This window comes from Comamonas piscis (assembly GCF_014109725.1).
Taxonomy (GTDB): domain Bacteria; phylum Pseudomonadota; class Gammaproteobacteria; order Burkholderiales; family Burkholderiaceae_C; genus Comamonas; species Comamonas piscis.
In genome coordinates, this window is record NZ_CP058554.1 from 5,125,368 (window position 1) to 5,180,625 (window position 55,258).

56 protein-coding genes (1 of these 56 running past the window's edge) are annotated in these 55,258 nt (G+C 64.5%); 24 read left to right on the plus strand and 32 right to left on the minus strand.

The features are described 5' to 3' along the window. The first annotated feature begins 36 nt into the window (after positions 1–36). From HS961_RS23160 to HS961_RS23190, 7 genes are all read left to right on the plus strand, one after another. A complete protein-coding gene (locus tag HS961_RS23160) occupies positions 37–1,218 on the plus strand; it encodes a thiolase family protein (protein ID WP_182328409.1) in 1,182 nt (393 codons plus the stop codon). Positions 1,219–1,284: 66 nt separating this feature from the next. Then, a complete protein-coding gene (locus HS961_RS23165; RefSeq protein ID WP_182325745.1) occupies positions 1,285–2,052 on the plus strand; it encodes an SDR family NAD(P)-dependent oxidoreductase in 768 nt (255 codons plus the stop codon). Between the two features lie 41 nt (positions 2,053–2,093). Beyond that, on the plus strand, positions 2,094–2,870 hold the full coding sequence (locus tag HS961_RS23170; RefSeq protein ID WP_182325746.1) for a crotonase/enoyl-CoA hydratase family protein: 777 nt from the start codon (positions 2,094–2,096) through the stop codon (positions 2,868–2,870). Between the two features lie 74 nt (positions 2,871–2,944). Further along, positions 2,945–3,931, plus strand: a complete 987-nt coding sequence (locus HS961_RS23175; RefSeq protein WP_182325747.1) for a Bug family tripartite tricarboxylate transporter substrate binding protein — start codon at positions 2,945–2,947, stop codon at positions 3,929–3,931. Positions 3,932–3,943: 12 nt separating this feature from the next. Next, the gene (locus tag HS961_RS23180; RefSeq protein ID WP_182325748.1) at positions 3,944–5,659 is read left to right on the plus strand and encodes a long-chain-fatty-acid--CoA ligase; all 1,716 of its coding nucleotides are present in this window, start codon (positions 3,944–3,946) and stop codon (positions 5,657–5,659) included. Then, on the plus strand, positions 5,656–6,459 hold the full coding sequence (locus HS961_RS23185) for an SDR family oxidoreductase (protein ID WP_182325749.1): 804 nt from the start codon (positions 5,656–5,658) through the stop codon (positions 6,457–6,459). The genes HS961_RS23180 and HS961_RS23185 overlap by 4 nt, the downstream gene beginning before the upstream one ends. Beyond that, positions 6,456–7,253, plus strand: a complete 798-nt coding sequence (locus HS961_RS23190) for an enoyl-CoA hydratase/isomerase family protein (RefSeq protein WP_182325750.1) — start codon at positions 6,456–6,458, stop codon at positions 7,251–7,253. The genes HS961_RS23185 and HS961_RS23190 overlap by 4 nt, the downstream gene beginning before the upstream one ends. A 10-nt stretch (positions 7,254–7,263) precedes the next feature. On the opposite strand, the gene HS961_RS23195 is transcribed toward HS961_RS23190, so the two are convergent. From HS961_RS23195 to HS961_RS23205, 3 genes are all read right to left on the minus strand, one after another. Continuing rightward, positions 7,264–7,596: a hypothetical protein gene (locus HS961_RS23195; RefSeq protein WP_182325751.1), complete on the minus strand. Its 333-nt coding sequence runs from the start codon at positions 7,594–7,596 to the stop codon at positions 7,264–7,266. Positions 7,597–7,677: 81 nt separating this feature from the next. Continuing rightward, complete coding sequence (locus tag HS961_RS23200; RefSeq protein ID WP_182325752.1) at positions 7,678–8,793, minus strand: CaiB/BaiF CoA transferase family protein; 1,116 nt, start codon at positions 8,791–8,793, stop codon at positions 7,678–7,680. A gap of 45 nt (positions 8,794–8,838) precedes the next feature. Next, the gene (locus HS961_RS23205) at positions 8,839–9,621 is read right to left on the minus strand and encodes an IclR family transcriptional regulator (RefSeq protein ID WP_116926261.1); all 783 of its coding nucleotides are present in this window, start codon (positions 9,619–9,621) and stop codon (positions 8,839–8,841) included. 145 nt (positions 9,622–9,766) lie between these two features. On the opposite strand from HS961_RS23205, the gene HS961_RS23210 reads away from it, so the two are divergent. Both HS961_RS23210 and HS961_RS23215 read left to right on the plus strand, forming a co-directional pair. Further along, complete coding sequence (locus tag HS961_RS23210) at positions 9,767–10,165, plus strand: hypothetical protein (protein WP_182325753.1); 399 nt, start codon at positions 9,767–9,769, stop codon at positions 10,163–10,165. After that, a complete protein-coding gene (locus tag HS961_RS23215) occupies positions 10,165–10,497 on the plus strand; it encodes a YnfA family protein (protein ID WP_182325754.1) in 333 nt (110 codons plus the stop codon). Before HS961_RS23210 ends, HS961_RS23215 begins: the two co-directional genes overlap by 1 nt. A gap of 21 nt (positions 10,498–10,518) precedes the next feature. Here HS961_RS23215 and HS961_RS23220 read toward each other — a convergent pair whose 3' ends face one another. From HS961_RS23220 to HS961_RS23235, 4 genes are all read right to left on the minus strand, one after another. Next, the gene (locus HS961_RS23220; protein WP_182325755.1) at positions 10,519–11,649 is read right to left on the minus strand and encodes a 3-deoxy-7-phosphoheptulonate synthase; all 1,131 of its coding nucleotides are present in this window, start codon (positions 11,647–11,649) and stop codon (positions 10,519–10,521) included. 55 nt (positions 11,650–11,704) lie between these two features. Next, on the minus strand, positions 11,705–12,022 hold the full coding sequence (locus tag HS961_RS23225) for a DMT family transporter (RefSeq protein ID WP_182325756.1): 318 nt from the start codon (positions 12,020–12,022) through the stop codon (positions 11,705–11,707). 197 nt (positions 12,023–12,219) lie between these two features. Continuing rightward, positions 12,220–12,720: a putative toxin-antitoxin system toxin component, PIN family gene (locus tag HS961_RS23230; RefSeq protein WP_182325757.1), complete on the minus strand. Its 501-nt coding sequence runs from the start codon at positions 12,718–12,720 to the stop codon at positions 12,220–12,222. Continuing rightward, entirely contained in the window at positions 12,717–13,994 is a 1,278-nt protein-coding gene (locus HS961_RS23235) for a THUMP domain-containing class I SAM-dependent RNA methyltransferase (protein WP_182325758.1), read from the minus strand. Before HS961_RS23235 ends, HS961_RS23230 begins: the two co-directional genes overlap by 4 nt. A 198-nt stretch (positions 13,995–14,192) precedes the next feature. Between HS961_RS23235 and HS961_RS23240 the strand changes: the two genes are divergently transcribed. Beyond that, positions 14,193–14,945, plus strand: coding sequence for a hypothetical protein (locus tag HS961_RS23240; RefSeq protein WP_182325759.1), 753 nt, complete (start codon positions 14,193–14,195; stop codon positions 14,943–14,945). Between the two features lie 123 nt (positions 14,946–15,068). Then, a complete protein-coding gene (locus HS961_RS23245) occupies positions 15,069–15,992 on the plus strand; it encodes an aspartyl/asparaginyl beta-hydroxylase domain-containing protein (RefSeq protein WP_182325760.1) in 924 nt (307 codons plus the stop codon). An 88-nt stretch (positions 15,993–16,080) separates the two neighbouring features. On the opposite strand, the gene rpoN is transcribed toward HS961_RS23245, so the two are convergent. From rpoN to HS961_RS23285, 8 genes are all read right to left on the minus strand, one after another. Further along, the gene (rpoN, locus tag HS961_RS23250; protein ID WP_182325761.1) at positions 16,081–17,706 is read right to left on the minus strand and encodes an RNA polymerase factor sigma-54; all 1,626 of its coding nucleotides are present in this window, start codon (positions 17,704–17,706) and stop codon (positions 16,081–16,083) included. Between the two features lie 105 nt (positions 17,707–17,811). Then, positions 17,812–18,588: an LPS export ABC transporter ATP-binding protein gene (gene lptB, locus HS961_RS23255; protein WP_182328410.1), complete on the minus strand. Its 777-nt coding sequence runs from the start codon at positions 18,586–18,588 to the stop codon at positions 17,812–17,814. A gap of 23 nt (positions 18,589–18,611) precedes the next feature. After that, complete coding sequence (lptA, locus tag HS961_RS23260; RefSeq protein WP_182325762.1) at positions 18,612–19,265, minus strand: lipopolysaccharide transport periplasmic protein LptA; 654 nt, start codon at positions 19,263–19,265, stop codon at positions 18,612–18,614. Between the two features lie 111 nt (positions 19,266–19,376). Beyond that, positions 19,377–20,021: a thiol:disulfide interchange protein DsbA/DsbL gene (locus tag HS961_RS23265; RefSeq protein ID WP_182325763.1), complete on the minus strand. Its 645-nt coding sequence runs from the start codon at positions 20,019–20,021 to the stop codon at positions 19,377–19,379. 56 nt (positions 20,022–20,077) lie between these two features. After that, positions 20,078–20,782 carry an SPOR domain-containing protein gene (locus HS961_RS23270; protein ID WP_182325764.1) on the minus strand — a complete coding sequence of 235 codons (705 nt, stop codon included), beginning with the start codon at positions 20,780–20,782 and terminating at the stop codon, positions 20,078–20,080. 26 nt (positions 20,783–20,808) lie between these two features. After that, a complete protein-coding gene (argS, locus tag HS961_RS23275; RefSeq protein ID WP_182325765.1) occupies positions 20,809–22,518 on the minus strand; it encodes an arginine--tRNA ligase in 1,710 nt (569 codons plus the stop codon). A gap of 41 nt (positions 22,519–22,559) precedes the next feature. Continuing rightward, the gene (locus tag HS961_RS23280; RefSeq protein WP_182325766.1) at positions 22,560–23,006 is read right to left on the minus strand and encodes a DUF2214 family protein; all 447 of its coding nucleotides are present in this window, start codon (positions 23,004–23,006) and stop codon (positions 22,560–22,562) included. Next, positions 23,003–23,938, minus strand: a complete 936-nt coding sequence (locus HS961_RS23285) for a LysR family transcriptional regulator (protein ID WP_182325767.1) — start codon at positions 23,936–23,938, stop codon at positions 23,003–23,005. The genes HS961_RS23280 and HS961_RS23285 overlap by 4 nt, the downstream gene beginning before the upstream one ends. 164 nt (positions 23,939–24,102) lie before the next feature. On the opposite strand from HS961_RS23285, the gene HS961_RS23290 reads away from it, so the two are divergent. Then, positions 24,103–25,353, plus strand: a complete 1,251-nt coding sequence (locus HS961_RS23290; RefSeq protein ID WP_182325768.1) for a PAS domain-containing sensor histidine kinase — start codon at positions 24,103–24,105, stop codon at positions 25,351–25,353. Positions 25,354–25,438: 85 nt separating this feature from the next. Beyond that, complete coding sequence (locus HS961_RS23295; protein WP_182325769.1) at positions 25,439–26,125, plus strand: response regulator transcription factor; 687 nt, start codon at positions 25,439–25,441, stop codon at positions 26,123–26,125. 93 nt (positions 26,126–26,218) lie between these two features. Here HS961_RS23295 and HS961_RS23300 read toward each other — a convergent pair whose 3' ends face one another. Further along, positions 26,219–26,578 (minus strand): hypothetical protein, encoded by a 360-nt coding sequence (locus HS961_RS23300; RefSeq protein WP_182325770.1) that lies wholly within the window; start codon positions 26,576–26,578, stop codon positions 26,219–26,221. Between the two features lie 289 nt (positions 26,579–26,867). Further along, entirely contained in the window at positions 26,868–27,227 is a 360-nt protein-coding gene (locus HS961_RS23305) for a hypothetical protein (protein WP_021025061.1), read from the minus strand. Between the two features lie 397 nt (positions 27,228–27,624). Here HS961_RS23305 and HS961_RS23310 point away from each other — a divergent pair, with 397 nt between their 5' ends. Both HS961_RS23310 and HS961_RS23315 read left to right on the plus strand, forming a co-directional pair. Beyond that, the gene (locus HS961_RS23310) at positions 27,625–29,817 is read left to right on the plus strand and encodes a malate synthase G (protein WP_182325771.1); all 2,193 of its coding nucleotides are present in this window, start codon (positions 27,625–27,627) and stop codon (positions 29,815–29,817) included. A 153-nt stretch (positions 29,818–29,970) separates the two neighbouring features. Further along, complete coding sequence (locus tag HS961_RS23315; protein ID WP_182325772.1) at positions 29,971–30,816, plus strand: ChaN family lipoprotein; 846 nt, start codon at positions 29,971–29,973, stop codon at positions 30,814–30,816. A 4-nt stretch (positions 30,817–30,820) separates the two neighbouring features. Here HS961_RS23315 and garD read toward each other — a convergent pair whose 3' ends face one another. The 10 genes from garD to HS961_RS23365 all read right to left on the minus strand — a co-directional run bounded on the left by garD (position 30,821) and on the right by HS961_RS23365 (position 41,769). Then, the gene (gene garD / locus HS961_RS23320) at positions 30,821–32,392 is read right to left on the minus strand and encodes a galactarate dehydratase (protein ID WP_182325773.1); all 1,572 of its coding nucleotides are present in this window, start codon (positions 32,390–32,392) and stop codon (positions 30,821–30,823) included. Between the two features lie 94 nt (positions 32,393–32,486). Next, positions 32,487–33,488: a Bug family tripartite tricarboxylate transporter substrate binding protein gene (locus HS961_RS23325; protein WP_182325774.1), complete on the minus strand. Its 1,002-nt coding sequence runs from the start codon at positions 33,486–33,488 to the stop codon at positions 32,487–32,489. A 56-nt stretch (positions 33,489–33,544) separates the two neighbouring features. Next, positions 33,545–34,840 carry a glucarate dehydratase family protein gene (locus tag HS961_RS23330; RefSeq protein ID WP_182325775.1) on the minus strand — a complete coding sequence of 432 codons (1,296 nt, stop codon included), beginning with the start codon at positions 34,838–34,840 and terminating at the stop codon, positions 33,545–33,547. Between the two features lie 55 nt (positions 34,841–34,895). Further along, a complete protein-coding gene (locus HS961_RS23335) occupies positions 34,896–36,191 on the minus strand; it encodes a TRAP transporter large permease (RefSeq protein ID WP_182325776.1) in 1,296 nt (431 codons plus the stop codon). A 10-nt stretch (positions 36,192–36,201) separates the two neighbouring features. After that, complete coding sequence (locus tag HS961_RS23340; RefSeq protein WP_182325777.1) at positions 36,202–36,684, minus strand: TRAP transporter small permease; 483 nt, start codon at positions 36,682–36,684, stop codon at positions 36,202–36,204. A 99-nt stretch (positions 36,685–36,783) separates the two neighbouring features. Further along, positions 36,784–37,749, minus strand: coding sequence for a TRAP transporter substrate-binding protein (locus HS961_RS23345; RefSeq protein WP_182325778.1), 966 nt, complete (start codon positions 37,747–37,749; stop codon positions 36,784–36,786). A 93-nt stretch (positions 37,750–37,842) separates the two neighbouring features. Then, positions 37,843–38,757, minus strand: coding sequence for an SMP-30/gluconolactonase/LRE family protein (locus HS961_RS23350; RefSeq protein WP_182325779.1), 915 nt, complete (start codon positions 38,755–38,757; stop codon positions 37,843–37,845). Next, complete coding sequence (locus tag HS961_RS23355; protein ID WP_182325780.1) at positions 38,754–39,587, minus strand: NAD-dependent epimerase/dehydratase family protein; 834 nt, start codon at positions 39,585–39,587, stop codon at positions 38,754–38,756. Before HS961_RS23355 ends, HS961_RS23350 begins: the two co-directional genes overlap by 4 nt. Positions 39,588–39,639: 52 nt before the next feature. Next, positions 39,640–40,851 (minus strand): pyridoxal phosphate-dependent aminotransferase, encoded by a 1,212-nt coding sequence (locus HS961_RS23360; RefSeq protein WP_182325781.1) that lies wholly within the window; start codon positions 40,849–40,851, stop codon positions 39,640–39,642. Between the two features lie 24 nt (positions 40,852–40,875). Beyond that, on the minus strand, positions 40,876–41,769 hold the full coding sequence (locus HS961_RS23365) for an amino acid ABC transporter substrate-binding protein (RefSeq protein WP_182325782.1): 894 nt from the start codon (positions 41,767–41,769) through the stop codon (positions 40,876–40,878). 236 nt (positions 41,770–42,005) lie between these two features. On the opposite strand from HS961_RS23365, the gene HS961_RS23370 reads away from it, so the two are divergent. The 9 genes from HS961_RS23370 to HS961_RS23410 all read left to right on the plus strand — a co-directional run bounded on the left by HS961_RS23370 (position 42,006) and on the right by HS961_RS23410 (position 51,216). Beyond that, positions 42,006–42,788 carry a FadR/GntR family transcriptional regulator gene (locus HS961_RS23370; RefSeq protein WP_182328411.1) on the plus strand — a complete coding sequence of 261 codons (783 nt, stop codon included), beginning with the start codon at positions 42,006–42,008 and terminating at the stop codon, positions 42,786–42,788. 199 nt (positions 42,789–42,987) lie between these two features. Continuing rightward, on the plus strand, positions 42,988–43,965 hold the full coding sequence (locus HS961_RS23375; protein WP_182325783.1) for a Bug family tripartite tricarboxylate transporter substrate binding protein: 978 nt from the start codon (positions 42,988–42,990) through the stop codon (positions 43,963–43,965). Between the two features lie 60 nt (positions 43,966–44,025). Continuing rightward, the gene (gene kdgD, locus HS961_RS23380) at positions 44,026–44,934 is read left to right on the plus strand and encodes a 5-dehydro-4-deoxyglucarate dehydratase (RefSeq protein WP_182328412.1); all 909 of its coding nucleotides are present in this window, start codon (positions 44,026–44,028) and stop codon (positions 44,932–44,934) included. Positions 44,935–45,019: 85 nt separating this feature from the next. Beyond that, positions 45,020–46,006 carry a 2-hydroxyacid dehydrogenase gene (locus HS961_RS23385; protein ID WP_182325784.1) on the plus strand — a complete coding sequence of 329 codons (987 nt, stop codon included), beginning with the start codon at positions 45,020–45,022 and terminating at the stop codon, positions 46,004–46,006. A gap of 57 nt (positions 46,007–46,063) precedes the next feature. Then, positions 46,064–47,512, plus strand: coding sequence for an aldehyde dehydrogenase family protein (locus tag HS961_RS23390; protein WP_182325785.1), 1,449 nt, complete (start codon positions 46,064–46,066; stop codon positions 47,510–47,512). A 107-nt stretch (positions 47,513–47,619) separates the two neighbouring features. Next, complete coding sequence (locus HS961_RS23395; protein WP_182325786.1) at positions 47,620–48,594, plus strand: DHH family phosphoesterase; 975 nt, start codon at positions 47,620–47,622, stop codon at positions 48,592–48,594. Next, positions 48,591–48,833, plus strand: coding sequence for a cysteine-rich CWC family protein (locus HS961_RS23400; protein ID WP_412101618.1), 243 nt, complete (start codon positions 48,591–48,593; stop codon positions 48,831–48,833). The genes HS961_RS23395 and HS961_RS23400 overlap by 4 nt, the downstream gene beginning before the upstream one ends. A gap of 89 nt (positions 48,834–48,922) precedes the next feature. Continuing rightward, positions 48,923–50,392: a DHA2 family efflux MFS transporter permease subunit gene (locus HS961_RS23405; RefSeq protein ID WP_182325787.1), complete on the plus strand. Its 1,470-nt coding sequence runs from the start codon at positions 48,923–48,925 to the stop codon at positions 50,390–50,392. A gap of 56 nt (positions 50,393–50,448) precedes the next feature. Then, positions 50,449–51,216: a class II glutamine amidotransferase gene (locus HS961_RS23410; RefSeq protein WP_182325788.1), complete on the plus strand. Its 768-nt coding sequence runs from the start codon at positions 50,449–50,451 to the stop codon at positions 51,214–51,216. A gap of 53 nt (positions 51,217–51,269) precedes the next feature. On the opposite strand, the gene HS961_RS23415 is transcribed toward HS961_RS23410, so the two are convergent. The 5 genes in view from HS961_RS23415 to HS961_RS23435 are tightly spaced (at most 57 nt apart) and all read right to left on the minus strand, a layout consistent with a single transcriptional unit that may run on beyond the window. Then, positions 51,270–52,400, minus strand: a complete 1,131-nt coding sequence (locus HS961_RS23415) for an acyl-CoA dehydrogenase family protein (protein ID WP_182325789.1) — start codon at positions 52,398–52,400, stop codon at positions 51,270–51,272. Positions 52,401–52,457: 57 nt separating this feature from the next. Next, positions 52,458–53,126: an SDR family oxidoreductase gene (locus HS961_RS23420; protein WP_182325790.1), complete on the minus strand. Its 669-nt coding sequence runs from the start codon at positions 53,124–53,126 to the stop codon at positions 52,458–52,460. Positions 53,127–53,152: 26 nt separating this feature from the next. Beyond that, positions 53,153–53,776 carry an MSMEG_1061 family FMN-dependent PPOX-type flavoprotein gene (locus HS961_RS23425; RefSeq protein ID WP_182325791.1) on the minus strand — a complete coding sequence of 208 codons (624 nt, stop codon included), beginning with the start codon at positions 53,774–53,776 and terminating at the stop codon, positions 53,153–53,155. Continuing rightward, positions 53,773–54,858, minus strand: a complete 1,086-nt coding sequence (locus tag HS961_RS23430; protein WP_182325792.1) for a hypothetical protein — start codon at positions 54,856–54,858, stop codon at positions 53,773–53,775. The genes HS961_RS23425 and HS961_RS23430 overlap by 4 nt, the downstream gene beginning before the upstream one ends. 27 nt (positions 54,859–54,885) lie before the next feature. Beyond that, positions 54,886–55,258: the end of an acetyl-CoA C-acyltransferase gene (locus HS961_RS23435; protein WP_182325793.1), read on the minus strand. 809 nt of this gene lie beyond the right edge of the window; the window shows 373 of its 1,182 coding nt (coding positions 810–1,182); its start codon lies beyond the right edge, outside the window; it ends in the stop codon at positions 54,886–54,888.

The window sequence follows — 55,258 nt, forward strand, 5'->3', positions numbered from 1 at the left end:
ATCATTAATTTAATGATCCACAAGTCTCATTAAATGATGAAAACACCCGTCATAGTCGATGCCATCCGCAGCCCCATGGCCCGGGCCAAACCCGATGGCGCCCTGGCCGAACTCCACCCGGTGGACCTGCTCTCCCAAGTGCTGGAGCAGCTGGTCGCCCGCAACCAGCTCGACCCCGCCACCGTCGATGATGTGATCTGCGGCTGCGTCAGCCAGGCCGGCGAGCAGGCCGGCACCCCCGGGCGCCTGGCCTGGCTGGCCGCTGGCCTGCCCGCGCATGTGCCCTCCACCACCATCGACCGCAAATGCGGCTCCAGCCAGCAGGCGGTGCACTTTGCGGCGCAGGCCATCATGTCGGGCACGCAGGACATCGTCATCGCCTGCGGTGTCGAATCGATGAGCCGGGTGCCGATGGGCAGCTCGCGCATGGGCAAAAACACCACCGGCGCCCGCTTTGACGAGCGCCATGCCCCGGGCCTGGTGGGCCAGGGCGTGTCGGCTGACTTGGTGGCCGCCAAATGGGGCCTGTCGCGCAGCGATCTGGATGCCTATGCCGCCCGCTCGCACCAGCGCGCCCATGCGGCCCAAAGCAGCGGCGCGTTTGCGCGCGAGATCGTGCCCATCCGCAGCCCCCTCGGCCTCGTCAGCGCCGACGAGACCATCCGCGCCAGCACCACGCCCGAGAAGCTTGCCGGCCTCAAGGCCGTGTTCGAGAGTGAAGAACTCTCGGCCCGCTTTCCGCAGATCCAGTGGAGCACCACGGCCGGCAATGCCTCGCAGATGACCGATGGCGCCAGCGCCATGCTTATCATGAGCGAGGAGCGCGCACTGCAACTGGGCCTGCGCCCCCGCGCCCGCTTTGTGGCCTTTGATGTCGTCGGCGACGACCCGCTCTACATGCTGACCGCCCCCATCCCCGCTACCCAGCGCGTGCTGGCCAAGGCGCGCATGCAGCTGGGCGACATTGCGCACTACGAGATCAACGAGGCCTTTGCCTCGGTGCCACTGGCTTGGCAAAAAGAGCTGGGCGCCGATGGCGAGCGCCTGAACCCACGCGGCGGCGCGATTGCGCTGGGCCACCCGCTGGGTGCATCGGGCCTGCGGTTGATGACCACGATGCTGCATGCGCTGGAAGACAGCGGTGAGCGCTATGGCCTGCAGTCGATGTGCGAGGCGGGCGGTATGGCCAACGCCACGATTATTGAGGTGCTGCGCTAAGTGCCTCAGAGAGCCATCACAACGGCTCCATCGAATTGAACGTTTGAACTGACAAGGATTTTTGAGATGCAATTGACCCAAGGAATGACCGCCCTCGTGACCGGCGGCGTATCGGGGCTGGGCGAAGCCAGCGCCGTGGCCCTGCTGGAGCGCGGCCTGAACGTGGTGGCAGTGGATTTAAACGAAGAGCGCGGCGCGGCGATGGAAAAGCAGTACGCCGGCCAGCTGAAGTTCGTCAAGGCCGATGTGGCCGATGCCGAGCAGATGCAAAAGGCCGTGTCTGCTGCGCAGGCCTGGGGCCAGTTCCGTGCGCTGGTGCACTGCGCCGGCATCGGCGGCCCCGTGCGTTTGATCGAGAAAGACGGCAGCCCCGGCTCGCTGGAAAAGTACACGAACATCATCCGCATCAACCAGATCGGCACCTTCAACACCTTGCGCCTGTCGGCGGTGGCCATGGCGCAGAACGAGCCGCTGGAAGGCGAGCGCGGTGCCTGCGTGCTGACCGCCTCGGTGGCAGGCTACGAAGGCCAGATCGGCCAGATCCCCTATGCCTCGTCCAAGGCCGCCGTCATCGGCATGACCATCGTCGCCGCGCGCGACCTGGCCTCCAAGATGATCCGCGTCTGCACCATTGCCCCGGGCCTGTTTGACACCCCCATCCTCGCCAAACTGCCCGAGAACGTGCGCCAGTCGCTGGCCGCCTCGGTCCCCAACCCGGCGCGCCTGGGCCGCCCGCCCGAGTACGCGATGACGGCGCTGCACATTCTGGAGAACCCGATGCTGAACGGCGAAACCATCCGCCTCGACGGCGCCATCCGCATGCAACCGCGCTGAGCCGCACTGCCCTGCACCCAACAGTCTGTTGAAAGGTCCCCATGTCTGGCTCTGAAACCGCAGAACTCCTGGTCGAAACCCGTGGCCCAGTGCTCATCATGCAGCTCAACCGCCCTCATGCGCGCAATGCCGCCACCCTGGAGATGGCGGAGGCGATGGCCAGCGCGCTCGATGCACTGGACAGCCAGCAGGAGCTGCGGGTGGGCATCATCACCGGCGCAGGCGGCAGCTTTTGCGCCGGCATGGACCTGAAGGGCTTTTTGCAGGGCAAGCGCCCCAGCCTGCCGGGGCGCGGCTTTTGCGGGCTGACGATGCGGCCCCCTGCCAAGCCGCTGATCGCGGCGGTGGAAGGCTATGCACTGGCCGGTGGCTTTGAAGTGGCGCTCGCCTGCGACCTGATCGTGGCCGCTCGCGATGCCAAGTTCGGCCTGCCCGAAGTCAAGCGTGGCCTGGCCGCATCGGCCGGTGGCCTGCTGCGCCTGCCCAAACGCCTGCCCTACCACGTGGCGATGGAATGCATCCTCACCGGCGATATGTTTGGCGCCGAGCGCTTTGCCCAGCTGGGCCTGGTCAACCGCCTGACGGAGCCCGGCGGCGCGCTGGATGCCGCACTGGCACTGGCGCAAACCATTGCCGCCAATGGCCCGCTGGCTGTGGCCGCTAGCAAGCAGGTGGCTAGCCAGTCGGGCGAATGGCCGCTGGCGGAGATGTTTGACCGCCAGGCCGAGATCACCGCACCCGTCTTCAGCTCGCAGGATGCGCGCGAAGGCGCGGCCGCCTTTGCGGAAAAACGCCCACCGGTCTGGAAGGGTGCCTGAACCTAGACCGCCCGGAACTCTGAGTCGCACAGCCCTTAGACGCGCCATAGAAGCGCGCAACAGGAGACAAACCTATGCCACGTACCTACCTTCTCCGCCAGCCCCTGCGGGCCTTGGCGGCCCTGGCGCTGCTCGCCAGCGCGCTTAGCGCCCATGCCGAGGCCAACTGGCCGACCCGCACCATCACCTTGATCGTGCCCGGCGCGGCCGGCGGATCGACCGACATCCCCGCGCGCCTGCTGGCCCAAAAGCTGGGGCAGCGCCTGAGCCAGTCGGTGATCGTCGACAACAAACCCGGGGCCGGTGGCAGCCTGGGCGCCAGCCTGGTGGCGCGCGCCCAGCCCGATGGCTACACGGTATTGGTGGGCAACAGCGGCTCCAATGCGATCAACTACACGGCCTATAAAAAACTCAGCTACAAGCCCACGGACTTTGCCCCGCTGACGGACATGATCTCGTTCGCCAACGTGCTGGTGGTGCCCGCCAAGTCGCCAATCCTGAGCCTGGATGCGCTGGTGGCCGCTGCCAAAGCCCAGCCGGGCAAGCTGTCGTTTTCTTCGGCCGGTGTGGGCCAGACCACGCACCTGATGGGCGAGCTCTTCAAGGAACGCACGGGCACCGATGTGGTCCATATCCCCTACAAGGGATCGGCCCCCGGCACCATGGCCATCGTGACCGGCGAAACCCAGTTCATGTTTGACAACATGACCGCCTCGCTGGTCCACATCAAGGACGGCAAGCTGCGCCCCTTGGCCGTCACCGGCGACCAGCGCGAGCCCGATCTGCCCGAGGTGCCGACGATGACCGAGCTGGGCATGCGCAACTTCAACCAGGTCGGGTGGATGGGCTTTTTTGTGCCCGCCAAGACACCGCCTGAGGTGCAGAAAAAGCTGGCCGAGAACCTGCAGGCCGTGCTGCAGGACCCCGACATCATGCGCCGCTACCGCGAGCTGGGTGGCCGCCCCGGTGGCATGCCCCAAGCCGGTTTTGCCAAGCTGGTGGCCGATGACCAGCAGACCTGGGGCGCGCTGATCCAAAGCCAGCAGCTGCAGCTGGATTGAGGCGACGTGTTCATGCCAAAAATACCTCCCGCTTCCACACGCACCCCGCTGCCTTTCTACTGGCCCAAAGGCGTCTCGCGCGACCTGCGCGTGCCCCGCATCAGCCTGGATGACAACCTAACGGCTTCGGCCCAACGCTACCCGGACAAGGCCGCCATCATCTACGCAGGCGCCAGCAGCAGCTATGCCCAGCTGCTGGCCCAGGTGGAGGCGCTGGCCGGCTTCTTGCAGCAGCGCCTGCAACTGGCACCGGGCCAGCGTGTGCTGCTGCAAAGCCAGAACTGCCCGCAGTTTGTCATCGCCTGCTATGCCATCTACCGCGCCGGTGGCGTAGTGGTGCCGGTGAGCGCAATGACGACGGCCACGGAGCTGCGCTACTACGCCGACAACAGCGGCGCGCGTCTGGCCATCGTCGCCCAGGAGCTGCTGGCCAGTGCCCAGCCCTGTGTGGACGAGGGCCTGCTCGATGCGGTGCTGGTCCATGCCTACAGCGATGCGCTGCCCGCATCGCCGCCCGATGCCCTGCCCGAGGTGGTGACCGCCCCGCGTCTGCCATTGCCCGCCGGCCCCTACCATGGCTTTGCCGCAGCGCTGGCGCTGCAGCTGGCGCCCGGCCCGCGTGTGGCGCAGGCGGACATGCTGGCCACCATCCCCTACACCTCGGGCACCACCGGCCACCCCAAGGGCTGCATGCACAGCCACCATTCGGTGCTGGCGTCGCTCACCGGCTCGCGCCTGTGGCGCGGCTTCAATGACGACCTGGTGTTTCTGTCGGTGGCGCCGATGTTCCACATGCTGGGCACGCAGTACGGCATGAACATGCCCATTGCCGTGGGCGGCACGGTGGTAATGATGCCGCGCTGGGATGCACTGCTGGCAGCGACCTTGATCGAGCGCCACCAGGTCACCGCCTGGACGGCGCCGCCCAGCATGGTGATCGACCTGTTCAGCCAGGCCGCTGCGCATGGGCTGGACCTGTCGAGCCTGGCCATGCTGGCCGGCGGCGGCGCGGCCATGCCCGAGGCCGTGTCGCAGATGCTGGCCGAGCGCTATGGCCTGCACTACAGCGAAGGCTATGGCCTGACCGAGACCGCCGCCTTCTTGCACGCCAATCCGCCCGGCCACACCAAGCGCCAGTGCCTGGGCGTCCCCACCCAGGGCGTGCATTCGATGATCGTTGACCCCGAGACCCTGGAAGAGCTGCCCGCTGGCGAAGTGGGCGAGCTGGTCTCCAGCGGCGAACAGGTGATGCAGGGCTACTGGCGCAATGACGAGGCCAACCGCGAGGCCTTTTTTGAGCGCCATGGCCGGCGCTACTTTCGCACCGGTGACCTGGCCTCGGTGGACGAAGACGGCTACTACTTCATGCGCGACCGTCTCAAACGCATGATCAATGCCAACGGCTACAAGGTCTGGCCCGCCGAGGTGGAGAACATGCTCTACAGCCACCCGGCCGTGCTGGAGGCCTGCGTGATTGCCGTGCCCGACGCCAAGCGCGGCGAATCGGTCAAGGCGCTGCTGGTGCTGCGGCCCGGCGCGCAGGCGTCGGCGGACGAGATCATCGGCTGGAGCCGTGAACAGATGGCCGCCTACAAGGTGCCGCGCGCGGTGGACTTTCTCGCCGCGCTGCCCAAATCCGCCACCGGCAAGATCCAGTGGCGCGCACTGCAGGAGGCGGCGCAGCAAGCCGCTGCCTCCTCCCTTTCTTTGCATACGGAACACCCATGAGCTCTTTCTCCTTTCGCCACCAGCATGTGTTTGTCGCAGGCGGCAGCAGTGGCATCAACCTGGGCATTGCCAAGGCCTTCGCCCGCGCCGGCGCGCATGTCGTGGTCATGAGCCGCTCGGCCGACAAGGTGGCCCAGGCCGCCGCCGAGCTGGAGGCGCTGGGTGCCCAGGCCCTGGGCCTGAGCGCCGATGTGCGCGACCCCGATGCCGTGCAGGCCGCGCTGGCGCAGGCACATGCCCGCTTTGGCCCCATCGATGTGTTGGTCTCGGGCGCCGCAGGCAACTTTATTGCACCGGCCAAGGACCTGTCGCCCAATGGCTTTAAGACCGTTGTCGATATCGACCTCAATGGCAGCTTCCATGTGCTGCGCCTGGCCTACCCGATGCTGCGCAAGCCCGGCGCCAGCGTCATCAATATTTCGGCGCCGCAAGGCGTCAACCCCACCATGTACCAGGTCCATGCCTGCGCAGCTAAGGCCGGCATCGACATGATGACCAAGGTGCTGGCGCTGGAATGGGGCGAGGATGGCATCCGCGTCAACAGCATCTCGCCCGGCCCCATCGGCGATACCGAAGGCATGCGCCGCCTGGCGCCGACTGCCGATGCGCTGGAGCGCGCCGTCTCTACCGTGCCGCTGCTGCGCATGGGCAGTACTGACGATGTCGCCCACATGGCCCTGTTCCTGTCGTCCGAGCTGGCCAGCTATGTGACCGGCGCCATCATCCCCGTCGATGGCGGCTCCGCACTGCGCGGCGGGCGCGACATGCGAGCCTCCTATGTACCCCGGAGCGCCGCATGAGTCGCAACTACGAACGCATCATTTTTGAACGCCAGGACGGCGTGGCCACCCTGCGCTTTAACTACCCGGCCAAGCGCAATGCCTTTGACCCGCAGATGCGCGAGGAGATGGCAGAGGTGGTGCGCCTGGTGCAGACCGACGCCAGCCTGCGTGCGCTGGTGCTGACCGGCGAGGGCAGCCACTTCTGCTCAGGCGGTGACCTGGGCAATATTGCGGCATCGGGCCTGGACAATGCCGGCTGGCGCGCACGGCTGTCCAGCCTGCACCACTGGCTCAAGGACCTGATGCTGCTGGACAAACCGGTGATTGCGGCGGTGGACGGCGCGGCCTATGGCGCGGGCTTCAGCCTGGCTTTGGCGGCGGACTTCATCATTGCGTCAGACCGGGCGCGCTTTGCGATGTCCTTTATCCGCGTGGGTGTCGTGCCCGATTGCGCGGCCTTCTACACCTTGCCGCGTGTGGTGGGCGTGCAGCGCGCGCGGGAGCTGATGCTCTCGGGCCGCGAGGTCTCCGCGCAGGAGGCCTTGCAGCTGGGCATTGCCAGCGAACTGGTGGCCCCCGAGCAGTTGCAGGCACGGGCCCAGGCGATTGCGCACAGCTTTGTGGGTGCCTCGCCGGTGGCGCTGAGCTTGATCAAACGCTCGCTCGCGATGGCCGCCAACGACCTGCCCGCGCTGCTGGAGCAAGAGGCCAATGCCCAGGCGCTGGCGATGGGCACGGCCGAGCACCGCGACGCCGTGCAGGCCTTTTTGAACAAGCAGCCTGCGCCGTTCCAGTGGCCAGCAAAGGCCTGAAAAAACCGGTTTAGTCGCTGCTGGTGGTGCCGCGCTTTTTTGGCGGCTCCATCGCATTGCGGCGGCTCAGGCCCGCCCGCCCGGCCTTGCTCCAGTCATACAGCTCTCCATCGGGCGTGCGGCCGCCTTCCACTGCCGCTACCCCTAGTTGGCCGACCATGTCGCGCAGCTCGGACGACATCACCACATGCGCATGGCGCGGGTCCGCGCGCAAGCGCTGGCATTGCGCCAGCGCCTCACTCATCTGCTGGTCGCTATAGGCCAGGCACTGCGGCTGCCAGTTGGGCTGCTCGCCCTCGGCATCCTCGGCGTTGTTGCGCAGGTAAAAAACCACGATGCCCATCGGCAACTCCCTTGATCTGTGCCCGGCCAGGCGCTGCCCAGGCAGGGCAGCATTGTCGCACCCCGGCGCAGTCTGGCGCGCTCAACGGCGCCAGGCAGCGCTGCCATCCCCTGCGCTCACCTGCGCCAGTACGGCCTCGGTATGCGCTCCAGCGGCGCACATCTCGGGCGTGTCGTAGGCCTGGCCGTCAAAGCGCGGTGCGGGCGTCGCCTGCAACACGCCGCCTTGCTGGTGGTACACACCACGCGCCTGCATATGCGGGTGGGCGGCGGCCTCCAGCGGGCTCAGCACCGCGCCAAAGCAGACATCGCTGCCTTCAAAGACTTGCTGCCAATGCGCGCGCGGCTCGGTGATGAACAGTGCCTGGAGGCGCGCGCGGCGGCGCGGCCAAAAGGCCTTGTCCCATTGCGACTGGGGCGCGGCAAAGTCTGGGTCGTCCGCCAGGTCCAAGCTCTGCAGCAGCAGCGCATAGAACTGCGGCTCGATGCTGCCGATGGTGATGTGCTGGCCATCGGCGCAGACATAGGTGTCGTAGAACGGTGCGCTGTCGTGGATGCTTTCGCCACGCACATCGGCGACGATGCCGCGCTGGCGGGCGCTCAGCGCCAGGTTCAGCATATGGGCAGCGCCATCGACAATGGCAGCATCCACCACGCTGCCCTTGCCGCTGCTGCGCGCCTGGATCACGCCGGCGAGCAAGCCGGTCATCAGGTAGAGTGCGCCGCCGCCGATATCGCCGACCATCGCAAACGACGACACCGGCCGCGCATCGGCGGGGCTGCAGCCCCAGAGCGCGCCGGATACTGCGGCGTAGTTGTTGTCATGGCCGGCGCGCGGGGCCAGCGGGCCGGTTTGGCCCCATCCCGTCATGCGGCCGTAGACCAGCTTTGGGTTCAGCGCCTGGCACTCGGCCGGGCCTAGGCCCAGGCGCTCCATCACGCCGGGGCGCATGCCCTCGATCAGTACATCGGCATCGCGCACCAGGGCCAGCACCAGGGCCTTGCCCTCGGCGCTTTTCAGGTCGGCAAACACCGAGCGCTTGCCCCGGTTGAGCAGGTTGCCGGTAGGGGCGCTGCCCTTTTCCTCGCGCACGATGGAGATCACCTCGGCGCCCAGATCGGCCAGGTGCATGGCGCAGAAAGGGCCCGGGCCCAGGCCACCAATCTCCAGCACCTTGATGCCGTCCAATACTTTCATGCTTGTCTCCTGTGGTTGTTTTTTGTGCTGCGCTGCCCGCTCGGATCAGGACAGGCTGGAGGTGCCGATCAGGCCTTCGAGTGAGCGCACCAGGGTCACCAGGCGCGGGCCGATATCGGTCTCCAGCTCGCGGCTCTTGGGGTTGTAGGTAGGGACCGAGGCGCCAAACACCCAGCGCTCGCCATCGATGGGTTGCGACAGTGGCACCGCAATCGACAGAATCTCGCGGTGCAGATCGCCATGGCTGCGGCAAAAGCCGTGCAAGGCCAGGTCCTGGCGCGCATCGTCCAGGCGCTCGCGCAGCAGCGCAGCGCGCTCGGGCGCGCGGCCATCCAGCTCGTCCAGGTAGGCCTGGCGCTCGGCCTCGCTCTGGCCCAGCAGGTAGGCGCGGCCAGTCGCTGTGCGCACCAAAGATACCGCTACGCCGATCTCGGGGGTGAAGACCTTGTTGTCCATGCCATTGGCCAGCTCGGCCAGCACCAGGCGCCGGCCCTCGCCCACCGCCAGCTGGATCTGGCCGCCCATGTAGTTGGCCAGCTCCTGCATCTGCGGGCGGGCAAACTGCCGCACGGTCATGCGCGACAGCAGGGGCGATGCCAGGTTGAGCACCCCTATGCCCAGCACATACTTGGACAGGCGCTCCGAATAGCGCAGCAGGCCCAGCTCGCACAGGGTTTCGGTCAGGCGGAACAAGGTGGGCTTGGGCAAACCCGTCAGGTCCATCAGCTCTTTGCCACTGAGTTCTTGCTGCTTGTTGTTAAAGCACTGCAAAATACTGACGCCGCGCACCAAGGCGCTGACCAGTTTTCCATCCGCTTCAGAATTCATATTTCAGTATAAAAGTTACTTATTGCGAGACTCTTGTCTCGATTTATGAAATTCTAATCGGGATTGGCCTGATATTGGCAGCTTGTATTCCCCCTTGATGCCCCCAGCCGCCCAATGGCGGCAATCTGCAACACTCCCACCTGCCATGAGCCTGAACCAACACGGTCTGCCTACCCGCGTTCCCGCCATCGCCGCCATCGGCCAGCTGCTGGCGGACCGGCAATTGCCCGCGGCCGAGCGCCAGCAAGCACTGGATCTGCTGGTGCAAGACCATGCCGACTTGGACGAGGTGGAAAGCCAGGCCGCGCTGTGGGCCATTGCCCAGATGGGGCGCGATGCAGCGGCCTGCACAGCACTGCTGGCCTGCGCCGATACCTGGTTGCAAAGCGCAGAGATGGCGCAGCCGTTTTTGGATGGCTATGCCCAGGTCTGCGGCCACAGCATCGTGCCCGCTGCAGTGCCGGCCTTTGCCCAACTGCAGCAGCTGGCGCAGCACGATGCCGAACTGGCTGCGCGCCTGCCCACCTTTACGAAAGCGACCTGATGTCCCTGCTGACCACCACCGCCCTGTTTGTGCTGACGGCGATTGCCGAGATCGTGGGCTGCTACCTGCCTTATCTCTGGCTCAAGGACAAGGCACCAGCCTGGGTGCTGCTGCCCGCAGTGCTGGCGCTGCTAGCCTTTGTCTGGCTGCTGAGCCTGCACCCGACTGCATCGGGCCGGGTGTATGCCGCTTATGGCGGGGTCTATGTGACGACGGCGATTGCCTGGCTGTGGCTGGTCGATGGCATCCGCCCCAGCGGCTGGGACATCGCCGGCGTGGCGCTGTGCCTGGCGGGCATGGGCGTAATCATGGTGGGCGCGGCGCAGCGCTGAGCGCGCGCCCGGGTCCGCCAATTAAGCTTTATTGGCAGCGCGGCGGGCTTGCACCGCCTGCGCCAGCTGGGCCAGCACCGGCAGGGTCTGCTCCATGCTGATGCAGGCATCGGTGAGCGAGACGCCATAGGCCAGCGGCTGGCCTTCAACGATGTCCTGCCGACCTTCGTGGATATGGCTCTCGATCATCACGCCAGTGATGCGGCGGTCGCCGGCGGCCAGTTGCTGGGCCACATCGGCAGCCACATCGATCTGGCGCCGGTGCTGCTTGCTGCTGTTGGCATGCGACAGGTCGATCATCACCTGCTCGCGCAGGCCGCCTTTGGCCAGCACCTCGCAGGCGGCCTGCACATCGGCCGCGCTGTAGTTGGGCTGTTTGCCGCCGCGCAGGATGATGTGGCAGTCCTGGTTGCCCCGGGTCTCAAAAATGGCGCTCTGGCCCATCTTGGTCATGCCCATGAAAGCATGCTCGGACTGCGCGGCCAGGATGGCGTCACTGGCCACCTTGACGCCACCATCGGTGCCGTTCTTGAAGCCCACCGGGCAGGACAGGCCGCTGGCCAGCTGGCGGTGGCTCTGGCTCTCGGTCGTGCGGGCACCAATGGCGCCCCAGCTGACCAGGTCGCTGATGAATTGGGGCGACAGCAGGTCCAGAAACTCGGTGCCCGCCGGCAGGCCCAGCGCCAGAATATCCAGCAGCAGGCGGCGTGCCAGCTCCAGCCCCTCGTTGACGGCAAAGCTGCCATCCAAGTGCGGGTCGTTGATATAGCCCTTCCAGCCCACCGTCGTGCGCGGCTTCTCGAAGTAGACGCGCATCACCACCAGCAGGTCGTCCTTCAAGGCCTCGGCCTGCACCTTGAGCTGACGGGCATAGTCCATCGCCAGGTCATGGTCGTGGATGGAGCAAGGGCCGACCACGACGACCAGGCGGTCGTCCTGGCCATGCAGGATCTTGGAGATGGCCGCGCGGCTCGATTCCACCAGCTGGTAGGCCTCGTCGGTGATCGGCAGCCACTCCTCCAACAAGGCGGGCGTGATCAGCGGGCGCACCACCTTGATGCGCGTGTCATCGATGCGGGTTTTGTCAACCGTGGAAAGCCGGGACGGGGACTTGCGAGGCACGGTGCCTGCGGCAATGGAAGAATCGGTCATCCCGCTATTGTCGCAGGGCCTGCAAACACGTTCGCAGGCCTAAGGCATCGCAGGATCAGGAGGAAGACAGCTTCATCAGCACCAGACCGCTGACGATCAGCAAGGCTGCCACCACGCGCATTGGTGTCAGCGCCTCGCCCAGCACCGTGATGCCGACGATAAACGCGCCCACGGCGCCAATACCCGTCCAGATCGTGTAGGCCGTGCCCAGCGGCAGGCTGCGCATCGCGACCGACAGCAGGCCAAAGCTGGCAATCATCGCCACCAGGGTGATTGCGCTGTATTTGATGTTGGTGAAGCCATTCGACTGCTTCATCGTGAACGCCCAAACCACCTCCAGCACACCGGCAACCAGCAAATAAACCCAGGCCATATCGAACTCCTTAGAAAAATGGAATCTTGGAATGGCCAGGCCGTCCTGGCGGTGGTGCGCGCCGCTGCTGCAGCGCCATGCAGGGCCGTCCCTGCGCAATGGGGTTCATGATAGCGGCGGGGCCTGCATAGGGCCAAGCCTCCGCTGGATCGCCCGTAGGGCTGTGGGTGGTTGGCGCGCCACAGCGGGCAGCGCACTCAGGCCAGGGATTCGGCCTCGGCCTCGGCGGGCTCCAACTGCAGCAGATTGCCGACCGTAGCGCCGTAATAGGTAGCGACGCGCTTGCGCTGCTTGAGCACCGCCTTGTCCTTGCTCACCAGCAAGGCGCGGTGCTGGCTGGCCAGGTCCAGAAAATGCTGGTCGTCCGGGTCCGTGCAGGTAAAGCGGATCTTGGGGGCGGCATCAACATACTGCACAGCGGCATCAAACGCAGCCATCACGCCTTCAGGCGACTTGCCGTAGTAGCTGACGCGCGGGGCGATCTGGCTGTAGTGCAGCACCCGCTCCAATTCAATGCGCTGGGCCTCGTCGGCAATCCAGCGCAAGGCGCCCTGGGCTACCAGCGCACGGATCGGCGGAATATGCGGATCATCAAAGATCAGCATGTCGAGCACGACATTGGTGTCCAGCACCACAGGCCGGGGCAAGGGCCCGGCGTAGCCTTCATTGCAGGAAGGCCACTTGAGGACGACCTTCACGCAGCGCTGCCGGGCCCGGCCTCGCTGTGGCGTGGCTTGTGCGCGCCCTTGCTCATGTCAAAGCGGAACAAGCGGCATTCGATCGGGCCGTTCCACATGGGGGTGCGGCGCGACTCTTTGAGACGCATCTTGCCGGGCAGCTTCAAATCAGGGGTCAGCAGCCAGGCGCTCCAGCCGCTGTAGTTCTTCTTCCAGTGGCTGGCCAGCTGGTTGAAGAACTCGCCACCGTCTTCGGTCTGCGCCGTCTCGCGCCCTGCGCGCTCGACCTGGCCCATGCGATCTGCTGCATTGCGCCCGGCGGTACCGGCCGCAGCAATACGCTCGCCATAGGGTGGGTTGAGCAGCATCATGCCGGGCTGCTCGCTGGGCGGCATGCGCTGCAGCGCATCGCCGCCGCGCAGCTCAATCGTCTCGGCCACACCGGCACGCTCGGCATTGCGCTGGGCAAAGTCGACCATGCGGAAGGAGATGTCCGAGCCGTAGATGCCCACCGGACTCTGGGGCAGGATGCGGCGCTCGGCCTCGTCCAGCATCGCTTCCCAGACATGGCGCTGGAAGGGCACCAGCTTTTCAAACGCAAAGCGGCGCAGGATGCCGGCGGGAATCTTGCGCGCAATCTGGGCCGCCTCGATCAGCACCGTGCCGCTGCCGCAGCAGGGGTCGTACAGCGGCTGCGGGTCGTCGCCATGGGGGTCCCAGCCGCTGGCGGCAATCATTGCAGCCGCCAGGGTTTCCTTCAGCGGCGCATCGCCCTTGTCCTCGCGCCAGCCGCGCTTGAACAGCGCCTCGCCCGAGGTATCGATATAGATGGTGGCGCCATCGGTGGTCAGGTGCAGGTGCACGCGCACATCGGGGTGGTGCGTCTCCACGCTGGGGCGCACGCCATGGCGGCCTTCGCGGAAACGGTCGGCAATGGCATCCTTGACGCGCAGCGCCGCAAAGTTGAGGCTGGTCAGCGGGCTGTGCTGCGAGGTGACCTCGATCTTGAAGGTCTCCTTGGGCGAGAACCAGATCTCCCAGGCCACCTCGCTGGCGGCGCGGTAGAGGTCGTTCTCGTTGCGGTACATGCTATGCGACAGCTCAATCAGCACGCGCTGTGCCAGGCGGCTGTGCAGGTTCAGCAGCAGCGCATCGCGCCACATGCCGCGCAGCATGACGCCGCCGCGCGCAACCAGCAGGTCCTGCCCGCTGGCGCCGGTGATGGCATGGACTTCGTCCGCCAAAAGGCCCTCGACGCCGGCGGCGCAGGGCAAAAACAAATGCAGTTGGTTCATAAGCAGGGGGGCAAGCATACGCGCTTGCCCCATTGTCCGCGCAAGCGCATGGGAATGGCCGACTGTGCCAGCCGCATTCGTAGACGGGAACAGATAGCACTACGGTAACAAGGACCCGGCTGCTATAGTGCGACTCCAGAGCGGGCCGCCGCCCAGTGCGCCAGGCCCTCCACCCAGAATACCCAAGAAAGAATGCGAATGCCATACCTTGGAGCCGGCGTACACGTCATCATTGCGCTGTTTTTTGCGGTCCATGCGGTGCGCAGCGGCCAGAACAACTACTGGCTGTTTGTGCTGCTGGCCTTCCCCTTCCTCGGCAGCGTGGTGTATTTCTTCGCGATTTACCTACCCAACTCGCGCCTGCAGCGCCATGCGCGCAGCCTGGCGAGCAACGCCGTCAAGGCGCTGGACCCCACCCGCGAGGTGCGCGATGCCCAGGCCGCATATGACTACAGCCCCACCGCCCAGAACGAGATCCGCCTGGCCCAAGCCTTGTTGGCCAATGGCCAGGCCGAGCCGGCTTTCAGGCACTTTGAAGCCAGCATGAAGGGCCCGTTTGCGAATGACCTGGAAATCCGTTGGGGCGCCGCGCAGGCCGCCTACCAGGCCAGCCAGCCGCAGCAGGCGCTGCAGCAGCTGCGGGTGATTGCCCAGGCCGATGTGCATTTCCGGGCCGAGGCCGTGGGCCTGCTGGTGGCCAAGGCCTATGCACAGTTGGGCGACCAGGAAATGGCCCGCAAGAGCTTTGATTTTGCGCGCCAGCACTCGGGCAGCTTTGATGTGATGGCCGAGTACGCCATCTGGGCCGCTGGCCAGGGCGACTGGCAGACCGCCAACGCACTGCAGGCCGAGCTGAACAAGGCGATGACCCCCTGGAGCGGCCAGCAGCGCCAGCTCAACCGCGAGATGCTGCAGCGCCTGAAAACCGCCTTCGCCACCCAGCCCAAATAAGCGCGCTGCCATCGGACGGATGCAATAGGCCTGCTGGCAGCAGGCCATCCAACCGCCCCGCAGGCCTTGCAGCGCGCCAGTTTGCGCTTGCGCAGACAGCCGCCGCAGCTAAAATCGCTGTCTATGGCAAAAATCATCGTTCTGGCCCTGGTGCTGCTTTTCTTTGGCTGCGGCCTCTATATGCACCTGCGCGGCAAGGTTCGGCACAAGCTGCTGCGCCAGCTGTTCGACCACTCCACTTTCACGGCGCCGTTCAATGTGTTCATGCTGATGTTCAGCAAGGTGCCGCGCACGCCCTACCTGCCCACCAGCACCTTCCCCGACCTGGCGCCCTTGCAAGCCAACTGGCGCGAGATCCGCGAAGAAGCCATCGGCCTGCAGAAGGCGATGCAGATCAAGGCAGCGGCCAACAACGACGATGCGGGCTTCAACTCCTTCTTCAAGACCGGCTGGAAGCGCTTCTACCTGAAGTGGTACGGCCAGGCCCACCCGTCGGCGATGGAGCTCTGCCCCAAGACCAGCGCACTGGTGCAATCGATCCCCGGCATCAAGGCCGCCATGTTTGCTGAGCTGCCGCCCGGCGCCAAGCTCAACCTTCACCGCGATCCCTATGCCGGCTCGCTGCGCTACCACCTGGCCGTTCTGGCGCCCAATGACGACCGCTGCATGATCGAAGTCGATGGCACGCCCTACAGCTGGCGCGAGGGCGAAGGCGTGATTTTTGACGAGACCTTTATGCATTGGGCCGAGAACCGGTCCGAGGGCAACCGCATCGTGCTGTTCTGCGATGTCGAGCGCCCCATGACCAATGGCTTTGCGCAGTGGCTCAACCGCTGGCTGGGCACGCATGTGGTGGCTGCTGCCAGCTCGCCCAACAACGAAGGCGATCCGCGCGGCTTTATCAGCCGCATCTTCAAGGTGTCGTTCTACATGGGCCAGTACCGCCGCCGCTTCAAGGCCTGGAACAAGACGGCCTACAAGCTGACCAAGTTCGGCCTGATGCTGGCCGTGCTGGCCTTGTTTATCTGGTGGCTCTGGCCCAAGTAAACTGGCGCCGTCTCAACGCAAAAACCGCAGTTCAACGAACTGCGGTTTTTTTATGCGCTGGGCCTTGAGCCCGCTGCGCCAACAACGCCTACAGCGCCTTGCGCAAACTGGCGGGCGGGATGCGCATTGCTTCACGGTATTTGGCCACCGTGCGGCGCGCGCATTCAATGCCCTGGGCCTGCAGCAGATCGGCGATTTTTGCGTCCGACAGCGGCTTCTTGGCGCTTTCCTCGTCCAGCAGTTGCTTGATCAGCGCCTTGACGGCGGTACTGGAGGCGCTGCCGCCGGTCTCGGTACCCAGGCCTGAGCCAAAGAAGTACTTCAGCTCAAAGGTACCCTGCGGCGTGGCCATGTACTTGGCGGTGGTCACGCGGCTGATGGTGGACTCGTGCAAACCCAGCTCATCGGCGATCTCGCGCAGCACCATGGGGCGCATGGCCAGCTCGCCATGCACAAAGAAATTGCGCTGCCGCTCCACAATGGCCTGCGACACGCGCAAGATGGTGTCAAAGCGCTGCTGGATGTTCTTGATGAACCAGCGCGCCTCCTGCAGGCGCTGCTGCAAGGCGCCATGGCCTTCGCTGCCCTTGTGGCTGCGCAAGGCATTGGCATAGACATCCTGCACGCGCAGGCGCGGCATCACTTCGGCATTGAGCTGCACGCTGAAGCCGGGCACCGGCAAACCGCGCTCATTGCTGGGGCGCACGATGACATCGGGAATGATGGCATTGCGGTCCACATCCGCATAGGGGCGGCCGGGCCGGGGCTCCAACTTGGCGATCAAGACCAGCGCGCTGCGCACTGCCGCTTCGTTGCAGCCTGTCAGCTGCATCAGCTTGCGCACATCGCGGCGCGCCAGCAGATCGAGTGATTCCTGGCAGACCAGCAAAGCCGTTTCCAGCGCCAGTGCATCGGCCTCGGGGGTGTCCGAGCCTTCTTCATCCAGCAGGCGTTGCCGCGCCTTGATCTGCAGCTGCATGCACTCAGACAGGTTGCGTGCACCCACCCCAAGGGGTTCCAGGCTTTGCAGCAAGCGCAGCGCGACCGTGAGGTGGTGGAGCAGCGCTTCATAGCGCTCGGGGTCGCTGGCATCGCCAAAGCTTTGCGCCAGCTCGGCCAAGGTCTCTTCCAGATAGCCGTCGTCGTTCAGCGATTCGATCAAGAAATAGAGTGCGGCCTGGCCCTCCTGGCACAAACGCAGTGACAGCGCCTGGCGGTGCAGCACATCCTGCAGGCTCAGGTGCTCGGAACGCCGGTCGGACAGCGGCGCTTCATCGTCGTCATCGCCCGAGCCCGCACTGGAGCGCGCGGGCAGGTCGCCCCCCCACTCTTCCCAGTCCGAGGCCGAGTCGCCGGAAGCGGCTTCCGCATCAACGCCCGTTTCCTTGCCCGCGCCAAAATCCAAAGGCAGGTCGGAAGGACCCGCCTCGAAATCGCTCGCGCTGCTGGTGTCGGTGCTGGCAGTGGTCTCGGTGGCTTTGTCGCCCACAGCGGCGGTCTCGGTGCCCTCGCTGGTGTCTTGGGCCGGTGCTTCCGCCCGTTCCGAATCAACAGCGTCATCGCCTTCGCGTTCCAGAAACGGGTTTTCATCGAGCATTTGCTCGACTTCCTGCGTCAGCTCTTGGGTGGACAGCTGCAGCAGACGGATGGACTGCTGCAATTGCGGCGTGAGGGTCAGGCTCTGCGATACACGCAGTGACAGCGAAGGCATCATGGCAGCGCCTCCGTGCCGACCACGGCAGATGGCATCCGACAAGCCCCAGCGGCCCGGCGGCGCAAGGCGGTATCTTGGCTGGCACGCCCGCCCGGGCGTGCGGCGTCACATACGGAAGTGCTCACCCAGATAGACCCTCCGCACCTCGGCGTTCTCCACAATCTCTTGCGGCGTGCCTGCGGCCAGCACCTTGCCATCGCTGATGATGCAGGCGTGGTCACAGATGCCCAGGGTTTCGCGCACATTGTGGTCGGTGATTAGCACGCCGATGCCGCGCTCTTTCAGGAAGGCGACAATGCGCTGGATCTCGATCACCGCAATCGGGTCGATACCGGCAAAGGGCTCGTCGAGCAGGATGAAACGGGGCTGGGTCGCCAGCGCGCGGGCGATCTCGACCCGGCGGCGCTCGCCACCGGACAGCGCCACGGAGGGCGACTCGCGCAGGTGCTCGACGCGCAGCTCCTGCAGCAGCGCGGTGAGCTGGCGCTCGACCTCGGCGCGCGACAGCGACTTGCCATGCTCGTCCTTTTGCAGCTCCAGCACGGCGCGCACATTGTCCTGCACGCTGAGCTTGCGGAAGATCGATGCCTCCTGCGGCAGGTAGGACAGGCCCAGCTGCGAGCGCTGGTGGATCGGCATATCGGCGACCGACTGGCCATCGATGCGGATGTCTCCGCCATCGCTGCGCACCAGGCCCACGATCATGTAGAACGAGGTGGTTTTGCCAGCACCATTGGGGCCGAGCAAACCCACCACTTCGCCTTTGCGCACCGACAGCGACACATCCTTGACCACCTTGCGGCTGCCATAGGACTTCTCCAGGTGCAACACCTCCAGCTGGCTGCGGTGGTCGCTGTTGGCGACCCGGGCATTGACGGAAATGGTCGAGGAGTTCTCTGCCACGGTTACTTGGCTCCGTCGTTCAGTTGGGTGCTGGGGCGCAAGGGGGTCTTGTCGTCCGCTGCGGGCTTGGCCGGGGTGCTGGCCTTGTCGTCCGCCTTGGGCGTCAGGATCACGCGCACGCGGCCGTTTTTCGCAGCGCCGGGCTTGGGATCGCTGGCTTGCGCGCCTTTCTGGCCGACCACGGTAAAGGTGTCGGTCAGGTTGTTGTAGGTGATCAGCGGGCCACTGACCTGGTCGGTCAAGGTGGTCTCGCGGTAGCGGCGCAGCTCGCCACGGCGCTCAAAATGCACGGTGTCATCGCGACCGTTGTAGGTGATGACCTCACCTTCGCCTTCAACGAACTCGTCGGGCGCGCCCGGTGCCGAGTCCCGCTTTTGGCGGAAGAACGCCAGCTTGCCCGGAGCAGCAGTCACCACGCCATGCTGGAAGCCGTCGCGGTCCTGGCTGACGGTCAACTGCGCACCGCGAATGATGATGGTGCCCTTGGTCACCACCACATTGCCGGTAAACACGCTGGTTTGCTTCAGTTCATCGTGGCGGCCATCGTCCGCCTCGATGTTCATGGGCTTGGTACGGTCGGCACGCTCAGCATGCGACAGCAGCGGCAAGGCCAGCATGGCCGCCACCAACAAGGAGTTAAAAATACGGTGTCTCATAAAGGCATGAATCTTGCTCTGCCCCATTGTAGCCATGCTGGAGCGTTGAACCGTTTTAAGCACAAAAAAGCCCGCCAGGGCGGGCTTCACCTAGGTGTCGCGTAAGTTCGCTCAGCCTTGTGTCGCCAGGAACTCGACCACTTGCAGCACATTGCCCATCGAGCCGGCACGGGTGCCGTCGGTGTAGTACTTGCCGGCCACGCCCAAGGATGGCACACCTTCGACGCCGTAGGATTCTTGCAGCTGGGTGGCCTTGCGCACTTGGCCCGCCACGCTGAAGGAATTGTAGGCCTCTTTGAACTTGGCGAGGTTCACGCCATTCTTGTCCATCCAGGCGAAGATCTCGTCGTCCTTGTTCAGGCGTTGGCGCTCCACATGGATCGCGCGGAAGACCTTGACATGCACTTCAGGGATCAGGCCCATGGACTCCAGCGCAAAGTAGATTTTTTGCTGGGGCACAAAGGTGTTGTTGAAGGCAACCGGCACGCGGCGGATCTGCAGGTTCTTGGGCGCTGTCTTGGCCCAGGCTTCAAACTGCGGCTCGAAGGCATTGCAGTGGGGGCAGCTGTACCAGAAGAACTCGATGACTTCTACCTTGCCAGCAGGCGCGTCAGGGGTGACGGGCTTGGCCAGCTTGATGTAGTCCTTGCCTTCCTTGAACTTGGCTTGCGCGTTGGCGCCAGTGGCAAAAGGCAGGCTCAGTGCGGAAGCGGCCGTAGCGGAAGCCGCCAGGGTAGAAAAATCACGACGTTTCATGTGTTGTTAACTCCAGTGACAAGTTGCGGTTAGGAGTGCCCTGCACCGCCAAAAGTTCAACGCTGTACGCGAACGATTTGCGCATCCACGCCAGCGCCATCGAGCTTGCCTTTGAGGCCGTCGGCATCATCGCGCTTGTTGAATGGGCCTACGCGCACCCGGTATACCGTGCGGCCATTAACTTCGCGCTCGCTGACGCGGGCTTCCCAGCCCATCATCGCCAGCTTGGCGCGCTGTGCATCGCCATCGGTCTGGGAGCGGAAGGCACCCGCTTGCACAAAGTACTGGAAGCCGTCAGTGCCATCGGCACTGCGCGACTTGGCCAAGTCTCCGAGCGGATCCGCACCCTGGCCGGCCTTGGGGTCAAGCTTGGCGACCTGGGTCTTGTCCGTGGGCTTGTCGGTGGCCTTGGCCGCATCGGGCAGCACCACCTCAGGCTTGGCAGGTTTGTTCTCGACGGGCGGGCTGGTGTTGTCGGCCACATTGCGAGGCGGCTCAGGCACCACCACGCCTTGCGCAGCCGGTGCTGCAGCGGCTGGCGCACGCGCGGGGTTCTTGCCGTAGAGCGGCGAGTTCGGGTCCCAGTTCTGGTTGCGCTGGGCCTCGGCCTTGTCCTTGGCATCGCCCTTGGCGCCACCTTTGTTGACAAACGGCACCGGCACATTGGTGACGTAGACCGCCACGGCCAAGGCCGCGCCCACGCCCACCAGCAGCCCCAGGATCAGGCCCAGAATGGTTCCACCACGTTGATGTCGTCGCATTGCAGTTATTACCTTTGTTCGCAAAATCACATGCGCTCCGGTGCGCTCACACCCAGCACCGCCAGGCCATTGCGCAGCACCTGGGCGACCGCCGCCACGAGGGCCAGACGGGCCAATTTGGTGGCTTCGTCATCCACCAGGATACGTTCTGCATCATAGTAGCTGTGGTAGGCCGAGGCCAGATCACGCAGGTAGAACGTAACATCGTGCGGCGCATTGCCGTCGGCGGCGTTGGTCAGCATCTCGGGGTACTGGGCCAGCATCTGCATCAGTGCCTGGGCCTGCGGGCCCTGCAGCGCGCTCAGATCGACACCGGACAGCACCGGCAGGCCAGCGCCGCCCTGCTCTTGCCAGCCACGCAGCACCGAGCAGATGCGCGCATGGGCGTACTGCACGTAGAACACCGGGTTGTCGTTGTTCTGGGCCACGGCCAGATCGACGTCGAAGGTGTACTCGGTATCGGGCTTGCGCGACAGCAGGAAGAAGCGTACGGCATCCTTGCTGGTCCACTCGATCAGGTCGCGCAAGGTCACATAGCTGCCGGCGCGCTTGCTGATCTTGACCTCTTCGCCACCGCGCACCACGCGCACCATGGTGTGCAGCACGTAATCCGGGTAGCCCTTGGGAATGCCGACATTCACGGCCTGGAGGCCGGCGCGCACGCGGGCAATGGTGCCGTGGTGGTCGGTGCCCTGGATGTTGACCGCCTTGCCGTAGCCACGCAGAAACTTCTGCGTGTGGTAGGCCACATCGGGCAAAAAGTAGGTATAGGTGCCGTCGGACTTGCGCATCACGCGGTCCTTGTCGTCACCAAAGTCGGTGGTGCGCAGCCACAGCGCGCCATCTTGCTCATAGGTGTGGCCGCTGGCGATCAGGCGCTTGACGGTCTCATCCACATGGCCGTTCTGGTACAGGCTCGATTCGAGGTAGTACTCGTCGAACTTGAGGTTGAAGGCCTGCAGGTCCTTGTCCTGCTCGTTGCGCAGGTAGGCGACCGCAAAGTTGCGGATGTTGTCGTAGTCTTCGACATCGCCATTGGCGGTGAACGCACGGTCATCGGCCTCGATGGTCTGCTTGGCCAGGAAGGCCTGGGCGATGTCACCGATGTAGTCGCCGTTGTAGAAGTTCTTGGCCAGCGGGTTCTCGCTGTCGGTGGGCCAGCAGTCGTCACCGGGCTTGAAGCCTTTGGCGCGCAGCTGGGTGCTCTTGGTCAAGGTGTCGATCTGCACACCCGCGTCGTTGTAGTAGAACTCGCGGTGCACGGCCCAGCCCTGGCTGGCGTAGAGGCTGCAGATGGCATCGCCCAGCGCGGCCTGGCGGCCGTGGCCCACATGCAGCGGGCCGGTGGGGTTGGCCGAGACAAATTCAACGATGATTTTCTCGTCGCGCGGGGCCTGCATGCCAAAGCGCTCGCCCTGGGCCAGCACTTCTTGCACCACCTGCTGCTTGGCAGCGGGCTTGAGGCGCAGGTTCAAAAAGCCAGGGCCGGCGATCTCGATCGCATCCACCCATTGCACAAAGGCGGGGGCGGCTTCCAGCGCGGCCTTGAGCTGCTCGCCCAGCGCGCGGGGATTGGCCTTGAGCGGCTTGGCCAGCTGCATCGCAGCGGTCACGGCAAAGTCACCGTGCGCGGCCACCTTGGGGGTTTCAAAGGCCGCGCGGCTACCGGCGCCAGGCGACAACTTATCGAGCTCGGCAGCAAGCACTGCGAGCAAATCTTTTTTGACTTGCAACATATTTGAAACTTAGACGAAGCAGTTACCGGCGCTGGGCCGGTTTACCAGCCCCGGGCATAAAACACGGCGACGGCGGCGATCACGGGAATCAGATGGGCTTGCCACATGACCCATTTGCGCGTGGCGCGCACCTCGGCGTCCCCAGGCAAAGCGCCATTGTCGCGCAATTGCCGTAACCAGCGGCGGAACACGGCTGTCGGCTTGAAGGACAGCAGCACGCCGACGACGACCAGGGTCATCTTCAGGTGAAACAGCGGCTGGCTGACATACCAGGTGACGCCCTTGGCGCCCAGAAACAGGCGCATCAGGCCGGTGGCCAGCACTGCCACCGCCGCAAAGGCGTAGACCAGATCAAGGCGCGCCAAGCGCTGCACCACGGCCGCGTTCATCCATTCAGAACGGCACAAGGCCGCCTGGCTGGACAGAAAAACCACCATGGTCAACAGCGCCAGCAAATGCAGGCAAGACAAAACGGCTTCCAAGGTCATCGTGAGACTCCATTTTTTTTCCAGAAATCGGCGCGCTCGTACTGCTGCTTGACGAAATCGATCCACAGGCGCACCCGCAGCGGCAGGTGCTTGCGCTGCTGAAACATCACATAGATGCCATTGGGCGGTGCGGCAAAGTCCTCCAACACCTCCACCAGTCGGCCGGCGGCAATCTCAGCCTCGACCTCCCAGGTGCTGCGCCAGGCAATGCCCCAACCTTGCTGGCACCAGTCGTGCAGGACCTGGCCGTCCGAGCAGTCGAGCGGGCCGCCGGGCTTGAGATAGACCACCTCGCTGCTGCCCGCTGCCGCCGGCATGCGAAAAGCCCAGCCCCGCGTCTGCGAGGCCTCACTGGACAAGGTCAGGCAGTCATGCTGACTTAGCTCGCTGGGGTGGCGGGGAATGCCGCGCCGGCGCAGGTACTCGGGCGTGGCCACGCAGAGGCGCCGGTTGTCCGCCACGCGCACACTCACCAGCGATGAATCGGGCAGGTCGCCCACGCGGATGGCGCAGTCATAGCCCTCGCCGGCCAGGTCCACCAGGCGGTCGCTCAGGTTCAGCGAGATCGTGACCTCGGGGTGGCGTGCATGGTAGAGCGGCAGCAGCGGCGCCACATGGCGGCGCCCAAAACCGGCCGGAGCGGTGACCCGCAAATGCCCGGTGGCCTTGATGCCGCCGGCGCTGACGCTGGCCTCGACACTGGCCAGTTCAGCCAGCAGGCGCTGGCAGTCTTCCAAAAAGGCGGTGCCCTCATACGTCAAGGTCAGCTTGCGGGTGGTGCGCACCAATAGCTTGACGCCCAGCCGCTCTTCCAGCGCATCGAGTCGGCGGCCCATGATGGCCGGGGCCACGCCTTCGGCCTTCGCTGCAGCGGTCAGGCTGCCACGCGAGGCGATGGCGACAAATGATTCAAGCTGCTTGAGGCGATCCATACCAGAACACAAAAAATACGCAAAGCCCGCTGGCCGCCGCATCTGCGACGCGCTGGCTGGGCAACGGCCTATTATCATCGGGGCACCCGCCGGGCCAGCGCTGGAAAGCGCACATCCCGCTGCGGCATCCTTGACAGCCGCTCTTTTTCTGCGACTCCGCTTCCATGCCGCCTGCTTCTACGCCGCCTTCCAGCTCTTCATCGAGTGCCGACGCGCTCTGGTTTGCACCCGCCCAACTGCTGCGCCTGTTTGGCAGCAGCCCCGTTGCGATGGCCTACTGGGGCCATGACCAACGCCTGCGCTTGGCCACCCCGCAATGGTGCGAATGGTTTGGTGTGCCCACCAACGGCATCGTCGGCCAGTTGCTGGATGAGGCCTTGCCGGCCGATTTTGCCCAGCAGCACCAAGTCATCCTGCAGGCCGCCAGCCAAGGCCAGCGCCAGCAATTCGACACGCGCAAAACCGATGCCCATGGCCAGGTCGCCTGGCGCCGCATCAGCCTGTCGCCGCACTTCTGGCCGGGCACTGGGGGCAGCAAGACCGCCCAAGGCACCCTGATGTTGATGCAGGACTGCAGCGCCGAATACGCCAACGCAGCCCAGGCCGATGCGCTGCGCGCGCAACTGGCCGCACTCTCGTCCAGCGATCTGGAACGCACCGAAGAAAAGAGCGAGCTGCTCAAACTGCGCACCTTGCTGGACTGGCGCACGGCCATGCTGGCCGAGCACAGCGAGATGCTGCAGCTGCTGTCGCACGAGATCCGGCAGCCGCTGAACAATGCATCGGCAGCGATGCAGGCGACCATGTCGGCGATTGCCGACCTGCAATTGAGCCAGACCACACCGGCCACCAAGGCCTTGCTGCGCGCCGAGCATGTGCTGCAGCAAGTCATCGGCACTCTCGACAACACCCTGGCCGCCGGCACCATTCTGGCCGCCGGCGGGCGCGCGGGCGCCTCCTCCGATACCGATCTGCCCACCCTGGTCAACCTGGTGCTGCACGACATCGCCGCCGATGCCCGGCCCCGCATCCAGGTGGTCTGGGATGCCGAGGCCCGCACGGTGCAGTTGCACCCGGCCCTCATGCGCTTGACGATTCGCAACCTGCTCAACAACGCGCTCAACTATGCGCCCGCAGACAGCCCGGTGCTGCTGCGCCTGGCCGATACGGACGACCCGCTGGCGCTGATCATTGAAGTGATCGACGAAGGCCCAGGCATTCCGGACAGCCTGCGGCCACGCCTGTTCGAGAAAGGCACGCGGGGTAGCGAACACCGCCACCGGTCGGGGGCAGGCCTGGGCCTGTTCATCGTGCGCTCGGTGGTGCAGTTGCACCAGGGCACGGTGCAGGCCTTGCCGCGCCAGCCAAACGGCACCATCATGCGTATAGAGTTGCCCCAAGGGCTGGACGATTGACCAGCCAGGCTATGCCTAGCGGCTGCAGAAGTTGGCACCGCGCTTCTCAGGCCTTTTCACTGACTGCTTTTTTCACGGATTCACCATGCTTCCCGCCACGCTCGCCCTGGTCGACGATGACCCCGAATACAGCGAATTTCTGGCCCAGCACTTGCGCAACCAGGGTGTTCAGGTACAGGTTTACAGCGACAGCAGCGACCTGCTGGCCGACATCGAGCCCTACCGCTTTGACTTCTATGTGCTTGATTTGATGCTGCCTGGCGTCAACGGGACCGAGCTGCTGCGCATTCTGCGCAAACGCAGCCAGGCCGGTGTGCTGATCGTCTCAGGCCGGCTGGGCCCCGAGGTGTTTGCCGAGGTCATCAATGCCGGTGCCGACATGTACCTGACCAAGCCCGTGACCTTTGAGCAGGTGGAGCTGGCGGTGCGCGCCGTGCACCGCCGCATCATGACCACCGCCCAGGTTGCCACGGCCTGGAAGCTCGACGGCCACCGCAGCCTGCTGTTAACGCCCGATGGCCAGAGCGTCGATCTAAGCCCCACCGACATGATGCTGATGCAGTGTTTTCTAAAAGCCCAGGGCGCCGTCGTGGGCCGCGACCAGATCCGCGAGCTGCTGGGTTACCCCACGGCCAGCGACTCCGACAACAGCCTGCACGCCACCATCTACCGCCTGCGCCGCCGGATTGAAAAGGCCACGCCGCTGGCGGTGCCGCTGCAATCCCAGCAAAAGGTGGGCTACCAGTTCCGCGCGCCGCTGGTGTCGGCCTGATACGCCGCTGGGGCCACATGCGCCGTCCTTGGCTTTTTTGGGCGTAAAAAAACGGGCCCCGCAGGCCCGTTCGTGGATTGCACTGCTGCGCAATCACATGCTCATGTTCGATTCCACATCGGCCACCTTGCGGCGGGCCAGCGCCAGGTTGGAGCGGGATTTGTCCAGCACGTAATAGACAAAGATGCCGGACAGACGCTGCGATGGGCGGATGAGGTGGTACTGCTTGCCCAAGGTGATGAGGATGTCGTCGATGGTGTCGTTCAGGCCCAGGGCCTTCATCGTCTTCATCTTGGCGCGCACCACCTCAGTGTTGCCGGCCGCTGCCAGCTCCATGTCCACGCCAGTACCGATGCTGCCCAGCATCATGCCGCTGCTGTAGTCCACCACGGCCGCGCACAAGGCGCCGTCCATCGTCATCAAGTCGTTCAAGCTGTCGTTCAGATTTGCCATAACCACTCCAATCTATGTGATCTAGATCAACCACTATTACCTTATGAAGGTATAGATGATTCTAATAAGTCACTTCTGATCGGCGCAATCATTCCCTGCATCCCGCTGTCACTCAGGCTGGGGGCGGGACGCAGGAATCTGATATTTAGATAGCAAACATGCAATAGCTGGCTTGCTTCTGACCAGAGAAACCACAGACAACAACAAGGCCCATGAATCGTAACAAAGCGTATGTTATTTGCGACGACCACGGTGCATGGCAGTGCTGGCAGATGACGCCAGCCCGGCCTTACATGGTCATTGCGCTTTCGACGTCGGTCACCTTGCGGCGTGCCAGCGCCAGGTTGGCGCGCTTGTTGTCCAGCACGTAGTACACAAAGATGCCGGCCAGGCGCGAGCAAGGACGGATGATGTGGTACTGCTTGCCCAAGGTGATGAGGATGTCGTCGATATTCTCGTTCAGGCCCAGGGCCTTGATGGTCTTCATCTTGGCGCGCACCACTTCGGTGTTACCGGCAGCTGCCAGCTCCATGTCCACGCCGGTGCCAGCGCTGGCCAGCATCATGCCGCTGTTGTAGTCCACAACTGCTGCGCACAGGGCGCCTTCCAGAGACATCAGATCATTCAAGCTGTCGGTCAAATTCGCCATGGAACACTCCTGAGATAGGCTGAGGCACGCGAGAAATTACTGCCACCAGATGAAAATGATTGTATCTGATCATTTCTGATTTTCATCAAGCTTTGCGCGCTTTTTCTGACGGGCTGCTACTTTTCGGCAACAGCTGTGCTATGAGCGGGGCGCGCTGTGCGGCATGCAGGCCAGCAGCCTTTCCTGGGCAGCATCTATATATGGATGATCGATCAGCTCATGCGATCTATCGAAGCAGAAACAAGCCATTCAGCCGCCAACAGGCTTTGATTACATCCATAAAAGTCATAGTTCAATGTGTTTTTAATGGATTGATTGCTGTGGTGGGTATGGAATAAAGTGTGCTGATGGGTGCTGTAGCACCCTTGAGCTTGTTAAGTATTGAAAGGTAGACACCATGACTGAACGCACCACCGTCCACGGCCTGCAAGTGGCCAACGCCCTGTACAACTTTGTCAACACCGATGTACTGCCCGGCACTGGCGTGGAGCCTGCTGCGTTCTGGCAGGGCTTTAATGCCCTCGTCCAAGACCTGGCGCCCAAAAACGCAGCGTTGCTGGCCGAGCGTGACCGCCTGCAAACAGAGCTGGACAGCTGGCACAAAGCCCACCCTGGCCCGATCGCCGACATGCCCGCCTACCGCGCGTTTCTGACCCAGATCGGCTACCTAGTTGAACAGCCCCAAGACGTGAAGGCCAGCACCGAGAACGTGGACTGCGAGCTGGCCGTGCAAGCCGGCCCGCAGCTGGTGGTGCCCATCCTCAACGCCCGCTACGCACTGAATGCGGCCAATGCCCGCTGGGGCTCGCTGTATGACGCGCTCTACGGCACCGATGTGATCAGCGAAGACGGCGGTGCAGAAAAGGGGAAAGGCTACAACCCCGTGCGCGGAGCCAAGGTCGTCGCTTATGCGCGCCAGTTTTTGGACCAGGCTGCGCCGCTGGCCCAGGGTTCGCATGCGGATGCCACCAGCTACACGGTTGAAGGCGGCAAGCTGGTCGTGTCCCTCAAGGACGGTAGCAAGACCGGCCTGCAGGATGCCGCCAAGTTTGTCGGCTACCAGGGCGATGCGGCAGCGCCCAGCTCGGTGCTGCTGAAGAACAACGGCATCCATATCGACATCATCATCAACAAGGCCACGCTCATTGGCAGCAGCGATGCCGCCGGCGTCTCCGACGTAGTGGTGGAAGCGGCGCTGTCGACCATTCTCGACTTGGAAGACTCAGTCGCCGCCGTGGATGCCGAAGACAAGGTCAACGGCTACGCCAACTGGCTGGGCATTCTCAAGGGCAGCCTGACCGAGTCCTTCGACAAGGGCGGCAAGACGGTGACCCGTGGCCTGAACGCCGACCGCGAATATACGGCAGCCAATGGCGACCAGCTCAAGCTCCATGGCCGCTCGCTGATGTTCCTGCGCAATGTCGGCCACCTGATGACCAATCCGGCCATCCTCTGGGGCGCCGACAAGAAAGAGATCCCTGAAGGCATCATGGACGCCGTGGTGACCACGGCGATCGCGATGCATGACCTGCAAGCCAAGGGCGCCAACGGCATCCGCAACAGCCGCACCGGCAGTGTCTATATCGTCAAGCCCAAGATGCATGGCCCCGCCGAAGCGGCTTTTGCCGATGAGCTGTTTGGCCGCGTCGAGCAAATGCTGGGCCTGCCTGCCAACACCGTCAAGCTGGGCATCATGGACGAAGAGCGCCGCACCACGGTGAACTTGAAGGCCGCCATTGCCGCAGCCCCTGCGCGCGTGGCCTTCATCAACACCGGCTTCCTGGACCGCACCGGCGACGAAATGCACACCGCCATGTATGCCGGCCCGATGGTGCGCAAGGCTGACATGAAGACCTGCGCCTGGCTGCCGGCTTATGAAAAGAGCAATGTGCTGGTGGGCCTGACCATGGGCCTGCGCGGCCGCGCCCAGATCGGCAAGGGCATGTGGGCCATGCCCGACCTGATGCAAGCCATGCTGGAGCAGAAGATTGCCCAGCCCAAGGCGGGCGCCAACACCGCCTGGGTGCCCTCTCCCACCGGCGCCACCCTGCATGCGCTGCACTACCACCAGGTCAATGTGGCCGAGGTGCAAAAAGAGCTGGAAAAGACCAGCGCCGACACCGAGCGCGACAACCTGCTCAACGCCATCCTGCAAGTACCTGTGGCCACCAACACGAACTGGAGCGACGCCGAGAAGCAGCAGGAAGTGGACAACAACGTGCAGGGCATCCTCGGCTATGTCGTGCGCTGGATCGACCAGGGCGTGGGCTGCTCCAAGGTGCCCGACATCCACAACGTAGGCCTGATGGAAGACCGCGCCACCCTGCGCATCTCCAGCCAGCACATCGCCAACTGGCTGCAGCACGGCATCGTGACCGAAGCGATGGTGCGCGACAGCTTTGCCCGCATGGCCAAGGTGGTCGATGGCCAGAACGCTGGCGACGCCGCCTATAAGAGCCTGGCAGCCCACCCACAGGGCGCCGCCTTCCAGGCCGCACTGGACCTGGTCTTCAAGGGCAAGGAACAGCCCTCGGGCTATACCGAACCCCTGCTGCACGCCTGGCGCCTGAAGGTCAAAGCCGGCGCCTAAAGACCGCCGAACCCGGGCACGCCCCGGCAGTCCCTGCTACCAGGGAATCGCAGCTGACAGCCCCCTCACGCAGGGGGCTGTTTTTTTGCAAAAGCCCAGCCCCCAGCAGACCTTGGCATCGACAGGCCTCAGGCCAAGCACTACGATGCGCGCATGGTGCAAATAAAATTCATTCGCAATGGCGGCTGGCTGTCCGGCCTGTTGGGCATGGCCTTGCTGGCCGGTTGCGCGAGCCCGCCGCCCACAACGGTATCCCCGGCCAACGCCGAGTTCGACCTGTCCGCCACGGCAGGCTCCAAAGCACCCGATGTGCTGCTATTGGGCGAGCAGCATGATGCCGCCGCGCACCAGCAGTGGCAGCAGGCCACGGTGGCGCGCTGGGCCGCGCAACAGCAACTGGCCGCTGTCGTACTGGAGATGGCCGACGCAGGCCACAGCACCCAGGGCCTGGCCCCCAGCGCCAGCGAAGCCCAAGTGCAGCAGGCGCTGGCCTGGAATGACAAAGGCTGGCCTTGGCGCCACTACGGCCCGGCGGTGATGACAGCGGTGCAGGCGGGTGTGCCCGTGCTGGGCGGCAACCTGCCACGCGCGCAGATGCGTGAGGTAATGCAGCAAACCCGCTGGGACAGCCACCTGCCCGCCACCGCATGGCAGCGCCAGTTGGATGCGATTGCCGACGGACACTGCGGCCTGTTGCCCGCCAGCCAGTTGGCCCCGATGGCACGCATCCAGCTCGCCAAGGACGAAAGCATGGCCAAGACCGCTGCCTCCCAGCTGCAGCAGGGCAAGACAGTGCTGCTGATCGCCGGCCGCGGCCATGTGCTGCGCAGCATCGGTATCCCCACCTGGCTGCCTGCGGGCACCCGCTCGGTGGTAGCGATTGGCCAGGCCGGCGACCAGGCCCAGGCGGATGCCACCGACCGCGACTGGGTACACAGCACCCCGGCGCTGCCGGCCCAGGACCACTGTGCGGCGCTGCGCGAGAAGTGGAAAAAGTAAGGTTTCAGGTCACCGGAGCCGGGTTGAATAGCACCAGCGCATTGTGCAGCTGCCATTCCTCGGCCCAGGTCTTCTTGCGGCCGCTGGCCACCTCCAGCATCAGCTGGAACATCTCCCAGCCGATGTCCTCGATGCTCGCCTCGCCATCGGCAATGCGCCCGGCGTTCACATCCATCAGGTCATGCCAGCGGCGTGCCAGATCGCTGCGTGTGGCCACCTTGATCACAGGCACCTGCGCCAGCCCATACGGCGTGCCGCGCCCGGTGGTGAACACATGCAGGTTCATGCCGGCGGCCAGTTGCAGGGTGCCGCAGATAAAGTCGCTCGCGGGCGTGGCGGCATAGACCAGGCCGCGCTCAATGCCGCGCTCGGCCAGCCTCTGGCCGGGTGACAGCACGCCGGTAATCGGCGCCGTGCCGCTCTTGATGATCGAGCCCATGGCCTTTTCCACAATGTTAGACAGGCCGCCCTTCTTGTTGCCCGGCGTGGTGTTGGCGCTGCGGTCCACCTTGCCCTTGTCCAGGTAGGCGTCGTACCAGGCCATCTCGTCGATCATCGCCTGCGCCACCTCGGGGCTGGAGGCGCGGGAGGTCAGCTGGTCGATGCCATCGCGCACCTCGGTCACTTCGCTGAACATCACCGTGGCACCGGCGCGCACCAGCAGATCAGTGCAAAAGCCGACGGCCGGGTTGGCGGTGACGCCGCTGAAGGCATCGCTGCCGCCGCACTGCACGCCTACCACCAAGGCACTGGCTGGCACGGTCTCGCGGCGGCGCTGGTTCAGCCGTGCCAGGTGGGCCTCGGCCCGCGTCATGATGGATTGCACCATCGACATAAAGCCCACATGCGCTTCGTCCTGCAGGCAGACCACATCGAGCGCGGGTGCGCGCTCATCGGTGATGGGGAAGGAGCCCGGCGGCAGCAGGCGCTCGGGCTGCAGCTTTTCGCAGCCCAGACTGACGACCATCACCTCACCGCCAAAGTTCGGGTTGTGGCTGATATTGCGCAAGGTGCGCTGCGGTATCTCGGCGCCCACCGCATCGATGGCCACGCCGCAGCCATAGCTGTGCTCCAGCCCGACGACATCGTCGACCTGCGGGTAGCGGGGCAGCAGCTCGGCCTTGATGCGGCGCACCGCAAAATCCAGCACGCCTGCCACGCACTGCACCGTGGTGGTGATGGCCAGAATATTGCGGGTGCCCACCGTGCCATCGGCATTGCGGTAGCCCTCAAAGGTATAGCCCTCCAGCGGCGGCAGATCGGGGGCTGGCACGGTGGCGATCGGCAGGCCTTCGAGCGAGCGGGCTTCGGGCATCTGCAGCAGGCGCTCATGCACCCAGCTGCCTGCTGCAATGGCCTGGCGCGCATAGCCGATCACCACGTTGTAGCGGCGCACGGCCTCGCCTTCTGCCAGGTCCACCAAGGCGACCTTGTGGGCCTGCGGCACCGCCTCGACCAGGCGCAGGCCTGAAGGCAACACCGTGCCGGCGGGCAGACCGCCGTCATTGGCGATGATCGCGACGTTGTCCGCCGCATGCATGGAAATCGAAAGTGGGGTCGTTGTGGCTTGTGTCATATCCATTACTCTCTGGCGCGGGGCACCAGCAGCTTAACGTGCTGGTGCAACCCGGCCGCGCGGCCCTGTCAGGCACAGGGCCGGCTGCTCACGGTCAATCCGCCTTGATGCCGGCGGCCTGGATCACCTGCGCCCATTTGGCCACCTCGGCCTTCTGGAACTCGGCCAGCTCGGCCGGCGTCATTGTCGACGGCTGCATGCCAAAGGCCTTCAGGCGCGTCTGCACTTCGGGCGTGGCGACGATCTTCATGATCTCGGCATGCAGGCGGTCCACCACGGCCTTGGGCGTGCCCGCTGGCGCAAACACGGCCTGCCAGGAGCCCATGTCAAAGCCCTTTTCGCCGGCCTCGGCAATGGTTGGCACATCGGGCAGGGATTCCAGGCGCTTGGAGCTGGTCACCGCAATCGGGCGCAGCTTGCCGGCCTGGATATGCGGGCCCACCACCAGGGCGGTATCAAACATCATGTCGACCTGGCCGCCCATGACATCCTGCACCGCAGGGCCGCTGCCCTTGTAGGGCACATGGGTGAACTTGACCCCCGTCTGGTAGGCCAGCAGCTCCAGCGCCATGTGGTTGGAGGTGCCGCTACCGGGCGATGCCGAGGTCAGCCCGCCGCTCGATGCCTTGGCCTTGCTGCCGGCCATCACATCGGCCAAGGTCTTGTAGGGGCTGGAGGCCGGCACCACCAGCACCAGCGGGCCCGAGCCCAGCATGGCGACCGGCGTGAAGGACTTGACCGGGTCGTAGTCGAGCTTGGAGTAGAGGCTGACATTGATCGCATGCGAGCTGATGGTGCCGCCCAGGATGGTGTAGCCATCAGGCGTTGCGCGCGCCGCCAGTGCCGAGCCCACGCTGCCACCCGCCCCGCCCTTGTTCTCGATGATCATCGGCGTGCCCAGCGCCTTGCCCAGCGGCTGGGCAATCACGCGCGCCAGGGTATCGGTGTTGCCGCCGGGCGGAAACGGCACCATGTAGGTGATGGATTTGCCGGTGGGCCAGCTGCTTTGCGCCAGCACGGAGGTGCTGGCCAGGCCGCTGCCCAGCAGCAAGGCGCTGGCTGCGAGGGAGCTTTGGATCAGGGTTCTGCGTTGCATGGATGTCTCCTTGGTTTGTAATCGTCGAAAGGCAGGTTCAATAAATTCGGTGTAGCTCAAAAACGCGGCTGCTTGCCGTCAAAACTCGGGTCGTACTTGCGCATCTGGCCCAGGTCATCGCGGTTGCGGATGCCGCAGTGCAGGTAGTTGTCATGCAGGCGGGCCAGCGCGTTGCGGTCCAGGCGCACGCCCAGGCCTGGCGTGTTGGGCACGCGCAGGCTGCCGGCTTCAAACTGCAGGCGCCCGCCTTCGATGACTTCCTCGTCCTGCCAGGGGTAGTGGGTGTCGCAGGCATAGGTGAGCAAGGGCACGCTGGCGCAGAGGTGCGTCATCGCCACCAGGCTGATGCCCAGGTGCGAGTTGCTGTGCATCGACAGCCCCAGGTCAAAGGTGCGGCACAAGGTGGACAGGCGCTGCGTGGCGCGCAGGCCGCCCCAGTAGTGGTGGTCGCTCAGCACAATCTTCACCGGGCAGCCCATTTCCGCATTGCGCCGGAACTCGGCAAAATCAGTCACCACCATATTGGTGGCCAGCGGCACCTCGCAGGCGCGGGCCACGGCCGCCATGCCGTCCAGCCCGGGCGCCGGGTCTTCGTAGTACTCCAGCACGCCGCGCAGCTTGTCGACAATGCGCAGGCTGGTTTCCACCGTCCAGTTGGCATTCGGATCAATGCGCAAAGGCAGGCCGGGAAAGGCCTCGGCCAGGGCCAGAATGCCGGCCGCTTCCTCATCGGGCGGCAAGGCGCCCGCCTTCAACTTGATGCTCTGAAAACCGTACTGGCCGATCATGCGCTGGGCCTGCGCCACCAGCTGCTGCGGGGTCAGCGCCTCGCCCCAGGCATCGGGCGCATAGGGCTGACCGGCATGCTCGGCGTATTTGTAGAACAGGTAGGCCGAGAACGGCACGCTGGGGCGCGCTGCGCCTCCCAGCAGATCGACCACCGGCGCATTCGCCATCTGCCCTTGCAGATCGAGCATGGCCACCTCAAAAGCACTGACCACCTTGGCCACCGTTTTGGACACATGGGTGCCCGGCGCCAGCGATACCTGCTGGCCCAGAAACTCCGACACTGTCTGCACCGGTGGTGCCACCAGCGCGGCCACCCGCTGCTCCATCTCGTTCAGCGCCCAGGGCGACAGCCCCACCAAGGCCGGCGCCGCCTTGGCCAGCGCATCGAGCATGGGCTGGTCGCCATAGCTCTCGTTGATCCCCACCAGGCCCGAGGCGGTCTCGATCTCGATGATGGAGCGCAGCGCCCAGGGTTCATGGATGCCGGCAGCATTGAGCAGCGGCGGATCGCGGAAGGCAATCGGCGTGATGCGAATATGGCGAATAGCGTGTGAGGTACTCATCGTGAAAGCGCAGAAGAAAGCAGAAGGGGTGAACGGGAAGGGGTGGCGCGGATGCTCAACGCACGGTCATGAACATCTGCGGCAGCCAGGTGGTGAAGGCCGGCACAAAGGTGACTAGGCCGAGCGCAAAAATCAGCGCGCCATAAAAGGGCCAGATGGTGCGCATGACGGTACCCACCGACACACCGCCAATGGCGCAGCCGACAAACTGGGTAGTACCGACCGGGGGCGTATTCAGGCCCAGCGCGCAGTTGATCAGCAGCACAATGCCGAACTGCACCGAGCTCATGCCGTAGTGCTGGGCAATCGGCAAGAAGATGGGCGTACACAGCAAGATGGTGGCCGCCATGTCGAGGAAGGTGCCGAGCAGGAACAGGATGATGTTGATCAGCAGGAACACCATCCAGGGCGTGGTCGTCACCTGGGACAGCATCTGGCCGGTGAGCTCGGCCACGCCGTAGAGGCTGATGAGATAGCCAAAGGTGCTGGAGATGCCGATCAGCAGCAGGATGATGCCGGTGTTGCGCACCGCCTTGGAGGCGGCTTTGACAAAGTGCGACCAGCTGAGCGACCGGTAGACAAACACCGTCAGCGCCAGCGCATACAGCACGGCCACCACGGCCGATTCGGTGGCGGTGAACACGCCCGACAGAATGCCGCCCAGAATCAGCACCACCACAAACAGGCCCGGCAGCGCAGCGGCCAGACTGCGCCCCACCACCTGCCAGCCGGGGAAGGTGCCAGCCGGGTAGCCGCGCCGGCGCGCCACCCAGTAGGCGGCGCCCAGGTTGCACAAGGTGAGGATCAGCGCCGGTATGATGGCCGCCAGAATCAGCGCTGCAATCGACACCTTGCCGCTGGCCGCCAGCGCATAGATGATGATGTTGTGGCTGGTCGGCATCAGCGCACCCACCAGGGCCGCATGCGTGGTCACGTTGACGGCATAGTCCGCGTGGTAGCCCTCTTTCTTCATCATCGGGATCATCACCGCGCCCATGGCCGAGACATCGGCCACCGGCGAGCCCGAGACGCCGCCAAACAAGGTGCAGGCCACCACGTTGGACATGCCCAGGCCGCCGCGCACATGGCCGATCAGCGCCCGCGCAAAGTTGACGATGCGGTCGGCAATGCCGCCATGCAGCATCAGCTCACCGGCAAAGATGAAGAAGGGAATCGCCAGGAAGGAGAACACCCCCATGCCGGCGGTCATCTGCTGAAAGCCCACCTCCAGCGGCAGCCCCTCATAGGCCAAAGTGGCTAAGGCCGACAAGCCAATGGAGAAGGCCACCGGCACGCCCAGCAGCAGCAGGACGGTAAAGCTCAGGCTCAGAATCAGCAAGGCTGTGGTCATCGCCGCGCTCCTAGTTGGGCTGCACTTCGCGCCCTTGCGCGAGTGCAATCAGGTGTTCGATGGAAAACAGCACGATCAGGCTTCCGGCAATGATGGCGGGCACGTATTTCCAGCCCTCGGACACGCCCAGGGTCGGCAGGCGGTAATCCCAGACCGATTCAGCCAGCGACGCGCAGCCATAGGCCATGGCCGCACCAAACACCAGAATCAGCGCATGGATCAGAAACTCCATCTTGGTGCGCAGCCAGTCCGGCGCCAGCACCAGCAGCGATTCCAGCCCGATATGGCCGCTGTCGCGCACGCCGACCGCTACGCCGAACATGGTCACGTAGAGCACCAGCAACAGCGACAGGCTCTCGGCCCAGGTCGGCGTGTTGTTGAGCACATAGCGGCCAAACACCTGCCAGCTGACGGCAGCAATCAGCAGCATCAGGCCGGCAATCCCCAGCCACATGCACAAGCGCGACAAGGCGCTGCAAATCTTGGTAAACATCGTGGTGCCCGAGCAGCCCGGGAGGCAAGATCCCGGGCCATTGGTTGCAAGGAGCCAGCCCCTTTACAGGGCCGGCGGTGGCGGTCGCTCAGTCGGCGCTCAAGGGGTTTCTTGCGCGCGCTTGACCAGGTCCTTCAACTTGGCATCGGTGATGAACTTGTCGTACACCGGCCGCATCGCCGCCTGGAACGGGGCCTTGTCTACCTCGATGATCTCGGCGCCGCCAGCCTTCACGACTTCCAGCGACTTGGCCTCGCGCTCGGCCCACTGCTTGCGCATGTAGGGCACCGACTCCTTGGCGGCCTGGCGCAACCAGCCCTGCTCTTCGGGCGAGAGCTTGTCAAAGGTGCGTTTGGAGAACAGCAGAATCTCCGGCGCCATCGAGTGCTCGGTTTTGCTGAAGTACTTGGCCACCTCGAACGAGCGCGAGCTTTCAAAGGTCGGGTAGTTGTTCTCGGCAGCGTCAATCAGGCCAGTCTTCAGCCCGGTGTAGACCTCGCCCATCGGCATCGGTGTGGCGTTGGCGCCCATGGCTTCAAGCATGCTCACCCAGAGATCGGACTGCTGCACGCGCACCTTCATGCCCTTCATGTCGGCCAGGCTCTTGACCGGGCGCTTGGCGGTGAACATCGAGCGCGCGCCGCTGTCGTAAAAACCCAGTCCGATGAAGCCCTGCTTCTCACAGGCTTTCAAGATCTCCTGGCCGACGGGGCCATCGAGTACCTTGTGCATGTGCTCGACCGAGCGGAACAGAAACGGCATGGTGGGCACCACGGTCTCGTTGCAGACATTGTTCATCGCGCCCACATTGACCCGCACCATCGCCAGCGCACCAATCTTGGCCTGCTCGATGGTTTCCTTCTCGCCCCCCAGCGCCCCATTGGGGTAGACGCGGATGCTGTGCTTGCCGCCGGACAGCGCTTTGAGGCGCTCGCCCATGAACTTCACCGCCTGCACGGTCGGGTAGTCGTCCGGGTGGATATCCGATGAACGAAATTCGGTGGCCTGCGCGCTGAGCGCCAGCAGGCCGGCAGCCAGGGCTGCGCTGATAGTGGAAAGTCGCATTTGTCTACCTCGTTATCTCTATGGTTGGGGAACATGCCCGGATGGTTTCCGAGTCTCTGGATCTCACACACCTCGCACTGACACCTGGCCTGTTTACAAGGGCCGGAATTCCGCCTCCTCCCATCCTGAAACGCCTGGCCGCAGCGCAAACACGCCACCGGCCAGCGGTTGGTCCGACAGATCGATGCCCTCAGGCCGTATCGAGGTGACATAGAGCACATCGAGGCCTGTGCCGCCAAAGGCACACATGGCCGGCTTTTTGACCGGCAGCGGCAGCGAGCGGTCCAGCCGGCCATCGGGCCGGAAGCGGTGTACCAGGCCGGCGTCATTGCCGCAGATCCAGTAGCAGCCGTCCACATCGATGGCAGCACCATCGGGCCGGCCGGGCAGATGGGTCATATCGGCAAACAGGCGGCGGTTGTGGGGCGTGCCGCTGTCGGTGTCGTAGTCAAAAGCCCAGATCTGCTGGCTGCTGGGGTGCGAATCCGACAGGTACATGGTCCGACCATCGGGGCTGAAGGCCAGGCCGTTGGGTGTGATCAGCGGGCCCAGCTGCAGATCCTGCGCGCGCCCTGCCTTCATCTCTTGCGCGCCAAAGCGGTAGACCTTGCCCACCGGCTGCGCCGCTGCCATGTCCATCAGCATGCTGCCGGCCACAAAACGGCCCTGGCGGTCGCAGCGCCCATCGTTAAAGCGCATGCCTGGCATGGCGTGGACGACGGTTGCCAGCGCTTGGATGTGGGCCTCGCCACCACCATCGCCCAGCGTTACTTGGTAAATGCCATCTTCCAAGCCAGCAATCCAGCGCTGCGGCTCGCCCTGCCAACCAGCCATGCAGGCCAGCATCTGCGGCAGCTGCCATTGCCTGGCGCTGCCTTGCCCGGGCTGCCAGCGCTGCAGCAGACCACGCGGTATGTCGGCCCAGTACAGCGCAGCCTCCTGCGCACGCCACACGGGGCTTTCGCCGGTGGCGTTGCGGGCGTCGAGGACGAGCTCAGCGGCTGTCATGCAGGCTGCTCCGGCGTATCGCCAAAGGGGCCTTGCGCGGTGAAGGCGCCACCCTGGTACACGGCGACCGGGTCATTGACCGCCGGAGCGGGTTGCGCCTCGACCTGGGCGCGCCAGGGCTCAGAGCTGTCCTTGGGCACAAAGCCCAGGTGGGCAGCGGCATGGTTGTCCCACCACAGATCGCGGTTGGCCGATGCGCCGTAGACGACGGTGTGGCCGACGTTGGGCGTAAACAGGCTTTTCTCCACCAACTGCACCAGGTCGTCATAGCTCAGCCAGCTGTGCATCATGCGCCGGTCCTTGGGCTCGGGGAAGGACGAGCCAATGCGCAGGCTCACCGTCTCGATGCCATAGCGGTCAAAGTAAAAACTCGCCATGTCCTCACCAAAGGATTTGGACAGGCCGTAATAGCCATCGGGGCGGCGGCGCGCATTGGCGTCGATCTTTTCGCTCTGCTTGTAGAAGCCGATCACATGGTTGGAGCTGGCAAACACAATGCGCTTCACACCGTGGCGGCGCGCGGCCTCATAGAGGTGGAAGATGCCTTTGATATTGGCCTCCAGCACCTCTTCAAAAGGCCGCTCTACCGACACACCGCCCAGGTGCACGATGGCATCGCAGCCGGCCACCATTGCATCCACCGCCTGCTTGTCGGCCAGGTCGCAGGTGTTGACTTCTTCTTGCGCATCCAGCGGCGCGCCCATGCCGGCGATGTCGGACACGCGCAACACGGGCGCCAGGCCACGCAGCCGCTGGCGCAGCACCTGGCCCAGGCCACCGGCCGCGCCGGTCAACAGCAAGCGTTGCAGCGGGGGAGTTTGTGCCTGCATCTGCTGCTCCTTTTCGATAAAAAAAGGCGCTTATGAAAAGCGCCTTGGGTGGTCAGCCTTGTGCCAGGCCGTCGATGGCAGAACGGATGTTCTTCAGTGCCTTCACCACCAGCGCGGGGTCGGTAGCGAACGACAGACGGACATAGGGCGACATGCCAAACGCTGCGCCTGGCACGGTCGCCACTTTGGCGGCATTGAGCAAAAAGCCCGACACGGCCGCATCGCTGTCCAGCACCTGGCCTTCGGCCGTGCGGCGGCCGATCAGGCTTTGGCATCCGAGGAACAGGTAGAAGGCGCCATCGGGCACCGACGACAGGGTCAGCTCGGGCACGATGGCCAGCTCGCGGCGGATGGTCTCCAGCCGGTCAACAAAGGTCTGGCGCGCCTGGCGCACGCAGTCCTGGTCGCCCAGCAGCGCCGCTTCCGCAGCCGCCTGCGCGACCGAGGTAGCGCTGGTGCAGCTTTGCGATTCGAGCTTGTTCATGCCCCCAATAAGCTGCTCGGGGCCTGCCGCATAGCCAATGCGCCAGCCGGTCATCGCATACGACTTGGAGACGCCGTTGATGATCAGCATGCGGTCCTTGAGGTAAGGGCAGGCTTCGGCAAACGACACAAAGGGCACACCCGTCAAGATGATGTGCTCGTAGATTTCATCCGACATGACCAGCACATCGGGGAAGGCCTTGAGCACCTCGCCCAGCGCCTCCAGCTCGGCACGGCTGTAGACCGCGCCGGTGGGGTTGCCGGGGCTGTTGATGATCAACCAGCGCGTCTTGGCTGTGATGCTCTGGCGCAGTGCGTCGGGCGTCAGCTTGAAGCCCACCGCCTCGGAGCAAGGCACATAGACCGGCACGCCACCGTGCAGCGCCACGATGTCGCCATAGGACACCCAGCACGGCGTGGGCACCACCACCTCATCACCGTTCTCCAGGGTTGCCATGAAGGCATTGAAGATCAGCTGCTTGGCACCGACACCGGTGGTGATCTCGGCCACCGAGTACTCCAGCTGGTTGTCCTGCTTGAACTTCTGCGCAATCGCCTTGCGCAGGCTCTCGGTGCCGGCCGGCACGGTGTACTTGGTGGCACCGGCCTTGGCGGCGGCCATTGCCGCATCGATGATGTGCTCGGGCGTGTTGAAGTCCGGCTCACCAATGCTCAGATCGATCACATCGATGCCTTGGGACTTCATTTTCTTGGCCTGCGAGGAGATCGCCATGCTGGGCGACGATGGCAGGTTCTCGACTTTTTGACTCAGCTTCAACATAAATTCGCAATCGCTCAGTTTCTCTCAAATGCCCTTGTCATTGGGGTTGGCGTAGAGCGCCTTGGTCGACTCGCTGAGCGGGAAGTTGATGTTCACGTTGCGCGGTGGGATGGTGGTCATGAACCACTTCTGGTAGAGCGCTTCCATCTCGCCGGACTTGATCATCGCGTAGACAGTGTCATCGACCACTTTCTTGAAAGTCGGGTCGTCCTTGCGCAGCATCACGCCATAGGGCTCGGTGCGCAGTGGCTCGTTCAGAATCACGTACTGGTCGCGCTGCTGCGAGGTGGCGATAAAGCTGGCCAGCTGCACGTCATCCAGCACAAAAGCGTCGGCCTTGCCCGATTCGAACATCACAAAGGCTTCCGATGGGTCCTTGCCATAGACCTCGTTGAACTTCACGTTCTGGGCCTTTTTGTAGGCGCGCAGCAGCTGGATGGAGGTGGTGCCGGTGACAGTAGCCACATTGCGGTTTTGCAGATCGGCAATACCCTTGACCGGCGAATCCTTGCGCACCGCCAGGGTCACATTGGCCGAGAAGTAGCTGGGCGAGAAGGAGACTTGCTCTTGGCGGGCAATGGTGTTGGTCACCGGCGTGCAGTCCAGATCGACGGTGCCGTTCTGCACCAGCGGGATGCGGCTGGTGGGTGTGGTGATCAGGTACTTGATTTCCATCTTCTGCAAGCCTGCCGCTTTTTGCGCGGCCTCGGCCACCTTCAGGCAGATGTCATTGATCAAGCCGATGGGGTCCGAATTGCCGTTGACCTTGTAGCTGAAAGGCACCGACATGTCGCGCGCACCGATGGTGATGGCGCCGTTTTGCTTGATCTTCTCCAAGGTGGAGGTCTGCGCTTGCGCCAGGGAAGCAGCCAGCAGGGTGACGGCACATACGGTGGTTTTCGAGAAAAGCTTGAGCATGATTGGAAAGTAGGTTACAACAAGGCATCAGTCATGTGTTGTCTGATGACAAGGCTGAATTATGATCACAGCTATGCCCAAAAGCCCCTCGGAATTACCCGCATCCCCATCGTTGGCATCCGCGCCGGATGCCACTTTGCACGGTTGCCGCACCCCACAAGGCAGCTGCTTGGCCCACCTTCTGCCGGATCACAGCCATGCTTAAAAGCCCTTCGGAACACTCCGCTACCCCATCGATGGCTGCCGACTCCGCCACCAATCTGCGTGGCAGCCGTGCCGCCAAAGGCAGCCGCAGCCTGGCCAATTTGCTGTCGGAAGAGTTTGAAAACAAGATCCACCAGGGCCTGTTGCAAGAGGGCGACAAGTTGCCGACCGAGACTGAATTGGTGCGCAGCTATGACGTGAGCCGCACCGTTGTGCGCGAGGCGCTGTCCAAGCTGCAGGCCTCCGGTTTGGTAGAGACCAAGCATGGCATTGGCACCTTTGTGCTGCCCGCGCGCCGCACCCCCGGCCTGGTGCTGAGCGCCCACGAACTGAGCGAATCGGTCGATGTGCTGGCCGTGCTGGAACTGCGCATCAGCCTGGAGACAGAAGCCGCCGGCCTGGCCGCCACCCGGCGCCAGGAGCCGCATCTGCGCGCAATGCGCACTGCGCTGCAGGCCTTTGAACAGAACTTTGCGCTGGGCCGCGAGACCGTGAGCCATGACCTGGACTTTCACCTGAGCATTGCCAAGGCCACCGGCAACCGCTACTTCCAGGAGATCCTGCAGCACTTTGGCTCGATGCTGATTCCGCGCAACCGGATCGCCTCGATCCACATCCCCACCCGCGACCCGGACTACCTCAAGCGGGTGAACCGCGAGCATGAAGAAATCTTCTCCGCCATCGAGCGCCAGGATGCCGACTCGGCCCGCGCTGCCATGCGCATCCACCTGACCAACTCGCGCGAGCGCCTGCGCCTGGCCCAGCGCCTGGCCCAGGAACAACAAGCAACAGCGGCACCCGACACCGCGCGCTAAATCTGGCGCCAGCAAGGGCGCCCACCGCAAGGCCTTGGCCCGCCCCCCAGCAGCCCGGCGGGCGCTGCCAGCGCGGCATTCCAGCGCTGGTTATCACCTCCAAAAAACGTGGCTGCGCGTTTCCCCTAGTTCCGCAAAGCTTGGCGATCTTCATTTTGAGTTGTATGATGTCTTATATCTAAAAAGGAGACAGAGACATATGCATCGCCGTTCACACCTGATCTATTCAGCGCTGGCCCTGGCTGCCGGTAGCTTGTTATCGACTCCGCTGTTGGCGGCCGATGCCTGGCCGAGCAAGCCGATTCGGCTGATCGTTCCCTACCCACCGGGTGGAAGCTCGGACATCATTGCCCGCTCGATTGGCCAGCTGATCTCGCAAGAGCTCAAGCAGACGGTGGTGATCGACAACAAGCCCGGTGCCAACGGCAATCTGGGCGCTGAGTTTGTCGCCCGCGCCCAGCCCGATGGCTACACCTGGCTGCTCTGCGACCTGGGTGCGCTGGCGATCTCGCCATCGATCTACACCAAGCTGAGCTTTGACCCGAGCAAGGACCTGCGCGGCGCCGCCATGCTGGCCTACTCGCCGCACATGCTGGTGGTGCACCCGTCGGTGCAGGCCAGCAATCTGCAAGAGCTGGTGGCGCTGTCCAAAAAGCAGGACCTGAACTTTGCCGTCACCGCTACTGGCAGCGCTCCGCACCTGGCCGGCGTCGAGCTGGCACGGCTGACGGGCGCTAAATGGGTCTATGTGCCCTACAAGGGCGGCGTGCAATCGGTGCAAGACACGGTGGCCGGCCAGACCCAGGTGCTGATGAACGGCATGCTCGCTACCTACCCGCATGTGCAAAGCGGCAGGCTGAAGCTGCTGGGCATCTCCAAGAACACCCGCATGCCGCTGATCGCCGATGTGCCGACCCTGGCTGAGCAAGGCGCAGCCGGCTTTGCCTCGGGCACCTGGCAAGGCGTGGTGCTGCCGGCCAAGACGCCTGAAGCGGTGATCCAGAAGGTCAACCAGGCCTTGCTGACCGCCATCCGCTCGCCCGAAGTGCGCTCGCGCCTGACCGGACAGGGCGCCGAGGTGGTCACGATGACCCCGGTCGAGACCGACCAATTTTTCAAGGCCGAACGCCAACGCTGGCGCACGGTCGTCCAAAACGCCAACCTGCAGCTCGATTAAGCCGCGCCGGTTTGGCACTGTCGATTCCCCCTGTTTTTTTGAAAGTTTGATATGAGCAACATGAGCCCCCAGGATGTGAAGAGCGTGATGAGTTCCGGACTGCTGTCCTTCCCCATTACCGACTTTGATGCACAAGGCGACTTCAATGCCAAGGGCTATGCAGAGCGCCTGGAATGGCTGGCCCCGTTTGGCGCCAGCGCGCTGTTTGCCGCCGGCGGTACGGGTGAGTTCTTCTCGCTGACCGCGGACGAGTACCCCGCCATCATCAAGACCGCTGTGGACACCTGCAAAGGCAAGGTGCCGATCATTGCCGGTGCTGGCGGCCCGACCCGCTTTGCGATCCAGTGCGCCCAAGCCGCCGAAGCCGCTGGCGCCCACGGCATCCTGCTGATGCCCCACTACATGACCGAAGCCAGCCAGGAAGGCCTGGCCGCCCACGTCGATGCTGTCTGCAAGAGCGTGAAGTTCGGCGTCATCATCTACAACCGTGGCGTGAGCCGCTTCACCCCCGAAACCGTTGCCAAGCTCTGCGAACGCAACCCCAACCTGGTGGGTTTCAAGGACGGCGTGGGCGACATCGAAGCCATGTCCGCCATGTACCTGACCATGGGTGACCGCCTGGCCTACCTGGGTGGCCTGCCGACCGCCGAAGTCTATGCCGCTGCCTACAAGGCACTGGGCACGCCCGTGTACTCGTCGGCCGTGTTCAACTTCATCCCCAAGACGGCCATTCGCTTCTACGAAGCCGTGCGCACCGATGACCACGCCACCCAGCACCAGCTGCTCAAGGACTTCTTCATGCCTTACCTGAAGATCCGCAACCGCAGCGCTGGCTACGCCGTGTCCATCATCAAGGCCGGCGCCAAGCTGGTGGGCCACGATGCCGGTCCGGTGCGCGCACCGCTGGCCGACTTGCTGCCTGAAGAAGTCGACATGCTGGCAGCGCTGATCAAGAAGGTCGAAGCCTGATCGCCCTCGCCTAACCAGCCCGGCCACCATGAGCAGACACCTGCTTGTGGTGCCGGGCTCTTTCCGTTGAAAGCCCCCTCCCAACATGACTGCTACCCCACGCCCGCGCGTGCTGCAAATCGGCAAGATGCCGCTGCCCGCGCTTGATGCCGATCTGGCCCAGGAATTCGATACTACCGTGCTGAGCGCACAAGCGGACCCGCAGCAGTTCCTGGCTGACCACGGTTCGGAATTCAGCTACCTGGTCACCTCGGCCAGCATGGGCGCATCGGCCTCAGTGATACAGGCCTTGCCGGCGCTGCGCGGCATCAGCAGTTTTGGCGTGGGTTTTGATGCGCTGGACCAGGACGCGATCCTGGCCCAATCGGCCCGCGTGGGCTACACCCCCGGCGTGCTGGACGACTGCGTGGCCGACCTGGCCTTTGCGCTGCTGCTGGACAGCGCCCGCCGCCTGGCAGCGGCCGACCGCTTTGTGCGCGCCGGCCTCTGGCCCACTGAGCGTTTTGGCGTTTACACCCGCGCATCGGGCAAGCGGCTGGGCATCTTGGGCATGGGCCGCATTGGCCGCCAGGTGGCCCGCCGCGCCAGCGGTTTTGACATGGAGGTGGCCTACCACAACCGCCGCCCGCTCAGCGATTCGCCGCACCGCTATATGGAGTCACTGCAGGCACTGGCCGAGTGGTGCGATTTTCTGGTCATCACCGCCGCTGGTGGTGACGACACCCGCCACCTGGTCAATGCCAAAGTGCTGCAAGCGCTGGGCCCCAAAGGCTTTTTGATCAATGTGGCGCGTGGCAGCGTGGTCGATGAAGCGGCGCTGCTGGATGCGCTGCAACACCAGCGCATTGCCGGCGCCGGCCTCGATGTGTTCGAGGACGAACCCCGCCCCCTGCCCGGCCTGCTGCAGCAAGACAACGTGGTGCTGGCCCCGCATATCGCCAGCGGTACGCAGGAGACGCGCCGCGCGATGGCCGACTTGGTGCTGGCCAACCTGCGCAGCCTGATCGCCGATGGCCAGCCGCTGCAGGAAGTGCCCTGGTCCCAGGCGGCGGCACAGGCCCGCGCTGCCTGAGCGCCCCCTCATTACCTAACCAACTTTTAGACCAGGCCCAACCCGCTTGGCAAGCTTATGACCGCACACAACAACCTGATTAACGGCAGCTGGACACCCGGCAAGACCACCTCCCCCAACACCAACCCCAGCGACCTGTCCGACGTGATCGGCCAGTATGCGCAAGGCGATGCCAGCGATGTGGATGCAGCGGTGGCAGCAGCCATGGCGGCCTTCCCGGCCTGGAGCGTCTCGGGCATCCAGGCGCGCCATGATGCGCTGGACAAGATCGGCAACGAAATCCTGGCACGCAAGGAAGAGCTGGGCGACCTGCTGGCCCGCGAAGAAGGTAAGACCCGGCCCGAGGCGATTGGCGAAGTGGCCCGCGCCGGCCAGATCTTCAAGTTCTTTGCCGGCGAATGCCTGCGCCTGGCCGGTGAGAGCCTGCCATCGGTGCGCCCCGGCATTGGCGTGGAGATCACCCGCGAGCCCGTCGGTGTGGTCGGTCTGATCACGCCCTGGAACTTCCCCATCGCGATTCCAGCCTGGAAGATCGCACCCGCGCTGGCCTTTGGCAACTGCGTGGTGATCAAGCCCGCCGACCTGGTGCCAGGCAGTGCCTGGGCGCTGGCCGACATCATCCACCGCAGCGGCATCCCTGCTGGTGTCTTCAACCTGGTGATGGGCCGGGGCCGCATCATTGGCGATGCGCTGGTGCAGCACCCCGATGTGGCCGCGATCAGCTTTACCGGCTCGGTCGGTGTGGGCCGGGGCATTGCCGAGGCCTGCGTGAAATCGGGCAAAAAGGTGCAGCTGGAGATGGGTGGCAAGAACCCGCAGGTAGTGCTGGACGATGCCGACCTGGCCCAGGCGGTGGAGCTGTCGGCCCAGAGCTGCTTTTACTCGACCGGCCAGCGCTGCACCGCATCGAGCCGCCTGATCGTCACCGACAAGATCTACCCCGCCTTTGTGCAGGCGCTGCAAGAGCGCATGGCCAAGATCAAGGTCGGCGATGCGCGCGCCGCCGGCACCGATATCGGCCCCGTGGTGAGCCAGGCCCAGCTGGAGCAGGACCTGAGCTATGTGGAAATCGCCCAAGCCGAAGGCGCCGTGCTGGCAACGGGTGGCAGCCGCATTGCCTGCCACACCGGCAGCGGCAAGGAAGGTTTCTTCATGCAGCCCGCCTTGTTGGTGGACAGCACACCCCAGATGCGCATCAACCGCGAAGAGGTGTTCGGCCCCGTCGCCAGCGTGATCCGCGTGCAGGACTATGAAGAAGCGCTGGCGGTTGCCAACGACACCGCCTTTGGCCTGTCGGCCGGCATTGCCACCACCAGCCTGAAGTACGCGACCCACTTCAAGCGCCATGCCCAAGCCGGCATGGTGATGGTGAACCTGCCCACCGCGGGTGTGGACTACCATGTGCCGTTCGGCGGCCGCAAGGGCTCCAGCTACGGCCCGCGCGAGCAAGGCCGCTATGCGCAGGAGTTCTACACCACGGTGAAGACGGCTTACACGCTGGCTTAAACGCTGCGCCAGCACCAGGCACCTTGCGGGCATCCGGTGGCCCTCCACCCGATGCCCGCGCAGTACTTGGTCGCTCTCAGGTAATACGCTTGGCGGAAAATGGCAGGATGAAACTTCTGCCCGACCTTTCGCTGCCGGTATCTGCCGACATCAACGATCCCCAGCCCCTCATCCTCTACCACGGCCGCAACTGCCCCGATGGCTATGGCGCGGCGCTGGCGGCCTGGCTGTTTTTCTCCGGCAACGCAGAGTTTCGCGGCCTGGACCATGGCGAAATCCAGACCGTGGACGACCTGGGGCCGCTCACCGGCCGCACGATCTACATCCTCGACTTTGCCTTTGGCCCCGAGTTGCTGCGCGCCATTGAGGCCCAGGCCCACAAGCTGGTGCTGCTGGACCACCACAAGAGCGCGGCCGAGAAGCTCAACGGCTACCAATGCACCTGCGGCGTGGTGCATTTCGACATGAACAAGTCCGGCGCGCGCCTGGCCTGGGAGTTCTTCTTCCCCCAAAACCCGATCCCCGCGCTGGTGCTGCACATTGAAGACCGCGACATCTGGCGCTGGCAGTACCCCGAGAGCGGTGCCTTCCTGGCCGCACTGGACATGGAGCCGCGCAGCTTTGAGCGCTGGGCCGAGATTGCGGCCTTCAGCCCCGAGCAGCTGAGCGCCTTCATGGCCCGTGGCGGTGCGATGGACGAGAAATACCTCAAGCTCTGCAGCGACATCGCCGAAGGCGCGCAGCCGCTGGTGTTCAACGGCGTGGCCGGCCTGATGGTCAATGCGCCGGGCATGTTCCACAGCCAAGTGGGCGATATCCTCGCCAAGCAAAGCGGCACCTTTGCGCTGATGTGGAGCGCCAGCCCCAAGGGCGCCAAATGCGGCCTGCGCTCGCGCTCGGACTTCAACTGCATCCCGCTGGCCGAAAGCATGGGCGGCGGCGGCCATGCCCAGGCCTGCGGGTTCCGCATGGGGGTGGACCGCCTGCCCGAACTGCTGGCAGGCAGCCTGACCGCCCGCCCGGAAGATGCATTGCCACCACCGCGCCCTGCGCCAGCCCCGGCGCCCACTGAGACGCCATGATGCCTGCAGGCACGGCCTCGGGCACGGACAGCGACACCTGGGAGCAGCAATGCCCCCTGTGCGGCCAGAGCAATGGCTGCGCGGTGGCCCAGGGCCTGCCCGCTGCCCAGTGCTGGTGCATGACCGCCGAGATCGATCCCCAGGCCTTGCAGCGCCTGGCGCCTGCCGAGCGGGGCCAGCGCTGCATCTGCCCGGCCTGCGGGCGCGCAGAGCCGGCCCAACCCAACCCGGGTGACTGACAAGCAGCACCGGAGCGGCGCATCATGACCACTGGGCGCCCCGTGCCACTCGCACCCGCACCGGCACCCGAACCCGCACAGCCATCGCCATGCCGATAAAACACCACAATTCCCAGGAGCTGCGCAGCCTCTACGGCGAGCGCTTTCGCTGGTACCTGCTGTTCAGCGTGATGGTGGGCACGATGGCGTCGATCATCTCCTCGACCATCTTCAACGTCGCCATTCCCGCGATGAGCCAGCACTTTCAGCTGGGTCAATCGCGCGCGCAATGGGTGACCTCGTCCTTCATGGTGGCCACGACGGTGGCGATGCTGACCACCCCCTGGCTGCTGTCGCGCTATGGCTACCGCAACACCTACCTGGGCGCTGTGCTGCTGCTGATGCTGGGGGGCATTGGCGGGGGCTTTAGCAGCGACTACAACCTGGTGCTGGTGGCGCGCGTGGTTGAGGGCCTGGCGGCCGGCGTGATCCAGCCGATTCCGGCCATCATCATCCTGCATGCCTTTGCCTCGCATGAGCAGGGCCGCGCCAATGGCCTGTTTGGCATGGGCATTGTGCTGGCGCCCGCCATCGGCCCCAGCGTGGGCGGCCTGCTGGTGGACTGGATGGGCTGGCGTTCGGTGTTCTTTATGGTGGTGCCGCTGTGCCTGGCCTCGGTCTGGCTGGGACTGAAGTTTGTGCCCGTCAATGCGCCCGGCGGCGCGGCGGCCGATCGCCATGGCAAAAGCCTGGACTGGCTGGGCCTGGCCATTGCCACCACCGGCACCGTCTGCCTGCTCAATGGCCTGGTGGCACTGCACGGCACCGGCTGGCAGCAAAGCGCCGTACTGCTGGGTATTGCGCTGGTCTGCTTGCCGGTCTTCATCGCCTGGCAACGCCATCTGCTGGCCCGGGGCGGCAAGCCGCTGATGGACCTGCGCCTGTTTGCCAGCAAGCCTTTTGCGGCCGGCTGCATTGTGGCCTTTATCTATGGGGTGGCCTTGTTTGGCTCCACCTACCTGCTGCCGGTGTTCATGCAGCTGGGGCTGTCGTATTCGGCATCTGTCGTGGGCACCACCATGCTGCCCGCCGGCCTGGTGCTGGGTGGCATCATCGCGCTGGCCGGCCGCATGGCCGACCGCACCCCCGTACACTGGCTGGTGATCGGCGGGCTGTCCTTGCTGGCGCTGTCCTTTGTGCTGACCGGCGTGCTGCAACCGGGCTCGTCCCTGTGGCTGTTGGTGGGCTATACGGTGCTGGGCCGCATCGGCCTGGGCTTTATCCTGCCCTCGCTCACCCTGGGCAGCATGCGCAGCCTGGACCGCAGCCTCATCTCGCAGGGGTCGAGCAGCTTCAGCTTTCTGCGCATGCTGGGCGGCGCAGCCGGGGTCAGCCTCTGCGGTATCTTTTTGGAGTGGCGCGTCGCCTTCTATGCCAACCAGTCCCCCGCCATTGACATTGCGCTGGCCGAGCGGGTGGCGGGCTTTCGCGATACCTTTTTGATGCTGGCGGTGGTCTGTGTGCTGGCCGGCATTGCCGCACGCCAGCTGCAGCCGCGTACCGCCACCACTTCGCCATAACGCTGGAGCGAATGGTCTACACTGGGCCATCCAAGGGTTTTCAAAGAGTTTTTGCCATGTGCCAACTGCTGGGGATGAACTGCAACACCCCCACCGACATCAATTTCAGCTTCAGCGGCTTTTCGCAGCGGGCCGGCAATACCGACCACCACAGCGATGGCTGGGGCATTGCCTTTTTTGAAGAAGGCGGGCTGCGCCTGCTGGTGGACCACCAGCCGGCCGTGCAATCGCCGGTGGCCGAGCTGGTGCGGCGCTACCCCATCCACAGCCGCAATGTGATTGCGCATATCCGCAAGGCCACCCAGGGCCAGGTGCTACTGCAAAACTGCCACCCCTTTGTGCGTGAGCTCTGGGGCAAGAACTGGGTGTTTGCCCACAACGGCGACCTCAAGGACTTCCGACCGCGCCTGCACAGCCACTTTCACCCGGTGGGCGGCACCGACAGCGAGCATGTGTTTTGCTGGCTGATGCAGGAGCTGTGGAAATCCCATGCCGGCACGCCCAGCATTGCCGAGCTGACCCACACCTTGCGCGAGCTGGCCGCGCACATTGCGCCACACGGCACCTTCAACTTTCTGCTCTCCAACGGCGATGCGCTCTGGGCGCATGCCAATACCTTCCTGTGCTACACCGAGCGCGCCCACCCTTTCGCCCAAGCGCAGCTGAGTGACGAGGACCTGAGCATCGACTTCGCCACCTGCACCACGCCGCAGGACCGGGTGGCCGTGGTGGTGACCGCGCCGCTGACCACCAACGAGCAGTGGACCACGTTCGCGCCCGGTGAGCTGATGGTGTTTGCCGACGGTCGGCGCCTGCCGCTGTAAACAACAAACCCGGCAATGCCGGGTTTGGTTTATCTGAGCCTGCGCAAAGGCCTTCAGGCCAGCGCGCGCGTGATCAGAATCTTCTGCACATCGCTGGTGCCTTCATAGATCTGGCAGACCCGCACATCGCGGTAGATGCGCTCCACCGGGAAATCATTGACGACACCGTAGCCGCCGAGGGTCTGGATGGCGGCGCTGCAGACGCGCTCGGCCATCTCGCTGGCGAACAGCTTGGCCATGGCCGCTTCCTTGAGGCAGGGCTGGCCGGCATCGCGCAGGCTGGCGGCATGCCAGATCAGCTGGCGCGCGGCCTCGATCTGTGTCGCGCATTCGGCCAGGCGAAAGCCGACAGCCTGGTGGTTGATGATGGCGGTGCCAAAGCTCTCGCGCTCCTTGGCATATTGCAGGGCCACCTCAAACGCGCTGCGGGCCATGCCGACGCTTTGGGCTGCAATGCCGATGCGCCCGCCTTCGAGCGCACCCAGTGCAATCTTGTAGCCCTCGCCTTCGGCACCGATCAGGTTCTCGGCCGGGATCACGCAGTTCTCAAAATTGATCTGCGCGGTATCGCTGCTGTGCTGGCCGAGTTTGTCCTCCAGCCGCGCGACCTGGTAGCCGGGGTTGTCGGTGGGCACGATAAAGGCGCTCATGCCCTTTTTACCGGCGCCCTTGTCGGTCACCGCAATCACAATTGCCATCTGCCCGTTCTTGCCGCTGGTGATGAACTGCTTGACGCCATTGATCACATAGGCGTCGCCCTGCTTGGTAGCGGTGGTGCGCAGCGCGCTGGCATCCGAGCCGACATGCGGCTCGGTCAGGCAGAAAGCACCCAGCATCTCACCCCTTGCCAACGGGGCCAGCCATTGCTTTTTCTGCGCATCGCTGCCGTAGCGCATCAGGATGGCATTGACGGGGCAGTTGGTCACGCTGATGGCGGTGCTGGTGCCGCCGTCGCCGGCAGCGATCTCTTCGAGCACCAAGGCCAGGCTGATGTAGTCCAGCCCGGCGCCACCCAGCGCATCGGGCACGCAGATGCCGTAGGCGCCCAGCTGGGCCAGGCCCTGGTGGGCTGCCTTGGGGAAGACATGGTCGCGGTCCCACTGCGCGGCGTGTGGCCACAGCTCGGCCTGGGCAAATTCACGCACCGCATCGCGGATCATGGTCTGGTCGTCGTTCAAAAGCATGGGCTGGTCTCCGGATTTTTTGTTCTGTCGCTGTCGGGTTGGCGCGCGTTGGCCGCCTTACCAGTGTTGGGCGCGGCGGCCATCGTGGTGCAGCAGGCGGCCCTTGTCGGCATCGCTGACGGAGGCCAAGGTCTGGCGCATGTCGCTCACGCTCTGCTGCACGGTCAGGGGCGCCTCATCGCCGCCCATGTCGGTCTGCACCCAGCCTGGGTCGAGGGTGATCAGGCGCGCTCCGGGGTAGTCATGCTGGGCAGCAGCCACCGCCATGTTCAGCGCCGCCTTGCTGACCCTGTAGAGCCAGGAATAGCTGTCATCCACGCCTTCGATCTGCGACATCGACGACGAAATAAAGGCAAACACGCCGCCGCTGGCCTCAACGATGGGGCCGATCTGCGGCAGCAGCTGCATGGCGCCCAACACGTTGGTGTGCATCACCGCATCAAAATCGGCCTGCGTCGGCACCGTGAGGGCATTGGGCCGGCGGATCACACCGGCTACATACATCCCCAGGTCGATCTGCTGGCCTGCCAACGCAGTCGCCAGCGCGGTCACGCTTTCGGGCTTGAGCACATCGACCAGATAAGCCTGCGCGCCCAGCGCCTGCAGGCGCGCCTGGGCCTCGGTATCACGCACGGTGGCCAGCACCGTCCAGCCTGCCTGCGCATACTCTCGCACCAGCTCCAGGCCGATGCCGCGCGAGGCGCCAATCACCAAAATCACAGCCATTCCCACGCCCTCCTTGGCGGTTGTTGTCACTGTCCCTGCTCTTGCAGAATTTGCTGCTGGTAGCGCGCGACCATGTCGGCCTGCGGCTCGGGCGCCGCGCTCAAACCCATCTGGTCATGGATCATCTGGTTGAGCGTTGGCAAGGTATTGCGCGCGATCTGTGCATCGGTCTGCCACAGGCGCGAGCGCATCAAGGCCTTGGCGCAGTGCAGATAGGCCTCGCGCACCTCCACCTCGATCACCAGCTTGGGCCGTTGGCGCTCGCCATCAAATACATCGATAAATCTGGCCTCATCGCGCAGCTTGGCAGTGCCGTTAACGCGCAGGGTCTCATCCACGCCGGGCAGCAAAAACAGCAGCGCGATGCGCGCATCGGTCAGCAGGTTGCTGAGCGAATCCAGCCGGTTGTTGCCACCGGCATCGGGCAGCAGCAGATGCTGCGCGCCCTGGCATTTGACAAAGCCGGGCGGCCCGCCCCGGGGCGAGGCATCGAGCATCTCGGCCGCTTGGCCGGCGGTGGCCACCACGCACAGCGGCGACAGCGCAATAAAGCGCTGGCAATGGGCATCGAGGTGGTTCAGCTGTTTGGCCAGCGCGCGCTCGGCCGGCTGGGCATAGAACGCACGCAGCTGCGCGGCAGATTCAATCATGCAGCCCCCGTGTCATCACTGGCTGCGCCGGCCGCCGCATAGACGGCCAGGTAAGCGTCCCAGGATGGATCGAAATCCACTTGAATGCGCGCCGGCAGTGCCAGCGCTTGCTGCTGCAGCAGTTGCTGGGCGGCGGCAGCGTCATCCACGTAATAGCAGGCCGTGCGCTCGTGCATGCCTTCGATGCGGGTGTACGCCAGGATGCCGGTTTCCATGCGCTCCAGCGCCGCCTGCAGGCCCTCTTGCGCATCGCGGATGCGGTCCAGGGTCTGGGCATCGTCAAAGGCGACGGTCCATTGCAGGCAATAGGGTAGATCGGCGCGCGTGGCCACCGCATTGGCCGACAGGCGCAGGCCCAGCAGATCGGGCACGGCATCGGCCGGTGCATCGCGCCGGCGTGCTTCCAACATCTTCCAGCGGTCGTCGTCAGCCGGCGGAAAGCGGTAGCTGCGCCCCAGCTGGTCGCGCAAAAAGGCATCGAAGACCGCAGGAAAGGCCGACAGCGGGCCGACCCCGGCAACATCGGGCGCAAAGCCATCGACCACCTCGACGGGGCCGACGCGCACCGCGAAATCCCATTCGCCCAAAGCATGGTCCAGCATGACAAAGGCCATGTGCTGGGCCAGCTCGCGCTGCTCGGCGGAGATGATCTTCGCGAACCCCAGCTCCAGCCCGACAATGCCGCCGGCATCGTAATGGGCGACCAGCACATCGGAGCAGGAGAGCTCCAGGCCCTCCATCGCCATGCTGAAATCACTGACCGGGCTGCGGTTGCGAAAGGCCTGCACCTTGTAGCCGGGCAGGCTGGGGGCGGCGCGCACCAACACCATCAGGTTCTCGAACTGGTCGACATTGCCGTGGGCACTGAACACCAGGCGCGAGAACAAGCTGCCATCGGACCGCTCCAACTCCAGCGCCAAATCGGGGGCAACGCGGGCCAGCATCTCATTGGCCTGCGCCACAAAGGCCTGGTTCGGCAACAGCGCCAGGTGCCGCTCTTGGTAGACCAGTTCCTGCCAGAAGGATTCAATATCCTGCGCCTGGAGTTGCCCCGGGCCTGGACCCACCGATTCGTTCGTCATAGTTTCTCCTCTTTCAGGATGACTAGACTACATGATTTCAATCGCCATGGCCGTAGCCTCACCTCCGCCAATGCACAGGGTGGCCATGCCCCGGCGCTTGCCACGGGCCTGCAGCGCATGCAGCAGGGTGACGATGATGCGCGCACCGCTGGCACCAATCGGGTGGCCCAGCGCGCAAGCGCCGCCGTTGACGTTGACGATGTCGTGCGACACCTTCATATCTGCCATCAGTGCCATCGGCACCACGGCAAAGGCCTCGTTGATTTCCCAGAGGTCCACGTCCTCCACCTTCCAGCCGGCTTTCTTCAGCGCCTTCTCGGTCGCACCGATGGGGGCGGTGGTGAACCACTCGGGCTCCTGCGCGTAGCTGGCGTGGGAGACGATCTTGGCCAGGGGCTTG

Excerpts from the sequence above, each read along its gene's own strand:
- HS961_RS23160 (WP_182328409.1), top strand. The coding sequence starts at position 37 with ATGAAAACACCCGTCATAGTCGATGCCATCCGCAGCCCCATGGCCCGG.
- HS961_RS23165 (WP_182325745.1), top strand. The coding sequence starts at position 1,285 with ATGCAATTGACCCAAGGAATGACCGCCCTCGTGACCGGCGGCGTATCG.
- HS961_RS23170 (WP_182325746.1), top strand. The coding sequence starts at position 2,094 with ATGTCTGGCTCTGAAACCGCAGAACTCCTGGTCGAAACCCGTGGCCCA.
- HS961_RS23175 (WP_182325747.1), top strand. The coding sequence starts at position 2,945 with ATGCCACGTACCTACCTTCTCCGCCAGCCCCTGCGGGCCTTGGCGGCC.
- HS961_RS23180 (WP_182325748.1), top strand. The coding sequence starts at position 3,944 with ATGCCAAAAATACCTCCCGCTTCCACACGCACCCCGCTGCCTTTCTAC.
- HS961_RS23185 (WP_182325749.1), top strand. The coding sequence starts at position 5,656 with ATGAGCTCTTTCTCCTTTCGCCACCAGCATGTGTTTGTCGCAGGCGGC.
- HS961_RS23190 (WP_182325750.1), top strand. The coding sequence starts at position 6,456 with ATGAGTCGCAACTACGAACGCATCATTTTTGAACGCCAGGACGGCGTG.
- HS961_RS23195 (WP_182325751.1), bottom strand. The coding sequence starts at position 7,596 with ATGGGCATCGTGGTTTTTTACCTGCGCAACAACGCCGAGGATGCCGAG.
- HS961_RS23200 (WP_182325752.1), bottom strand. The coding sequence starts at position 8,793 with ATGAAAGTATTGGACGGCATCAAGGTGCTGGAGATTGGTGGCCTGGGC.
- HS961_RS23205 (WP_116926261.1), bottom strand. The coding sequence starts at position 9,621 with ATGAATTCTGAAGCGGATGGAAAACTGGTCAGCGCCTTGGTGCGCGGC.
- HS961_RS23210 (WP_182325753.1), top strand. The coding sequence starts at position 9,767 with ATGAGCCTGAACCAACACGGTCTGCCTACCCGCGTTCCCGCCATCGCC.
- HS961_RS23215 (WP_182325754.1), top strand. The coding sequence starts at position 10,165 with ATGTCCCTGCTGACCACCACCGCCCTGTTTGTGCTGACGGCGATTGCC.
- HS961_RS23220 (WP_182325755.1), bottom strand. The coding sequence starts at position 11,649 with ATGACCGATTCTTCCATTGCCGCAGGCACCGTGCCTCGCAAGTCCCCG.
- HS961_RS23225 (WP_182325756.1), bottom strand. The coding sequence starts at position 12,022 with ATGGCCTGGGTTTATTTGCTGGTTGCCGGTGTGCTGGAGGTGGTTTGG.
- HS961_RS23235 (WP_182325758.1), bottom strand. The coding sequence starts at position 13,994 with ATGAACCAACTGCATTTGTTTTTGCCCTGCGCCGCCGGCGTCGAGGGC.
- HS961_RS23240 (WP_182325759.1), top strand. The coding sequence starts at position 14,193 with ATGCCATACCTTGGAGCCGGCGTACACGTCATCATTGCGCTGTTTTTT.
- HS961_RS23245 (WP_182325760.1), top strand. The coding sequence starts at position 15,069 with ATGGCAAAAATCATCGTTCTGGCCCTGGTGCTGCTTTTCTTTGGCTGC.
- rpoN (WP_182325761.1), bottom strand. The coding sequence starts at position 17,706 with ATGATGCCTTCGCTGTCACTGCGTGTATCGCAGAGCCTGACCCTCACG.
- lptA (WP_182325762.1), bottom strand. The coding sequence starts at position 19,265 with ATGAGACACCGTATTTTTAACTCCTTGTTGGTGGCGGCCATGCTGGCC.
- HS961_RS23265 (WP_182325763.1), bottom strand. The coding sequence starts at position 20,021 with ATGAAACGTCGTGATTTTTCTACCCTGGCGGCTTCCGCTACGGCCGCT.
- HS961_RS23270 (WP_182325764.1), bottom strand. The coding sequence starts at position 20,782 with ATGCGACGACATCAACGTGGTGGAACCATTCTGGGCCTGATCCTGGGG.
- argS (WP_182325765.1), bottom strand. The coding sequence starts at position 22,518 with ATGTTGCAAGTCAAAAAAGATTTGCTCGCAGTGCTTGCTGCCGAGCTC.
- HS961_RS23280 (WP_182325766.1), bottom strand. The coding sequence starts at position 23,006 with ATGACCTTGGAAGCCGTTTTGTCTTGCCTGCATTTGCTGGCGCTGTTG.
- HS961_RS23285 (WP_182325767.1), bottom strand. The coding sequence starts at position 23,938 with ATGGATCGCCTCAAGCAGCTTGAATCATTTGTCGCCATCGCCTCGCGT.
- HS961_RS23290 (WP_182325768.1), top strand. The coding sequence starts at position 24,103 with ATGCCGCCTGCTTCTACGCCGCCTTCCAGCTCTTCATCGAGTGCCGAC.
- HS961_RS23295 (WP_182325769.1), top strand. The coding sequence starts at position 25,439 with ATGCTTCCCGCCACGCTCGCCCTGGTCGACGATGACCCCGAATACAGC.
- HS961_RS23300 (WP_182325770.1), bottom strand. The coding sequence starts at position 26,578 with ATGGCAAATCTGAACGACAGCTTGAACGACTTGATGACGATGGACGGC.
- HS961_RS23305 (WP_021025061.1), bottom strand. The coding sequence starts at position 27,227 with ATGGCGAATTTGACCGACAGCTTGAATGATCTGATGTCTCTGGAAGGC.
- HS961_RS23310 (WP_182325771.1), top strand. The coding sequence starts at position 27,625 with ATGACTGAACGCACCACCGTCCACGGCCTGCAAGTGGCCAACGCCCTG.
- HS961_RS23315 (WP_182325772.1), top strand. The coding sequence starts at position 29,971 with ATGGTGCAAATAAAATTCATTCGCAATGGCGGCTGGCTGTCCGGCCTG.
- garD (WP_182325773.1), bottom strand. The coding sequence starts at position 32,392 with ATGACACAAGCCACAACGACCCCACTTTCGATTTCCATGCATGCGGCG.
- HS961_RS23325 (WP_182325774.1), bottom strand. The coding sequence starts at position 33,488 with ATGCAACGCAGAACCCTGATCCAAAGCTCCCTCGCAGCCAGCGCCTTG.
- HS961_RS23330 (WP_182325775.1), bottom strand. The coding sequence starts at position 34,840 with ATGAGTACCTCACACGCTATTCGCCATATTCGCATCACGCCGATTGCC.
- HS961_RS23335 (WP_182325776.1), bottom strand. The coding sequence starts at position 36,191 with ATGACCACAGCCTTGCTGATTCTGAGCCTGAGCTTTACCGTCCTGCTG.
- HS961_RS23340 (WP_182325777.1), bottom strand. The coding sequence starts at position 36,684 with ATGTTTACCAAGATTTGCAGCGCCTTGTCGCGCTTGTGCATGTGGCTG.
- HS961_RS23345 (WP_182325778.1), bottom strand. The coding sequence starts at position 37,749 with ATGCGACTTTCCACTATCAGCGCAGCCCTGGCTGCCGGCCTGCTGGCG.
- HS961_RS23350 (WP_182325779.1), bottom strand. The coding sequence starts at position 38,757 with ATGACAGCCGCTGAGCTCGTCCTCGACGCCCGCAACGCCACCGGCGAA.
- HS961_RS23355 (WP_182325780.1), bottom strand. The coding sequence starts at position 39,587 with ATGCAGGCACAAACTCCCCCGCTGCAACGCTTGCTGTTGACCGGCGCG.
- HS961_RS23360 (WP_182325781.1), bottom strand. The coding sequence starts at position 40,851 with ATGTTGAAGCTGAGTCAAAAAGTCGAGAACCTGCCATCGTCGCCCAGC.
- HS961_RS23365 (WP_182325782.1), bottom strand. The coding sequence starts at position 41,769 with ATGCTCAAGCTTTTCTCGAAAACCACCGTATGTGCCGTCACCCTGCTG.
- HS961_RS23370 (WP_182328411.1), top strand. The coding sequence starts at position 42,006 with ATGGCTGCCGACTCCGCCACCAATCTGCGTGGCAGCCGTGCCGCCAAA.
- HS961_RS23375 (WP_182325783.1), top strand. The coding sequence starts at position 42,988 with ATGCATCGCCGTTCACACCTGATCTATTCAGCGCTGGCCCTGGCTGCC.
- kdgD (WP_182328412.1), top strand. The coding sequence starts at position 44,026 with ATGAGCCCCCAGGATGTGAAGAGCGTGATGAGTTCCGGACTGCTGTCC.
- HS961_RS23385 (WP_182325784.1), top strand. The coding sequence starts at position 45,020 with ATGACTGCTACCCCACGCCCGCGCGTGCTGCAAATCGGCAAGATGCCG.
- HS961_RS23390 (WP_182325785.1), top strand. The coding sequence starts at position 46,064 with ATGACCGCACACAACAACCTGATTAACGGCAGCTGGACACCCGGCAAG.
- HS961_RS23395 (WP_182325786.1), top strand. The coding sequence starts at position 47,620 with ATGAAACTTCTGCCCGACCTTTCGCTGCCGGTATCTGCCGACATCAAC.
- HS961_RS23400 (WP_412101618.1), top strand. The coding sequence starts at position 48,591 with ATGATGCCTGCAGGCACGGCCTCGGGCACGGACAGCGACACCTGGGAG.
- HS961_RS23405 (WP_182325787.1), top strand. The coding sequence starts at position 48,923 with ATGCCGATAAAACACCACAATTCCCAGGAGCTGCGCAGCCTCTACGGC.
- HS961_RS23410 (WP_182325788.1), top strand. The coding sequence starts at position 50,449 with ATGTGCCAACTGCTGGGGATGAACTGCAACACCCCCACCGACATCAAT.
- HS961_RS23415 (WP_182325789.1), bottom strand. The coding sequence starts at position 52,400 with ATGCTTTTGAACGACGACCAGACCATGATCCGCGATGCGGTGCGTGAA.
- HS961_RS23420 (WP_182325790.1), bottom strand. The coding sequence starts at position 53,126 with ATGGCTGTGATTTTGGTGATTGGCGCCTCGCGCGGCATCGGCCTGGAG.
- HS961_RS23425 (WP_182325791.1), bottom strand. The coding sequence starts at position 53,776 with ATGATTGAATCTGCCGCGCAGCTGCGTGCGTTCTATGCCCAGCCGGCC.
- HS961_RS23430 (WP_182325792.1), bottom strand. The coding sequence starts at position 54,858 with ATGACGAACGAATCGGTGGGTCCAGGCCCGGGGCAACTCCAGGCGCAG.